The organism is Bartonella koehlerae C-29 (genome assembly GCF_000706625.1).
In the GTDB taxonomy this organism is placed as follows: Bacteria; Pseudomonadota; Alphaproteobacteria; order Rhizobiales; family Rhizobiaceae; genus Bartonella; species Bartonella koehlerae.
Genome location: NZ_KL407334.1, coordinates 382,457 through 440,127 on the forward strand (window position 1 = coordinate 382,457; position 57,671 = coordinate 440,127).

Here is a 57,671-nt window from a genome sequence, read left to right on the forward strand (position 1 = left end):
TTCAGTATGTGAATCTAAAGCACTTGTTGCTTCATCAAGTATCAGGATTTCACTATCATGAAGCATTGCTCTAGCGATAGCAAGTCGTTGTTTTTGTCCTCCTGAGAGATTACAACCATTATCACCGACCTGTGTCTCGTAGCCATTTGGTAGCCTCATAATGAAGTCGTGAGCATTGGCTGTTTTTGCTGCTTTAATAATGTCGTCGTCGCTGGCACTTTCTTTTCCTAGCCCGATATTATATTTAACGGTTCCTTGAAAGAGAAAAGTATCCTGTCCTACGTAAGCCATTAGGTCTCTCAAAGAGCGAAATGTAGTGTAGCGGATGTCTTGATCATTAATCAATATGCGCCCCTTTGTAGGGTCATAAAGACGCATAATAAGGTTAATAAAGGTTGATTTTCCTGAACCCGATGGTCCCACCAAAGCTGTCATTTTTCCGGGTTCTATTTCTAGATTAACGTTTTTCAACACCATTTGGTTATCCGTATATGCAAACGATACATTTTCGAAACGGATAGCTCCTTGAGTTTTATGCAAATCTCTAGCTTTTTCATGTTCTATAACCGTAAGGGGATGGTCAAGTACCTCAAACATCGTACGGATATTAACCAAGCCAGATTCAATTTTAACACGTACATTTGCTAATCTTTTTGCTGGTTCGTAAGCAAGAAGTAAAGCAACAATAAAGGACATGAATTCACCTTGAACGCCTGCTCGTTGGGTTGCAAGGTAGCCAGAAAAACAGATAATACCTGCAATGGCAACACCAGTGAGTGTTTCCATAATTGGGTTGGTAATGGCTTGAAGTGTTGCAATATTGTTTGCTTGTTTTTCAACATTACAAATGGCTTTGTTCATACGTTTTTTCATTAGTTCTTCTAATGAAAAAGCCTTAATAACTCGAATACCAATAGCGCTTTCCTGCACAATTTTGATAATTTCACCAAGTGAGAAAAGCTCTTTTTCCACTAGGCGGTGGACACGCTTTAAAGCCATTCGAACCCCTAAAAAGGCGAGTGGTCCTACTATTAAAGTAAGAGTGATTAACGTAAAGTTTTGAATGAACATGACAAGCAACAGACCACTAACAGAAAGCAAATCACGCACAAAAGTTGTAATAATTATATCAATGATATTACGCACTGCTGTAGCGTTGTGGGTGACGCGGACAAGAAGATCAGATGAAGTGTTGTTATGATAAAAAGAAACACTTTGTTCCATCATACGTGCGTAAATTTTACGCTGTTGTTCAGCAACGATACTATTGCCTGCTTTGTTCAAAAAATAAGTTTGTGCAAAAGTTGCAATTCCCTTGAGAATAAAAATGAAAGCAATGATGGTAGAAATCAAAACGATCATACCAAAATTTTGTGCATCAATAATATAATTAACAACATCACGCATGATCCATGCACTCGCTGCAGTTGTACAGGAAATAATGATCATTGAAAAAATAGCTGCACCATACCAACGCGCATGTTTATGAAAGTTTTCTCGCAAAAGACGGATGATAAGATGTTTATCAAAAGCGGAAATTTGTTTTTTAACCATGAAGCGCTTCTATATTCTACCGTTGTTTTATGCAAGATCGAAGCATCCTTATTTAAAGAACATTAAGTCTTTAAATTGGTAACAAAGAGTATCCTCTTAAATAGAAGGATTGATGGATAACAACCAAACCCTTAAAAGCACCACAACGACTCTATATAGTACTTCTAAATCATACTCACAGCTCAACTCTAGATGAGTTGTATTCTCTACATTCCTCTTATGAGAAATTATTTAGCTGCTATCACCATCATCATTTGACGACCTTCGAGTTTTGGTTCAGATTCGATTTTGGCAATTTCACTTGTATCTTCTTTAACCCGCTGAAGAAGTTTTAACCCAAGATCTTGGTGTGCCATTTTACGCCCACGAAAACGCAAAGTAACCTTCACTTTATCACCATTACCAATAAATCGATGAATAGCCTTAAGCTTGACTCCATAATCATGGACATCAACATTTGGACGCATCTTAATTTCTTTAATTTCGATAACTTTTTGTTTTTTACGTGTTTCAGCCGCTTTTTTTTGAGTCTGATATTTCAATTTGCCCAAATCGATAATTTTACACACAGGAGGTTCTGCATTTGGTACAATTTCAACCAAATCGAGGCCAACTTCCGCAGCCATAGCAAGGGCATCTTGTATTGTAACCACTCCCTGATGTTGCCCCTCATCATTGATAAGTTGAACGCGAGAAACCCGAATATCTTGATTTGCACGTGGCCCATCTTTTTGGATATGTGTCATTTTAAATGGTTTGCGAATGGTTTAGGCTCCTTAATTTTGATTCATCTACAGTACAACTTAATATACAATTATACACAGAAAAACAACTAGAATTCATGCTTTTTTCATTATTTGATTTATGATTTTGGGAGATAATTTGGAGGATAGAAATTTTTTCTTTTATTGAAGTGAAAATGTTTTATGGAGGATAAAGGATAATGGACCAAAATATTCCTTGCCAATTTTTTTCGTTTGAAAACACTGCTCTTGCAGTTCGTCATCGCAAAGGCAATTGCTTTCCTGGTTTGGTTTGGCTTTCTGGTTATCAATCCGATATGTTAGGAAGCAAGGCGATGTTGGTTGATAGTTTTGCGCAAAAGAATGACTTGCCCTGCTTACGTTTTGATTACTCTGGTCATGGAGAATCTGAGGGTGATTTTTTTCAAGGAACAATTTCACGTTGGGTTAAGGAGAGTTTAGCAATTTTTGAGACCTATTGTGAAGGGCCACAAATTTTGATTGGTTCTTCTATGGGGGGATGGATTGCACTAAAGCTTACTATGATGTTAGCCCAGAAAAATAAAAAGCTTGCTGGCATGGTGTTGGTTGCGCCAGCTCCTGATTTCACGCAAACATTGGTGGAGCCAGAATTGGGCCCGGAGGAATGGAAAATTTTGGAAGAAAAAGGGTATATTGAACGACCTGGAGTTGGTGATGAGGAACCGATGCCTTTTACAAAAGGGTTGATTGAAGATGGTCGAGATAACTGCGTTATGAAAGGATGTCTTGATATTAGTTGCCCGATCCATATTTTACAAGGAATGGAGGATGATAAAATACCTTATCAACATACATTGACTTTACTGAATCATTTGCCTTTACATGATGTAACATTGACACTTGTTCGTGATGCAGATCACCGCTTTTCGCGTCCACAAGATTTAGAGTGTCTTGAAACAGTTTTAAGCGCATTGATTGATCGAATTAATGCAGAATAAGGACCAAGTTTATTGATGAGGAAGATATAATGTATGACCATTTATGAACAGCATTTTATTTTCTTTGATCGCGTTGTACCTATAAGAGTACGTGAAAATAAGCATGCGCGCCGTCTTACATTACGTATTGATGCGAGTGGTCAGGAAATTTGTGTAACAACACCACTGGCGATAAGTCTCTGTTCGATTCAAGGTTTTATTAAAAAGCACCAATTTTGGATTGAGGCGCGTCTTGCTTGCATACAAATTGCTTACGAAAATTCTTATCTCAAAGAGGGTACAAAAGTTCCTTTATTGGGTATTCCACATACCATACAGCGTAAAGAAGGACGCGGAATAACAGAAATCGTTACAGGAGATGTGGGACAAGAGTCCAGAATCATTGTTTATGGACAATTAGAATATCTGCCAAGACGTATTGCTAATGTTTTAAAAAAACAAGCTGCACTCATTATAACGCCATTGGTGATGTGCTATGCACATAAAGTAAAGTGTAAAGTGAAATCAATTTGTTATAAAGATACCAAGAGTCGTTGGGGTTCCTGTTCAATACATGGGAACCTTTCTTTTTCTTGGCGTCTTGTTATGGCACCACAAGAAGTTGTTGAATATGTTGTTGCCCATGAGGTCGCTCATCTTATTGAAATGAATCACGGTCCAAAATTTTGGGCTCTTTGTGAAAAACTTTGCCCCAAAAGTAAAATATATCGTGCTTGGTTGAAGGAAAATGGTCATATATTGCAAGCAATCAACTTTTATTCATATATGTTGGAGATATGAATAAACTTTGAAAAAAGGAAAGTGAATGGAACTTTTTGTTGAAAATGCCGTTATCTTGTTGCTTTGTCACGCATGATGAAGGAACCATTGAAGCTCTCAGCACAATTGTCTTCCCCTGCTTGGTTTGCTGAGTGTCTTCAGTGTTTTTGCTTTATATTTTTTGCAATTCAGATTAATAATTCTAATTTTATAACTCTCAGTTTAGATTGGAAGAGCGCTTATGCCTGTTCTTACAGATCCACTTCAGCTATTACAGGCTCTTATTCGTTGTCCTTCTATTACACCTCATGAGGCAGGTGCTTTATCAACTTTAGAACAATTTTTAACAAAGATGGGGTTCAATGTTGAGCGTCCTATTTTTTCCGATAAAAATACAGAGGATGTTGAAAATCTTTATGCAAAAATAGGAAAAGAGGGCCCGCATCTTATGTTTGCTGGTCATACGGATGTAGTGCCACCAGGTGATTTGAAAAACTGGACGTATCCTCCTTTTGAAGGTGTCATAAATCAGGGGAAATTATACGGGCGGGGTGCTGTCGATATGAAAGGCGGAATTGCTTGTTTTGTTGCGGCGTTGGCTCGTGTCCGTGAGAAACACTTCATTAAAGGGAGAGTAAGTCTTTTGATTACTGGTGACGAAGAAGGTCCTGCACTTAACGGTACGGTTAAACTTCTCAAATGGGCAGAGCAAAAGGGCGAAAAATGGACAGCAGCTCTTGTAGGAGAACCAACGAGCGTAAAAACTGTTGGTGATGTAATTAAAATCGGACGGCGAGGATCAATCTCTGGTATCATAACCGTTAAAGGATGCCAAGGTCATGTTGCTTTTCCCGAGCGGGCAGCCAATCCGTTACCTTTAGCAAGTAAGCTTATACAAGTGTTAATACAAACGACTTTAGATGAAGGGACAGAGCATTTTCAACCCAGTAATTTGGAATTAACAACAATTGATACGGGTAATTCGGCGATGAATGTTATTCCAGCGCAGGCAACAGTCCATTTTAATATACGTTACAATGATCTTTGGACAAAAGAAATGCTTATAGCAGAAATTGAAAAACGTCTCACTTCTGTGCAATCAAAAAACAACAAGGATCAATACCCTTATTATCAGCTTGAGTGGATTCCGAGTTTGGGGGATGTTTTTTTGACTAAAAATGATAAACTCGTTAACACATTATCAAATGCGATTAAAAGTGTAACAGGGAATATACCAGAATGCTCAACTTCAGGGGGAACTTCAGATGCGCGGTTTATTAAGGATTATTGCCCGGTGATTGAATTTGGATTACCGGGACAAACGATACATATGGTGGATGAGTGTGTCGCTGTTGATACAATGGAAACCCTCACTTCTATTTATGAGCGTTTCATTATCGATTTTTTTGCGTAGATAAGCGCTTGTTTTTTCAAAGCAGCACCTTCTCAAATCGAAAACCGTGAACGTTATGTCACTATAAATGAAAGATATCTCGAATATTGGCTCGAATTAATGGGAACGATAGGGCCGGATTGTATCGAAAAAAGATATATGAATGTTCTCTACAACTGATGTGACGCAGATTGAAACCGTCAAGATTTTAGTGTGCCAGTTGGCTGATGATATGGTCAAGAAGAATGCGTCCTTTGCTTGTTGCTTTTAAGCGTTGGTTTCCTACCATTTCTACCAGCCCTTGTTGTTGTAAATCTATAAGTTTTTCCATTGGTAGGCTCTTAGAGCTTAAGGTTTCATAGCGTGTAAGATCCAAACCTTCGCAAAGACGCAAACCCATAAGGAGCATTTCGTTTGCCTGTTGCTCTGCGGTCAATTGTTCTGTCTCAATACAGCCATGTCCTGTCTTTTCTACTAATTCAAGCCAACGTTCGGGATATTTTTCATTTATAGTGACATAACGTTCATGGTTTTCGATTTGGGAAGGCGCTGTTTTTGAAAAGGGAGAAAAATGATTCGCTAGACGCGTAATAAAGCGTCCATGTGCCCCTGGACCAAAACCTGCATATTCATGATAACGCCAATAGAGAAGATTGTGCGCTGATTCGAAACCGGGAATTGCATGATTGGAAATTTCATAAGCTGGAAGTCCATGCTGTGCGGTTATTTCTTGAGTCAGCTGATAGAGATCGGCTGCAAGTTCTGATTTGGGAAGAATCAGTCTTCCTGCGGCATGAAGCTTTTTAAAGGCTGTTCCTTCTTCGATAGTGAGTTGGTAGAGGGAAAGATGATCTGCTGCTAAATCAATAGCTTGAAAAAGTTCATATTTCCATTGTTCGAGTGTTTGTTCTGGGCGGGCATAGATAAGATCAAAGGATAAACGGGGAAAAATTTCCCGAGCTAAATCAATAGCGTAGAGAGCTTGTTTGACATCATGAAGACGTCCAAGTTGTCGCAGTGCTTTGTCATTGAGTGCTTGTACACCGAGAGATAAGCGGTTCACCCCTGCTGCACGATATCCGCGAAAGCGTTCTGCTTCTACACTGGATGGGTTTGCTTCCAGTGTAATTTCAGCTTTATCGTCGACGTTCCAAGTTTTTGCCAATATCTGCAACAAGGCATCAACAGTTTGAGGTGTCATAAGCGATGGAGTTCCCCCACCGATAAAAATACTCGTAATACAACGTGAACCTATTTTATGATATTGTGTTTCTATTTCGTGTTCAAAGGCAGTTACGAAACGTGGTTGATCAACACCATGAACGCGGATGTGTGAGTTAAAGTCACAATAAGGACATTTGGCAGTGCAAAAGGGCCAATGAATGTAGATGCCAAAAGGTTCATTCATGAGAGTTTAAAAGGTTTTCTGCTAAAAGTTTGAAAGCACGTGCACGATGAGAGAGTGGTGTTTGATCATTGAGTTTCCAACCATGTTTTTGCTCTGTTGTCATTTCACCAAAGGTATCATCATATCCGTCTGGTAAAAAAATGGGATCAAAGCCAAAACCTTTATCTCCACGTGGCGGCCAAATGAATGATCCCTCAATACTTCCGCGGAAGTAATCTGCATGAGTATCGGGCCATGCAATGCAAATAACCGATATAAACCGACATTTTCGTTGGTTTTTTTTATGTGCTCCGATTTTTTGAAGTTTCTCTTCTATTTTTTGCATCGCTTTTAAAAAGTCACGTGTACCATCGGGTTGAAGAGCGAGGTCAGCGGTATAAACGCCTGGTGAACCACCCAGAGCATCCACTTCCAATCCTGAATCATCAGAGAGGGCAGGAAGTCCTGTATTTTTTGCAGCTGCAAAGGCTTTGATATAAGCATTTTCTTCAAATGTTGTTCCTGTTTCTTCTATTTCAGGTAATCCAAGTTCTTTGGCTGATTGGATTTTTAAACCGAAGGGAGCAACTAAAGTAGTAATTTCATGCAATTTGCCGATATTATGTGTAGCGATGACGAGCTTTTTGCTCACTATGTTTCTCATATAAATCTCTCTAAAAATAAAAAGTGGGTGTTATTTTCTGTGCTAAAAATTAGTTTAAACGAACAATATAATATGAGCTCTGCCAGATTTTACGAGATGCGATTTTTTCATGTTTACTAATATCGTTCAAATGAAATCTTTTATGTTTTATGAGGACAATTATTGAAAAGGCACATACTAAAGTATCTTTCTTTTTGATGATAGCATAAATATGTATTATACTTTTGCACTGCTTTAGACCATTTGACCAAACCTTGGCAAAATCTATATAAAAAGAGAGTGTTTTTAAAGTAGTGAATTATTTTTGATGAAGCACAAACCTATTGATGATGAACTAAAATATCTTGATGAACGTTCGCGAGATATCTTTCGGCATATTGTGGAGGCTTATCTTAATGATGGGGAACCTGTAGGATCACGAAATCTTTCACGACTTTTGCAGCAGACATTATCACCTGCGACGATTCGCAATGTGATGAGTGATCTTGAACATCTTGGTTTGATTTATGCACCTCATGTATCTGCGGGGCGAATGCCAACACAATCAGGGTTACGTTTTTTTGTTGATGCATTTATGGAAGCGGGTGATTTGCCAAACGAGGAGCGGGAAAGTATTGAAACTCAAATCAAGGAGACAGGTCATGCACAGTCAGTTGAACATTTTCTTATTCAAGCGAGCCAAGTTCTTTCAGATCTTTCACGTGGAGCAGGGCTCGTTCTTGCGACGAAACACGAAGGGACATTGAAGCATATTGAATTTGTGCGTCTTGATGGAGAGCAGGCTCTTGCTGTTTTAGTGACTCAACAAGGTGGAGTTGAAAATCGTATTGTTCATTTACCAGAGGGTGTGACCCATGCACAATTGACGGAGGCAATGAATTTTCTTAATGCGCATATTCAAGGGCTCACATTGAGTGAAGCTAAAGAGGAAATTGCACGGCTATGTTCAGAAACACGAGCTGCACTTGATCATTTGTCTCATCATCTTGTTGAAACAGGGTTAGCTCTTTGGGGAGGAGAAGGTACTGATCATAAAATCCATCTTATTGTTCGTGGGCGAAGCAATTTGCTTGAAGATGTGAAGGCAGAAGAAGATTTAGAGCGGTTACGACATTTGTTTGATGATCTTGAAACGCGTGAAAGCATGGCTCAGTTGCTCGATTTAACGGATGAAGGTTCAGGAGTCCGTATCTTTATTGGTTCAGAAAATAAGTTGTTTTCGCTTTCTGGTTCTTCTTTAGTTGTGGCACCTTATCGTGATTCGCAACAAAAAGTCATTGGTGCTTTAGGAGTTATTGGGCCTACACGGCTTAATTACGCAAGAATCGTGCCTATGGTTGATTATACAGCTCAACTTGTGTCACAGTTGTTGCGTTAAAAAGACCAGATGAATATTTTACGATAAACGCTTATTTTAGGTACATAGCATTAAGATGCATAAATAGCTCTTGATTTTTGTCTATAAAATTTCGATATCGAGAATAACGAATCTTATGAAGGAATGGAATTTTTATGTCTGATGAAAAAAATAAATTTACTGACGCTTCATTTGAAAGTTGCGATTTGAAAAATCCAGCTGATCGCGATGCACTTAAACAAGCTGCCGATGAGTTTTTAAAAGCGCGTACAGTAGAAGCTGACGCAGACGTGAAAGGGGAAGGAGAGGAATTTGTTGATCCCTTAGTTGCTTTGCAGGATGAAAATAAAGAATTGAAAGATCAGCTTTTGCGTCTTGTTGCAGATATGGAAAACCTTCGACGCCGTACTGCGCGTGATGTGGCTGATGCGAAGGCTTATTCAATTGCTAATTTTGCACGTGACATGTTATCTGTTTCTGACAATCTCAATCGTGCTTTGGATGCTATTCCGGAAGGAGCAAAAGAGAATGATGCTGGTTTAAAAACATTAGCTGAGGGTGTTGAAATGACTGAGCGCGCAATGATAGCAGCACTAGAACGCCATGGAGTACAAAAAATTCATCCCGAGGGGCAAAAATTTGATCCTCACTTTCATCAAGCAATGTTTGAAATTCCTAACTCTAATGTTCCAGATAACACCGTTCAGCAAGTTGTTCAAGCCGGTTACATTATCGGTGAACGTGTTTTGCGTCCGGCTATCGTGGGTGTAGCAAAAGGAGGTGCGAAAGATGTTTCTGTTGAAACTGATTCGGCTTAAAACGCATTAAAACAATAACACCCTTACTGTGAGGCCGCGATATTGCATGTAGTCTCACAGTTTTGAGATCTTTGTATGTGAAGAGGATCCCAAAAATATTAAAACTTTCTATACTTGGAGTTTCCAGCTTCCTTTTACGATATAAGGAGCATCGCTTGAGGGAGAGGGCGATAACAATAAAACAAAGTGGTTTACTTCAAAGGGAGAAAACGAAAAGTTGCCTTTAGAAGACAGATAAGAAGGAAGATCTTCAGGTTGAATATCGAGCAGTCGTGCAAGGGTAATATGCGGGGTAAATTGTTTTTCATCATGAGTTAATCCTAGGTGATTCTGAATACACTGAATTTTTTCGTGTAAAAGGTTGAGAGTTTCGCAAGGCTCAATACGGACAATAAGAGAATGTGGCATACTTTCTGAACCAAAAATTTCAAAACCCTTTATATGTAAGACAAAAGGGGGGAGCTTTATTGTGTCAAAGGCACGTATAAGTTCGTCTGCGAGAAAGCTTTCAATCTCACCAAAGAAAGACAAAGTGACATGAAAATTTTGTGGGTTAATCCATTGCGCTTTTGGTAAGCCATTTTGCAGCGATATAAGTTCTTGTGTTGTTTTTTGAGGAATCTGAAGGGCACTAAACAGACGGTACATGGTTTCTCCTTAAAGTAAAAAGACGCTCCCACAAGATTGATGGTAAAGAATATTGAAAGTTAAATGTAGCACTACCAATGGTGCGATGGTATAGAGAAAAAGAAAGAAAAAGAAAAGTTAAAAAATGGCTTGCGTAATTAAGGAATCTAAGAGAATGATCATAATTCCAATAAAAGCCACATTTGCATGAATTGCATCGCAAAGATATGCAGTGAGAAGATTGCTTGTGCTTTCGTTATTAGCGCTACAAATACAGCTTTAAATAAGGAAAATTAATCAATTTTTGATTATGAAATCGTCTTTTATTTTTTAAAAGGAGATTCAAAGTGACTTCAATAATTTCTATCTCTATATATGTTTAAGCGTAATGACAGTCATAATGTTCAATAAGCATTCAAATTAGTTCAATATTGATGAAAAAGAGGATTACATGCAGAATATTATGCACAACATGACCGTTAACAGCATTTCTACTCACAATTATAATGCCAATTCATAACGGATATGAATGTTAATATAACTTAAAAAAATGAGAAAGCCAATAAAAATAATGATGGGAAGGAGTTTCTTGTTATTTTAAAGGTGATCATATTTTTGGGTGAAAAGCTCTAGTTCTCTTCTCCAAATTTATTGTTTATGAGTTTCTCAAGAGCATCGAGCGCATCACTTGCTTCTGGTCCCCAAACACGAATAGTGAGATTGCAACCAGATGAAGCTGCTAACATCATAAGTCCCATAATTGATGAGCCAACAACAGTTTTTCCATCTTTTTCAACTTCAACAATGGCGTTGAAATTGTCAACAATTTGGACAAATTTCGCAGAAGCACGCGCGTGTAACCCACGTTTATTACAGATATTGAAATGGCGACTTAGTATAGAGGGGATAGGGTCATTGGAAAGCATTAGTGTTTAATTATCCGTTATAAGGTCATACTTGGTACATTAATATATTTACGCCCCGCTTCTTGCGCTATTCTTAAAGCTTCTGATAGCGAAATATCAGGACATTGGCGAATAGAAATTAATTTAATAAGCATGGGTAAATTAACCCCCGCAATCATTTCAACACGTCCTTTTTCAATGGCAGGAACAGCGATATTTGATGGTGTTCCACCGAATACGTCTGTTAATATGATTACGCCATGATTTGTATCTGTAGAGGAGATTGCGGCTATAATATCACCTCGGCGTTGATCTATGTCATCATCAGGATAGACACATATTGTTGCGAATTTTTCTTGTGTTCCAACAACATGTTCCACAGCATTCAGAAATTCAACAGCTAGCTCACCGTGCGTTACAAGCACGAGTCCAATCATTTTATAAAAACTCCTGTTAAGTAAAGAGATAAGGTGAGAGAAACATTTTACAAAGCTTTGTTTTGTTGCCAAGCAAAATTTGCAAAAAAAAGGCAAAAAGTATGATTTTTTATTTATTCGAAAAAAATTAGACAGATTTCAACCATATTTTTCTGAAAAAGAATGCTTCAATAGCTTGGCAAATGGCTGTACAATCTGCTTCACGGAGGCTAGGGAGTTTTAAAAGAGGAATGTGTAGATCTGCAAATTTAAAAGTCTGATTTGTGGAAAAGCGTTCATATTCAGGACCGAGAAGAATAACACAATCAATGGTTGTTTGTTTTTCAAAATCTATCGTATAAAGGCCAACTCCGCGGATTTCGATACCACCCTGCAAACCTTCTGGAGTGAATCCGTGAAGTTTTCCATTTTCCACACGTAGCATTGTATAATCATCACTGATAAGTTTTGCTTCACGTTTTGACCATCCAGCACGGTCAAGCAAGGAAAGTGTGAGAGTTGATTTTCCTGAACCAGATGGACCTATAATCAGCAGTCCCTTTCCTCCCAATTGGAGGCAGTTTGCATGGAGTATTTCATTTTTTGTTTTCATGCCTTTTACTTTGGGTAAAGGGTTTATCTAGCGAAGGGAAGTACAATAATAAAACGTGCGCCAGTTTTACTATTTTCAAGTTCGGGGTCAACAATATTTTCCGCTGTAATTGTCCCATTATGAGCCTCAATGATTTGCCGACTAATAGAAAGACCGAGTCCTGAGTTTTGTCCAAATGTATCTTCGCTTGGACGATCAGTATAAAAGCGTTCAAAAATGCGTTCAATATTTTCTGAGCGAATACCAGGACCATTATCTTCAATAATTAAAACAAGATTTGCAGTATGGCTTTTCATAGTTATACAAATTTTGCCTTTATCATGAGGAATAAAGGAACGTGCATTTTCAATGATATTGGAAATCACTTGTCCCAAACGGAGTTCATGTCCCAATACGAGATAGGGTTTTCCATGAGGACGTGGGATAATATTAAGGCTTATATCAATGTTTTGCCTATTACGGTATACTTCCTGAACAGCATTAACAAGGCTTTCCAAAAGCAGTTTTACATCAACAATTTGCGCTGTTTCACGAGCGAGTTCTGCATCAAGTCGCGAGGCATCAGAAATATCAGTAATCAAACGGTCAAGACGACGCACATCATGTTGGATAATTTCAATCAATTGTTCCTGTGCTTCTTCATTTTTAGCCAAGGGGAGAGTTTCAACAGCACTACGCAGTGAGGTAAGTGGATTTTTTAATTCGTGACTTACATCAGCAGCAAAACGTTCAATGGCTTCAATGCGCATATAAAGGGCATTGGTCATGTCACGAATAGAGGTTGAAAGATGACCAATTTCATCTTCACGCATTGAAAAATCAGGAATTTCAACGCGCTTATTATTGCCATTGCGCACACGGTTGGCGGAGGCAGATAATTTACTCAATGGATGTGCAATCGTATGAGCTAAAAATAGGGAGAGTACCAAAAGCACACTACCTACGACGGCAAAGACTTTAAAAATAACCAATCTTTCACCTTTTACAATATCATCAATATCTGAACCAGTGGTTGAAAGAAGAAGTGCACCTACCACAGCTCGATAGCGTTGAACAGGCACGGCGACAGAAACGATTAATTGTCCCTGTCTGTTGCGTCGTTTAGCGGTTGCAAGTGATCCATTAAGTGCTCGGTAAACTTCTGGGTAAACAATACCTCGTTTTTTTGCTTGTTCCCTATCGATGGCAATACCATTGCCATAAAGTGCACTTGAAAACCATGAATAGAAGCGATCCCACAGATTTTTTTCAGTTTTAAGTGGGGGTAAATTATAGCTGAAAACTTCACCACTAGAATAAAGGACGCGTGAATCAAGAAGCAAGGTAGCATCACGATCATAGATACGTGCTCTTGTCGTTTTAGGTGTGATAAGGCGTCGTAAAAGGGGGGCAACTTGTTCAGGATTAATGGGAAAATCCCAAGAGTCTGTCGATTGAGGTGCAGGTGTAACGCTTTCTCCAGCTTGTAATTCTAAAAGTTTTTGAGGATCAATGAGAATAGAATTCGTATCTACTGTTGCAGAAGCTGCAATGGCTCCAGCGATAATTTTTCCTTGGATGCATAAGCTTTTGATTTTTGCTTCAATCAGACCATCACGAAATTGATTAAGATATAAAATGCCTGTAACTAGAATTGCAAGGGCGGCAAGATTTAAAATGACAATACGGCGTGTAAGACTGGAAAAAAGCAATTGTCTGAGAAGACGTTGTGTCCGAAAGCGCAAATCGGAAAGTATAGAAAAGGGAGATGAAGGAAGACCATTTGGTGTTATTTTTTGCAGGGTTTCCAGTTGAGTATTTTTTGTCATCTATTTGATTGCCATTCAAATTTCTGCGACAAAATAGTTTTACACCTCGTGGAATCGATAACCTACACCGTACAGTGTTTCAATCATTGCAAAATCATCATCCACTTGTTTAAACTTTTTACGCAGACGTTTAATGTGACTATCGATAGTGCGGTCATCTACATAGACTTGATCACTATAGGCTGCATCCATCAAAGCATCACGACTTTTCACCACTCCTGGTCTCTGTGCTAAGGTTTGTAGAATCAAGAATTCTGTAACGGTTAAGATAACAGGTTTATCTTTCCATGTACAGGTGTGACGTTCTTGATCCATCACAAGATCTCCCCGTTTAAGAGAAGAGGTGGGTGAGGCTCCTGTTGCAAGCGGTTGGTTACGAGTACTTGCACGGCGCAAAATAGCTTTCACGCGTTCAATGAGAAGACGTTGAGAAAAAGGTTTGGTAATAAAATCGTCAGCTCCCATTTTAAGACCAAATAGTTCATCAATTTCATCATCCTTGGAGGTAAGAAAGATAACTGGAATATCAGACTTTTGACGTAAACGGCGCAAAAGTTCCATCCCATCCATTCGAGGCATTTTAATATCGAAAATAGCTAAATGTGGGGGATGGAGTGTTAGACCTTTGAGCGCAGACGCTCCATCTGTATAGCTTTCAACTCGGTAGCCTTCTGTTTCAAGCGCAAAAGATAACGATGTCAAAATATTGCGGTCATCATCAACAAGTACAATCGTTTGTGTGATTGTTGGATTATCTTTCATGACTTTTTAGACCTTTCTATTGCCGTGTTTTCTATTGCCATGTTAGCAAATTATTTACGCTATTTGACCTAAGGTATTTATATGGGAGTTCACATTTTTTTTGCAAAACAAATATGATACAAACTGTAGCTGAGTAAAAAACTTTTCACCTTTACGATAAAAGATTGTTTTATCTCTGCAATTTTATAACGCTTTTGCACACATTAAGATCCCTTTTCAGAGGATAAATTTTTAAGGGGCCGTTTTTTGATCAAAATTTATGGTTATTTCTGTACCAGAATTACACAGGATCAGAATGCAACAGGTTCACTTTTAATCGTTGAAGTTTAAAAAATCTACCTATCTGTTTTAAAAGCAGAGAAAAGAGTGTGGTGATATATTTGCAAAAATTTGCATACATTGCATAAAAGGAGGCGATAATGGGTTTTTTTAATTTTATTAAAACGGTTGGTGAAAAACTTGGTGTTGGGGATTATGAGCCAACAGAAAAAGATTTTAAAGCTGCGTTCGATAATTTTCAACTTGGTACAGAAAAAGTGAATATTCAGGTTGAAAATGGTAAAGCTGTTTTGAGTGGTGAAGTTCTAGATAGGGAAACACTTGAAAAAGCACTTTTGGTTGTTGGCAATTCGCAGGGTATCTCTTCTGTTGATATTGGCCAATTAAAGGTTACAGATACTGCGTCTGTGAAAGCTTCTCGCTTTTATGAGGTGAAATCTGGTGATAACCTTTGGAAAATTGCTGAAGAAGTGTATGGAAAAGGGCAAGGTGATAAAAATGCGTTTATTTTTGAAGCCAATAAGCCAATGCTAAAGTCTCCCGATAAAATTTATCCTGGACAAGTTTTGCGTATTCCTGAAATTGACCGCGCTTGATGTAAGACAGAGGATAAATATTTTACTTCTTTACAGCATTTGTTAGGGAGTTAAAAAATGAGAAGCATGAAAAATTTTCATGCTTCTCATTTTCATACTGAAATAGCGTTTAATGGTGAGAAAAGAACTTAAGGTGTAGGCGCAGATTTGGAAGGTAATCTTTCTTCCGTAGCATTGACAAAGAATTCAACATCAATTGTTCCTGCTTTTTCAAACGTTAATTTTGCACTAATTTTATCGCCTACCTTGAATGGTTGTGAAAGCCCCATGAACATAATATGATCGCCCCCAGGCTTAAGGGTAATTTCTCCATTTCCTGGGATTTCAATGCCATTGTGCATTTTTTCCATTTTCATAATATCATTAACAACTGTCATAGAATGGATTTCTGTTGTTTGTACTCCGTTTGTTGAAACAGAAATCAAACGATCTGGGGTATCGCTATGATTAATGATATAGAGATAGCCACTGCCCACTTTTATGCCTTTGGGTGTTGCGCGTGTCCAAGGATGAATGATTTCTATTTCTCCAACTTTATATTGATGTGCAGTTGCAGGTAGGGCTATGAAAGCAAAGAGAAGAACCCGTACCATATTTTTGATAACTTTTTTGATTAGATATTGTACGAAAGCTGAATCTTGATGCATGAGATCTTTCATTCTTCCTACGATAAATGTTATCATTGATTTACCCTCCTTGTGTAAAATTCACTTTTGTCTATTTCTTTCTAGCAGAATTTTTATTCAAAATAAAAGAAAGAATTATTAAAGTTATACCAATCTGGATGTGAGAATAGGAGACATTAGGGCTTTTAGGTTTTGGAGAAGGGCAATAAAGCTTCAGATGATAGTGCAGTTAAAGGTGAAAAGGGCATTCTTAATATATTTGAAAATTGAAGAATTATGTAGGTCAAGAAAAAGGTCATATTCAGTGTATTCAAAGAATGGCTTTTAAATAGCAGTGAATGATTAGGTGATTAAAAGCAGAGCTGTTGTAGAGTATAACAAATAATATCCTTTAGCGTTTGGAAAGGTTGCATTTGACACTATAAGTCTTCAAGAGGGGAGATATTGCCTTCCTTAATCGTGTGAGAATATGAAATCCATAAGAGATTTAGCTAAGGTAGACTATGATATTCATGGCATGAATCTACAGTATTTGAACAATATTCTTAAAAATTTTTCACATGAGTATCTCATGTGGCAGTGAGAGAATAAGGCAGATGTGCTCGCATTATCTTTTTCAGGCTAATATGTTCATGAGAATTACAGGAAAAATATACTATAATACGCAAATATTCGGTAAATATGGTGTTTGCATGTAAAGAGAATGTCTATTTTGTAAAGAAAAATTTTATTTTGGGAATGTTTCTCTCATTATTCTCTTGTAGCGATAAGAGCCTGTTCTTATATACGAAGCAGCAAGACGTATTAGGACTTGCAGTTTATCGTTTATATAACTTGAGGTGAGTTGAGGCTTTGAGTGTAATTAATATAAGGAGCTGTCTTAGAGGGATGCTTAATGAAGGTTTGAGGTAGCTTGCTGAATGGAGATTATAATATGGCAAAAGTAATAGGTATTGATTTGGGAACAACTAACTCTTGTGTTGCTGTTATGGATGGCAAAAACGCAAAAGTTATTGAAAATTCAGAAGGCGCACGGACGACACCTTCTGTTGTTGCTTTTACTGATGGAGGAGAGCGACTTGTTGGGCAACCTGCTAAACGGCAGGCGGTGACGAACCCTGAAGGGACGATTTTTGCAGTTAAACGTTTAATTGGGCGCCGTTTTGATGACCCAATGGTTGAGAAAGATAAAGCCCTTGTGCCTTATAAAATTGTTAAAGGCGACAATGGTGATGCGTGGGTTGAAGAAGCGGGTAAGAAATACTCTCCTTCGCAAATTTCAGCTATGATTTTGCAAAAGATGAAAGAAACTGCTGAGTCTTATCTTGGTGAAAAAGTTGAGCAAGCGGTTATTACGGTTCCTGCTTATTTTAATGATGCACAACGTCAGGCTACCAAAGATGCGGGTAAAATTGCGGGGCTTGAAGTGTTGCGGATTATCAATGAGCCTACAGCTGCTGCTTTAGCGTATGGTTTGGATAAAAAAGACGGAAAAACGATAGCTGTTTATGACCTTGGTGGTGGTACATTCGATATTTCTGTGCTTGAAATTGGAGATGGTGTTTTTGAAGTTAAATCAACCAATGGAGATACGTTTTTAGGTGGTGAAGACTTTGACATGCGCTTGGTTGGTTATTTTGCAGATGAATTCAAGAAAGAACAAGGAATTGATCTAAAAAATGATAAACTAGCGTTACAGCGTTTAAAAGAAGCGGCAGAAAAAGCAAAGATTGAACTTTCTTCTTCACAGCAAACAGAAATCAATTTACCCTTTATTACAGCAGATCAATCTGGTCCCAAGCACTTAACGATGAAGTTGACTCGGGCAAAATTTGAATCTCTCGTTGATGATTTAGTGAAGCGCACTGTTGAGCCTTGTAAAGCAGCATTGAAAGATGCAGGACTGAAAGCAGGTGAGATTGACGAAGTTGTTTTAGTGGGGGGGATGACGCGTATGCCAAAGATTCAAGAAGTTGTGCAGAGTTTCTTTGGCAAAGATCCGCACAAAGGCGTTAATCCAGATGAAGTTGTGGCGATGGGTGCAGCTATTCAAGGAGGTGTCTTACAGGGCGATGTAAAAGACGTGTTGCTCCTGGATGTCACGCCTTTATCTTTGGGCATTGAAACCTTGGGTGGAGTTTTCACACGTCTCATTGAACGCAATACCACTATTCCAACTAAAAAATCACAAGTTTTTTCCACAGCTGATGATAATCAAAATGCTGTGACTATTCGTGTTTTCCAAGGTGAACGGGAAATGGCTAATGATAATAAGCTATTGGGTCAATTTGATCTTGTTGGTATTCCACCGGCACCGCGTGGTGTGCCTCAGATTGAGGTCACTTTTGATATTGATGCGAATGGTATTGTCAATGTTTCGGCCAAGGATAAAGGAACTGGTAAAGAACATCAAATTCGTATTCAGGCATCAGGTGGTCTAAGTGATGCTGACATTGAAAAAATGGTAAAGGATGCAGAAGAGCATGCGGCTGAAGACAAAAAACGTCGTGAAGGTGTTGAAACCAGAAATCAAGCAGAAGCTCTTATTCATTCAACTGAAAAATCGCTTACGGAATATGGTGGTAAGATATCAGCTGAAGAGAAAGAACAGATTGAAGCTGCAATATCGGATTTGAAGTCTGTACTTGATGGCACTGATACTGAAGAATTAAAAGCGAAAATGCAGAAATTAGCAGAAGTTAGTATGAAGCTCGGACAGGCTATGTACGAAGCTTCACAAGCAGCAACATCAGACACAGAAACAGATACAAAAAGTGATGATGTTGTTGATGCTGATTTTGAAGAAATTAATGACAAGAAGAAATAAGTATAAAAACTGCGTTGTTCAGGTAATAAACCCAGCCTTTGAAATAGAGGGATGGGCTTTATTATTTGAGAGCAGTTGCAACTTTATTGCTAAAAATATAAATAGAAAACAAATCTTATCCATGAAGATGGATGACAAAAACTTATCAGGAATACATGATGAAGGTTGATTATTATGAAATTCTTGGCGTGACTCGCACATGTGATGATAAAAAACTGAAATCTGCTTTTCGTAAGCTGGCGATGCAATATCATCCTGATCGCAATGCAGGGGATAAAGAGGCAGAACGGAAATTCAAAGAAATTGGCGAAGCTTATGAAGTTCTCAAAGATCCTAAAAAGCGCGCAGCGTACGACCGGTTTGGCCATGCGGCTTTTGAAAATAACAACCACGGGGGAGGAAATCCCTTTAGCGGTTTTTCTTCTGGTGGATTTTCTGACATTTTTGAAGATTTTTTTGGCGAAATTATGGGAGGTGGACACCGTAAGCGTAGTGATGGTCGTGAGCGTGGCGCAGATTTAAGTTATAATATGGAAGTGACCTTGGAGGAGGCATTTTCAGGAAAAACCGCGCAAATTAATATTCCCAGTTCTGTTGTGTGCGATGCTTGTGAAGGATCAGGTGCAAAAAGGGGTTCTAAACCACAAATTTGTGGGACTTGTCATGGGGCTGGTCGTGTACGTGCTGCACAAGGTTTCTTTTCCATTGAGAGAACATGTCCTATATGTCATGGACGTGGTGAAACTATTAAGGATCCATGTTCAAAATGCCAAGGAACAAGACGGGTAGAAAAAAATCGTTCATTAAGCGTAAACATCCCAGCTGGTATAGAAGATAGTACACGTATTCGTCTTTCTGGTGAGGGAGACGCTGGTATTCGTGGTGGTCCTAGCGGTGATCTTTATATTTTTCTTTCTGTTAAACCGCATGAATTTTTTCAACGAGAGGGGGCAGATCTTCACTGTCGTGTTCCTATTTCAATGGTAACAGCTGCTTTAGGAGGAGAATTTGAAGTTTCTGACCTTGATGGTATCAAAGCGCGTGTTAAGATTCCAGAAGGGACACAAAATGGATGTCAGTTTCGCCTGAAAGGCAAAGGAATGCCCATATTACGCCGTCAGCAAGTGAGAGGTGATCTTTATATTCATATCACTATTGAAACACCGCAGAAATTGACGCAAGAGCAACGTGAATTGTTACAAAAATTTGAAAAGCTTTCAAATCACGAAAATTCACCACAATCACATGGTTTTTTTTCACGTATGAAAGAGTTTTTTGAAAATATTTCTGGTCAAAATGAGTGAATATCTGTCAGAATGAAGGAAGGGAAAGCGTTCTTTAACGATTACTCTAATTAAATTTTCTATTGCATCACAATCTTTGGAAGGGTTAGCATTCTTTTTACTTGAAAAGAGAAGAATTTCTAATGATTGATTGGAAATAAATTCCTAGATAGAGGTAGTTTTAATGTTTCATTTCGCAGCTCTGAGGGCAAGTTTTGTTTCGAGTACTATGAAATATAAACAAGAGCTTGTCCGTGGACAATGAATTGACTACACTGGCAATCTTTCCAATTTCACTCTTAACAATATTTTAGGTATGTAAAATCTTTAGTGATTTTTTTCCTAAGAATCCTATCTTTTTTTGAGTTTTGTAATCAAGCTGTTTTTTTAATGCAAACTCTAAAGTCGTTTGGTTGAAGACAAGGCTTAAGGGATTAGAATAAGCAAAATTCGCGTATACCGTAGCAGTTTAGTGAAATATTTTAGAATACTTTCAGAATGTATTTATATAGACAAATTCCAGAGATATTTTTCATACGAATGTGAATAAACCACTGTCATCTATTCAAGTGTTTTTTTGAGAATTGAATTCAAGCGATCGCAATTACGCTTTGTTTTATTGGTTGTAGTCAATTCTGTTTATATGAAAGGACATAATACAAAATATTTTACCGCTTCAAGGTTGCTATGATATCTTAAATCCTCATTTTTATCTCCTGTAAATTAATGAATTATGTATATTGCTTTAAGATAACAGAAATAATAACTTTCACGTTGGATATTTTAATTTGCAAAAGCGATTTTATGATTAAATTTTATCTTATAGCTTGCGTAGTCAAAAGCATTTATTTTTGGCAGTGGACAATGTGATTTTACTATATTTTTGATGTGATTCTGTTGTTTTGCGCAGTATTTTATAAAAAGTTAGCACCTTTTTTCAATTGATAACTGGCATATTGTATACTTTACGGCGCCGCTTTTCCACACGCTAGCCCTTTTTATGACATACCAATAAACGGTTTCTTTTCGATTCATCATAAGAGAATCTTACAGTACTCGGTGCTTTCATTCAAGTTGGAAGACGATAAATTATCATTATCAATCAATAGATTATTATTTTTATAGCATATATGGCGGCGATTATTTAAGTGATATTTTCTGATTTTTATGAGTAGAAAAAAGGCGAATTTTTAGATCAAAAGGGAATCTAATTGAGGGATATTTGCGACTTCGTCATTTCTTGTATTGCCAACATGGCAATGAAATTCACCGTTATAAAAATTTTGTTTTCATTCTATGAAAGTAATATTTTATATATTCATTGTTAAAGATCCTACGATAAGGTAAGCTCAATAATTTGAATATACAGGCATAATTCAAAGATTCTTCTAAATTCTACTTTCAAGTTTTAGACATGAAGGTCATAAAATGATGGCATTTTGTACATCTGTTTTTTAATTTTTTCATGTCAATTCTTTTTAAGAAAGATGCCTTTATTTCATCGCGTTATGACTTTGGGTGGTAATATAAAGAACAATCGACGATTTGCGGGGAGATGGATAGAGTAAATTTGTTTTTACTTTTCTTAAATTTCACTAAGAGATGGTAAAAATTTAATGAGGAGACTCTTTATAATGGATGATATTGAAAACGGTGCTGCAGATGTTTTTGAAAAACAAGCAGCATTTTTGTCGTCTGCTTTACCTTATATGCAAAAATATGAAAATGAAACGGTCGTTGTAAAATATGGCGGTCATGCTATGGGTGATTCTGCTTTGGGGCGAGCGTTTGCGCGTGATATTGCTCTCTTGAAGCAATCAGGTATTAACCCTGTTGTGGTTCATGGTGGAGGTCCTCAAATTGCTGAAATTTTGATGAAAATGGGGATTGAGTCGCGGTTTGAAAACGGTTTACGCGTAACCGATGAACGGATCGTGGAAGTAGTTGAAATGGTTTTAGCGGGTTCCATAAACAAAGAAATAGTCGCTCTTATCAATGCGGAAGGTGAATGGGCAATAGGGTTGTGCGGCAAGGATGGCAATATGGTTTTTGCCGAAAAAGCTTATAAAACTGTGATTGATCCTGATTCGCATATTGAACGTGTTTTAGATTTGGGATTTGTTGGCGAACCTGTTGAAGTTGATCGCACATTGCTAGATCTTTTGGCATGTTCTGAAATGATTCCAGTTCTTGCTCCCGTAGCTCCAGGTCGCAATGGCAAAACCTATAATATTAATGCTGATATTTTTGCTGGGGCCATTGCCGGTGCATTAGAGGCCAAACGCCTTTTATTTTTGACTGATGTTCCTGGTGTATTGGATAAAAAGGGTAAACTTTTAAAGGAATTAACAATTTCTGAAGCTGAGAAACTCATCAAAAATGGAACAATTTCAGATGGTATGATTCCGAAAGTAGAAACTTGTATGAAGGCTCTTCAAAATGGGGTGGAAGGCGTTGTCATTTTAAATGGTAAAACTCCCCATTCTGTCTTACTAGAACTGTTTACTGAACAGGGAGCTGGAACGCTTATCGTTTCGTAAGACGTATTGAATAAATTGGAGGATAAAGCCTTTCATGAAGAATATAAGACAGTTGAAACGTCCTTTATTAAGCAATCCAGAATTGGCATTATTTGCTGCGACAATGTTGTGGGGCATTACATTTCTAGTGATTCACATTGCTGTGCGCTATAGCGGTCCTCTCTTTTTTGTCGGATTTCGTTTTATAGTTGCATCGCTTATCTGTGGAGCAATTTTTTGGCGTTCTCTGAAAGGTATAACCGTTTATGAAATATTTGCTGGGATGGCTATCGCTTTAGGAATGTTTTTGGGTTACGCTTTGCAAGCAACGGGGCTGCAAACGATTATTAGTAGTCAGTCGGCTTTTATCACGGCGCTTTATGTGCCTATGGTTCCAATATTGCAATGGATTGTTTTTAAAAAGCCACCTCGTCTAGCTTGTTGGATCGGTATTGTTTTCGCTTTTATTGGGCTTATTCTTATTTCTGGAAAAAAGTCTGGAAATTTTGATTTTTCAAAAGGTGAAATTCTAACTTTATTAGGCGCTTTAGCAATTGCGGGAGAGGTTATACTCATCGGAGTTTTTGCCAACAAGGTTGATAGTCGGCGTGTAACGATTATACAGTTATTTTTTAGTGGTCTTTTTTCATTTTTTTGTATGCCGTTGATGGGGGAGAGCATACCTCCATTTTCATGGGTATGGCTGAATATTGGTATAGGATTGGCATTAATGAGTGCTATCATTCAATTAGCAATGAATTGGGCACAAAAATCTATTTCGCCTACGCGTGCAACACTGATTTACGCAGGTGAACCTATCTGGGCTGGTATTGTTGGGCGTTTGGCTGGTGAGCGTTTATCCCCTTTAGCTTTATTGGGGGGAGCATTTATTTTGATTGGGATTGTCGTGGCTGAATTACAACCTTCACAATGGCGGAAAAAGAGAAAATGATTGAAAAAAATGATTAAATTTTCCTCTCTCTTGTTATGATTTTATTTTATGATATTTCCAGAGGTGAAGAAATTTCATTTTTGCCATTTCTTCAACGAAATGAAATAAATTCTTCATACTTTTTCACTTTTGAGGAAAGAAAAAAAGGAATCTTTTAGAATGAAATTTCTTTAAAAACGATGCACTTTTTAAAAAAACATTACAAAAGAGAGCATATTTATAAAATTTTGATAGTTGCGAAGATCAACTGCTCTGAGATGAAATTTTTTATTTTGTAAGACTGATGAAAAAGAGAGTTCTTATGTCCAAAGAGAAAAAAACACTTTTTGCAAATTGTTATTCCAAGTCTAAACGCTATAAGCATTTCTGATATTATACGGGCATATGGATGATAAGACCAACGGATATGAAAAAGTTAAGAATATTTGAATATCCTTTCAATTGTTTTGATTCAGTTTAGTAAACAAAATTCTCATTTTTAGGGTATAGGGCGTTGTGTTTTGAGAAGCTCTTTTTGTTTATATTCTTTTGAAAGGTTTTTAAAGGAGCACAATTGGTCTTTGCGTTTTGTACTATTCTTTGCTAAATCGCCCCTATGACAGTAGATCGTAATTATATTCGTAATTTTTCCATTGTGGCGCATATCGATCATGGAAAGTCGACTTTAGCTGATCGTTTGATTCAAATGACAGGAGGGCTTGAAACACGTGAGATGAAAGAGCAAGTGCTTGATTCCATGGATATTGAGCGCGAACGTGGGATTACGATTAAGGCACAAACAGTACGCTTACACTATAAAGCAAAAAGTGGTGAAACCTATATTTTAAATCTTATTGATACGCCTGGTCATGTAGATTTTGCTTATGAAGTTTCGCGATCACTCGCAGCTTGTGAAGGTTCGCTGTTGGTGGTAGATGCGAGCCAAGGTGTAGAAGCGCAGACATTGGCGAATGTTTATCAAGCTATTGATAATTCTCATGAATTGGTTGTTGTGCTCAATAAAGTTGATCTTCCAGCAGCAGAACCTGAGCGTGTTAAAGAACAAATTGAGGATGTAATTGGTATCGATACCTCTGAAGCTGTGGAAATATCGGCAAAAACAGGTTTGGGGGTTCCTGATGTTTTAGAAGCCATTGTTACACAATTACCATCTCCGCGTATTGGTGATATTAACAAGCCCTTAAAGGCGATGTTGGTTGATAGTTGGTATGATGCATATCTTGGTGTCATTGTTTTGGTACGGGTCATTGATGGTATATTGAAAAAAGGTCAGACCATTCGCATGGTGGGGACTGGAGCAAAATATCCAGTTGAACGCGTTGGTGTCTTTACCCCAAAAATGATTCAGGTTGATGAATTAGGACCCGGGGAGATTGGTTTTATAACGGCTTCTATCAAAGAAGTTGCTGATACGCGGGTTGGTGATACCATTACAGAAGAGCGCCGTCCTTGTGAAGAGGCATTACCTGGTTTTAAGCCAGCGCAACCGGTTGTTTTTTGTGGACTTTTTCCCATTGATGCTGCTGATTTTGATGATTTACGTGCAGCTATGGGTAAATTGCGCTTAAATGATGCGAGTTTTTCCTTTGAAATGGAAACATCAGTGGCTTTGGGGTTTGGCTTTCGTTGTGGCTTTTTGGGACTTCTTCATCTTGAGATTATTCAAGAAAGATTAGAGCGCGAATTTAATTTGGATTTAATTGCGACAGCACCTTCGGTTGTTTATCGTATGAATATGCATGATGGTTCTGTCAAAGAACTCCATAATCCAGCGGATATGCCTGATATTGTTAAAATTTCCTCCATTGAAGAACCATGGATTCGGGCGACAATAATGACTCCTGATAACTATCTTGGATCAGTTTTAGAGCTTTGCCAAGAACGACGTGGAATACAGGTTAGTTTGTCTTATGTTGGGACGCGTGCTATGGTGACGTATGATTTGCCGCTGAATGAAGTGGTTTTTGATTTTTATGATCGTTTAAAATCAATTTCAAAGGGGTATGCCTCTTTCGATTATCAGATGAAGGATTATATGGAGGGTGATTTAGTAAAAATGTCTATTCTGGTAAATGGAGAATCTATAGATGCGTTGTCGATGCTTGTACACCGTACTATTGCGGAAAAGCGCGGGCGTTCCATGTGCGAAAAATTGAAGGACCTTATTCCTCAGCATATGTTTCAGATTCCAATTCAAGCAGCAATTGGCAGTAAAATCATTGCACGCGAAACCATTCGTGCTTTACGCAAAGATGTAACAGCTAAATGTTATGGGGGTGATGTCACACGTAAGCGCAAACTTTTAGAAAAGCAAAAAGAAGGCAAAAAGCGAATGCGCCAATTCGGAAAAGTAGAAATTCCTCAATCGGCTTTTATTCAAGCACTCAAAATGAGTAAACAATGAAATAAGAGAGTATTCTCCTTTATTGATTGCTTTGTATTTTTTTGATAAGAAAAGACTTTTGAAGAGTGTACTTTAATCACGTAAAAGATCATTAATGGATGTTTTTTCTCGTGTTTTTTGATCAACGCGTTTCACTATAACGGCACAATAAAGATTTGGACCTATTTCACCATTTGGGAGTTTTTTTCCGGGAAGAGAACCTGGAACAACAACAGAATAGGGAGGAACTTCACTTATAAAAGTTTCACCTGTTGTACGGTCAATAATCTTTGTGGATTTTCCAATAAAGACTCCCATTCCTAAAACAGCACCTTCACGAATAATACAGCCTTCAACGATTTCAGATCGCGCACCGATAAAACAATGATCTTCAATAATCGTTGGGTTTGTTTGCAACGGTTCTAAAACACCTCCAATACCAACACCGCCAGAAAGATGAACATGCTTGCCAATTTGTGCACAAGAACCAACGGTGGTCCATGTATCAACCATTGTTCCTTCATCAACAAAAGCACCAAGGTTGACAAAGGATGGCATTAAGACAACATTGGGTGCAATATAGGCAGAATGACGCACAATCGCTCCAGGGACGGAACGAAAATCAGCTTTTTTAAAGTCAGCTTCTTGCCAATGAGAAAATTTTGAAGGGACTTTATCCCACCAATATGTTCCATTTACTCCACCGGTGATAATTTGCATAGGGTTGAGCCGAAAAGAAAGAAGAACAGCTTTTTTCAACCATTGATGAACGTGCCATTGTCCATTTTTTTGACGTTGTGCAACACGAATTTCACCTTTATCAAGAAGGTATAATGCATGTTCGACACTCTCACGAATTTCACCCTTAGTGGTGGTATTGATAGTATTGCGGTCGTTAAATGCTTTTTCAATAATTATTTCAAGTTGTGTGAGATCAGTCATGACAAGAGTTCCGTTAAACAAGTTGAAAGCTTCAGGATTTATTACTTTATGACCTACGCGAAGAAATGTATTCAGTCAATAAAACGATAAGGAAACAGGATAGGTGTATGAAAAAAGATTATACAGAAAAAACAGAAGAAGAACAAAAACATCGGACACCACTTCTCCATACGAAGGATGCTCTACAACAGGTAAAAAATTTTTCTAATTCAGCACAAATATGTTCGCCTACTTATCGTTTGGCTTATATCGATCAAGAATTTATGATGCGTCCTGAACTACGTTCACAACGTATTGGTCTTGAGTTTTTAAAGCCAGAAATAATGCTTCAAGAGTGTGATATTCAATCAACAGTCGTTTTATTTGGAGGTGCACGTATTCCAAAACCTGGAAAAGAAGCGTGGGCAGCAAAAAATGAAACACAAAAGAAGAATTTGCATGCTATGTCACATTATTATGATGAAGCAAGGGAATTTGCACGTTTATGCTCATGTTATTCTGCTACAACAGAGTATCGTGAATTTGTGGTTGTCACAGGGGGAGGACCAGGGATAATGGAAGCGGGGAGTCGAGGTGCTGTTGATGTTGGTGCACCAACAGTTGGTTTAAATGTTGTTTTACCGCATGAACAAGAACCTAATTCTTATGTGACTCCACATTTATGTTTTAATTTTCATTATTTAGGAATACGCAAAATGCATTTTCTCATGCGGGCAAAGGCATTGGCTATTTTCCCTGGAGGATTTGGCACTTTAGATGAGTTGTTTGAAACATTAACTCTAATACAGACAGGACGTATGAAACGGGTTCCGATTTTACTATTTGGCAAAGAGTTTTGGAACAATGTGATCAGCTTTGATTATTTATCAGCGCAGGGTACAATTTCTCCCTCCGATGTTGATTTGGTGAAATTTTTTGACACAGCAGCGGAAGCTTTTGAAGAAATTCGTTGCTTTTATAAGCTTCCTTAATCGTTTTGAGGGATATAACTTTTAAACGGTCTTTAATATTCCACTTTGGTCAAATAAAGTCCTGAAGGCGGCGCGACCATACCACAACGTGTGCGATCTTTGGCATGAAGAGCTGCTTCAAGATCTTGTGTTGTCCAGCGTCCAACACCAACCTCCATGAGGCTTCCTGCAAATGAACGGATTTGATGATGAAGAAAAGAGCGCGCTTGTGCATAGAGGAAGATCTCTTCTCCCTCTCTTTGAACATCGAGACGTTCAAGGGTGCGAATAGGGCTTTTTGCTTGACAATGTGCTGAACGAAAAGTGGTAAAATCATGTTTTCCTACAAGTTTTTGGGCAGCTTCATGCATGGCTTCAATATTGAGAGGTTTAGGTATCCACCATACGCGTTTAGCGTTTAGGACTGGTGGAGAGCGGCGATTGAGAATTTTAAAAAGATAATGGCGTTTGATTGCGGAAAATCGTGCATCAAAACTATCGGGGACGTTTTGTACATGCAAGATTGCAATATCTTCTCCCTGTTTTTGCAAATGCGCATTAAGCGCATCGCGTACAGTATGCGTGTGCCAATTTTTTTCAAAATCAACATGTGCAACTTGTCCGGTAGCGTGTACACCAGCATCAGTTCTACCAGCTGTTGTAATGGTCAATTGTTGTCCACTAAAATGAAAAAGTGCCTGTTCAAGAGCACTTTGTATAGTATGAAGTGCTGCTTGGCGCTGCCAACCGGCATAATTTGAGCCATCATATTCAAGGGTCAGTTTAAAACGTGGCATATTAAAAAACAGCAGAAATATGAGCACCTTGCAAAAATGTCGCACTATCAAGAATTTTACCACCAGATCTTTGCAGATGGGTTACTTTAAGACACCTTTGTCCGCAATGGATAAGCAAAGAATCTGGTTCTCTCTCTATTCGACCAATTTCAAGAGAAGGACGTGTCGTTAGGCGACTTCCAAGAATTTTTACACGTTCTTCTCGACCGGCGATATTCATGTTGCACCAGCAACCAGGAAAGGGAGAGAGCGCGCAGATATATCTGTGAATAAATTCTGCAGGTTTTGTCCAATCAATGCGTGTTTCTTCTTTTTTGATTTTTGAGGCATAGGTTATGTTTTCCTTTGATTGTGGGATAAGTTTAAGTTGCCCTTTTTCAAGAGTCGATAACGTTTCTATCATAAGATCTGCACCTATATGTGAAAGTTTGTTTGCAAGTTCATCAGTGGTGGTGTTATCAGTAATGGGGATGGCGCGAGAGAAAGCGGTAGGCCCCGTATCAAGTCCTTCATCCATTTTCATAATCGTTATCCCTGTTTCCTTATCACCAGCCATAATAGCACGCTGAATAGGTGCAGCACCACGCCAGCGTGGTAAGAGTGAAGCATGGGCGTTGAAACAACCAAAACGAGGTATTTCAAGAATGGTTCTCGGTAAGAGGAGTCCATAAGCAACGACAATGGCAACATCAACAGCAAGTTCTGCAAATTGGGTTTGTTGTTCGGCTGTTTTGAGTGTTTGAGGTGTAAAGACAGGAATAGATTTTGCTTTTGCTAGATTTTGCACAGGTGAGGGGGTCAGTTTAAGACCACGCCGTCCTGCAGGGCGAGGGGGTTGGCTGTAAACAGCTACAATATCATGGCCAGCATCCAATAAAGCTTGTAAAATAGGAACAGAAAAATCAGGTGTCCCCATAAAACTTAACCGTAATACCATTACAAAACTGTTTCCTGTCTATTTTTTTCTTTTGTACGTTTTTTAAATTTTCGTATCACCATATCGCGTTTGATTTTCGAAAGGTAATCAATAAAAAGGCGACCGTTTAAATGATCGATTTCGTGCTGTAAGCAAATAGCGAGTAGATCATCTGCCTCAATTTCTGTTTGTTTCCCGTCACGATTTTGATAGCGAACACGGAGGCGTTTGGGGCGTTCGACTTCTGCAAAGTATTCCGGAATAGAAAGACAACCCTCTTTGTAAATATTACGCTCATTTGAAAGCCATAAAACTTCAGGGTTGATAATAATTAGAGGATTTTTCAGTTTATCATTTCGCGAGACATCTATGACCAACATACGTAGTGGTATACCAATTTGAATAGCGGCAAGGCCAATGCCTTGGGCATGATACATAGTTTCCAGCATATCATCAGCGAGTTTTTGAATAGCTGAATCAATATGCTCAACAGATTTGGATATTTCCCGTAAAATCGGATCAGGTACAATAACTAAAGGTTTAATTGGCATAGGCGCAGATTAATCAATGGTTTGGTATGGGTCAATATTGAATGGCAAATTCTTACGCTTTTTTACGGTAAGAGCGTTATATTACTTTTCATGTTTGATTCGTTTTTTTCTTTTACACTCATTGATGAGTCTTTTGCTAAACTGAGTGCTCTGCTTTTGTTTATATTCGTTTGCTTGATATTTTTTATACTAATACATTCTTATCGAAAAAAAGCGATTTGGGAAAGTAAAACTGCTGAATATTCACGTGAGGTACAAATGCAGATGGCTACATTGCTGAAAACACAGGCTGAAATGCAAGGGCGGATGCAAACGATGGCAGAAGTTTTTGGTCAAAGACAAGCTGAATTGAATAAGTCACTCAGTGAGCAACTCAATGGGATGACAGCTAATTTGGGGCAAACACTTCAGGTACAAACTAAATCGACTTATGAAAATTTGAATCGTTTGCAAGAACGTTTAGCGGTCATTGATGCAGCACAAAATAATATTCAATCGCTTACAGGACAGGTTGTTCAGTTGCAAGCTATTTTAAGCAATAAGCAGACGCGTGGCACTTTTGGTCAAGGGCGGATGGAAGCAATTATTGCCGATGCCTTACCAGCGAATGCTTATGTTTTTCAAGCTATTCTCTCTAATGGAAAGCGGCCAGATTGTCTCATCCATATGCCGAATAAGGCACCTTCTTTGGTTGTTGATGCTAAATTTCCTCTAGAAGCCTGGAATGCTATGCGTAAAGCAACATCAACGCAAGAACGTCAAGAGGCAGAACGCCAATTTCGTACTGACATGGAAGTTCATGTTCGTGATATTGCACAAAAATATTTGATTCCTGGAGAAACACATGACACGGCTTTTCTTTTTGTACCATCGGAATCGATTTTTGCAACGATCTATGAGGATTTTGAACCGTTGGTACAAAAAGCCAATCGAGCACATGTGATTATTGTATCTCCGTCTTTATTGATGCTCTCTGTTCAGGTTGTACAAACCATTATGAAAGATGCGTGGATGCGTGAACAAGCGCATTTAATTCAGTCAGAAGTAGCAAAATTGATGGAAGATTTTGGACGAATGGATATGCGTGTTCGCGCGTTACAGAAGCATTTTTACAAAGCGGGAGAGGATATAGAGGGGATTTTAATCTCATCCTCCAAAATTATGAAACGAGCTAACCGTATTGAAACTTTTCAATTAAAAGACAATAACTCTGAGCCAATGGAAATAAAAACATCTGCTCAATCGCAAACATTGCGTTTGGTTGATGAGGAGTAAAACAAGGCTTTTAGTCATCACAAATATGTTCATATCCTTTATGGATTGGTAATAATTTTTTAGTATCCATAGTGTGCGTTTTATTTCCTAAAGAGAAGGAAGAGAGAAGATGCGACACCTTTTGTTTTTAGTGGCATTGGTGTTTCCGCTAGGGGGATGTGCAACAACCTCCCCGATTTATACAAACAATGCTTGCGCCATTTTAGCGCAAAAAGATGGTTTTTTTGATAATTGGGAAAAGGCTTCTAAAAGAGCAGAAATTCGCTATAGTATTCCTATGCCTATTATTCTTGCAACTATTAAGATGGAATCAAACTTTCGTCACAATGCACGTCCTGCGCGCACAAAACTATTTGGTTTTATTCCATGGAAGCGTCCGTCGACAGCATATGGCTATTCTCAAGCACTTGACAGTACATGGGCAATGTATCTCCGCTCTACGGGAAGATCTTTTGCATGGCGTACTAATTTTGCAGATGCTGCCGATTTTGTTGCTTGGTATCATCGCCAGAGTGTTCAACGCAATGGTGTGAGGTTTGATGATGCGTATAGCCTTTATTTAAATTATCATATGGGTCATGGTGCTTACGCGCGCAGTAGAGGATATGTATCTGGTGCACTTGCACAGGCGGCACAGCGTATGGCAATTATGTCTAGACACTATGATCAGCAATTAAAGGCATGTGGGCGCCGTTAAGGAGGATTATAAAAATATCTGAAACAAGAATTCAATTAGTTTTCAAATTGATTTAAGTGCAGAATTTATCACAACCTGAATGAAAAGCTGTAGTTTTAAAGAGACAGCTGCTAATTTTCTTAAGCCCATTTCATTATGGTGCCCGTGAATGATGTAACGTAAAATTCATTGAGCACCACTTTATGCTTATGAAGGTACAAGCTGATACTATCATGCTATTTATCAGTTTCCAATATTGCAACAGTTGTTGTATTGAGACGCTTCATAAAAGGCACTTTACTCCTTTCTTGAAGAGTTTTTATCCACACATTAATTCTGCTTGTGACATGCAAACGAATGATTTTGATTGATTCATCATGAAGAGGTTTGAGATGGGAGAATTTTACAATATTCGGGTCTCTGATTTAATATCCAAAAAGATAAATTATTATTATAAATCAATACATTAATTTAATTATTATATGAATTAAATACTCCATACAATAAACTTCTAATGTATTTTGAGAAGAGGATAAAGAGGATTTTTTCATCAAAATCTTTGTTGAAACGAAAATGCAAATATTAAAAGGTAAAAAATTCAATATAAAAGTTTGCCAATAAAATAGTAAAGAACATCAATCAAAAAAAACTTTCTTTTTAAAAAACAAAACAGCAGAATACAAAAAGGAACAAAGACTAGATATTACCATTCAAAAAGATTTATAATCCAAGGTGACAACATGAAGTTAAACGCAACCGTATTTCTTTATTAAAAAACAATTACGATATTCTTGAAATTAGAATGGCTTGCTCCCAATTTATCCATAAAGAAATTTATCGCTATACTTTCTCATGCAAGATTGGCAGGGTTTATAAAAATACCCAATATTTTTTGTAAAGCAACCTAGTGTAAAGTTACAATTTGTAGCTCATGCTCATTTGCTCCTGCAAGAGCAATAGAGCGCTCATCGGATAAAATGATTGGATAACCTGTTTCACCAAACAGAGCCCATACTGTAATACCTGGGGTCATTGGTGGAAGATCTGGAAAGTTTTTAGCCAGATCATCTGTACAAACCTTTTTTAAATAAGCAATCTGCCCCGTATCAGAATGGGTCATATCTTGCAACGACAAGTTTTGTTTATGCTCTCCCATTTCATTATTCCTTTACGCCTTAACTCTTATTACTTACTTTAATTGGAATTTGTTTCGTTTGTTTTTTTGATTTTGGTTGGTGTAAGTTAATGGATAAAAGACCATTTTTCAACTCAGCATTTGTAACGTGCATTCCTTCGGCAAGGACAAAGGTTCGTTGGAATTGACGTGCAGCTATACCACGATATAAATATTGATGGTTGTGACTGTCTGTTTGTTTACCCTGAATAATCAATTGATTGTCGTCGAGCAAGATATTGAGGTTATTGACTTTAAAACCAGCAACAGCCAAAGTTATACGCATATGGCTTGCATCATCATTTTTGTGTAAACGCTCAATATTATAAGCTGGATAAGTTTCATCAGCTTTACCAATACGTCGCAATGTTTTTTCTATTGTTTCAAATCCTAAGAGAAAAGGATTGGAGAAAGGCGTCACATGTGTCATTGTGAATGTCCTCTTTAAAGCGGCTATACTCTAAATAAAGCGTTTGTTCCATCCTTCTCATATGGCGAGTGTAAGTGGTAACTTCAAGAGAAAAGATGAGAGAATTCAATGACTCACAAAATAATAAAATTGTCAAAAGAAAAAACAGTTGCTAAAATATTGTATAGAAAAGACGAAATTGCAGAAATATTTCGCCGTTTTTCTGTTCAGCGTCCGATTCCTAAAAGTGATCTTATCTATACAGATGTTTTTACTCTTTTGGTTGCAGTTGTTCTTTCAGCACAAGCTACAGATGCAAGTGTTAATAAAGTGACAAAAGAATTATTTCGCCTTGCAGATCAACCAGAAAAAATGGTTGCCTTAGGAGAAGAAGAAATTGCACGCCATATTCGTACAGTTGGTCTTTGGCGTGCAAAAGCGCGCAATATTTACGCGCTTTGCAGCTTTTTAATTGATCACTATGATGGTCAAGTGCCTGATAATCGTGAGGCGCTTATGGCACTTCCTGGTGTGGGGCGTAAAACGGCTAATGTTGTTTTGAATATTGCTTTTGGTCAGCCTACATTAGCGGTAGACACACATATTTTGCGTCTTGGAAACCGTCTTGGTTTAGCGCCCGGCAAAACACCAGAGATTGTCGAAGAAAAGTGGCTAAAGATTATACCAGTTTGTTATCTTCGTTATGCGCATCATTGGCTCGTTTTACATGGGCGTTATATTTGTCAAGCGCGTAAAGCACAATGTACGCAATGTATTATTGCTGATCTCTGTAAAGCAGCGAGCAAAACAAATGCAATTCCAGCACCTTTGGTTGAAATTCAAGGCAATGGAGCTCCGATTTTTTTTTGATATGGACTTGCTATTTTTTTTATACTGTCTTATGAAAACACTGTTGGAACCGCCCGGCAGGGCATGCCGTGGCTGTTTAAATGCTTATTCAAGCTTTGGTCCGTTTAAAAGATTCACTTGTGAATAATGTATGGAGTAGCGAAATGCCCAAGATGAAGACCAAGTCGTCCGCTAAGAAGCGGTTTAAAATCACTGCGTCAGGCAAAGTTAAAGTAGCAGCTGCAGGTAAACGTCATGGCATGATTAAACGCTCGAATAAATTTATTCGCGATGCACGTGGAACAATGGTTTTGTGTGAACAGGATGCCAAAAAAATTATTCAGCATTATTTGCCGAATGGTTTTTAAACCTGACGTTTTGATTTTTAGGAGAGTACTACATGGCACGTGTAAAAAGAGGTGTTACAGCGCACGCGAAGCACAAAAAAGTTCTTAAACAGGCTGAAGGTTTTTACGGTCGTCGTAAAAATACCATTCGTGCAGCTAAAGCGGCAGTTGATCGTTCAAAGCAGTACGCTTATCGTGATCGCAAAAATAGGAAACGTACTTTCCGTGCTTTGTGGATTCAGAGAATCAATGCGGCTGTTCGTGCAGAAGGTTTAACTTATGGACGCTTTATTGATGGCTTATCAAAGGCTGGTATTGAGATTGATCGTAAGGTTCTTTCAGATATAGCAGTTCATGAGTCAGCAGCATTTTCTATTTTAGTGGCTTCTGCAAAGAAAGCTTTGGAATATTTGAAAGATACAACGCCTAATGCTTTTGAAGGCGCTGTCAAGTAAACCAGTCGCGTTCTCTTAAAGCATTCATTTATTCGGGATCCCGTACTGGTTAGGCTAGTGCGGGTTTTTTTTATTTAAAAAATAGGCAAAGATATGAACGATATTGAGCGTCTTGAACAAGAAATTTGTTTAGCCTTAGAGATGGCTGGTGATGAACAGGCACTTGAAACGGTGCGTATTGGAGCGTTAGGCAAAAAAGGCAGCATCTCTGAAAAGTTAAAAGCATTAGGAAAGATGAGTGCTGAAGAACGCCATAAGGTTGGACCAGTTCTTAACGGATTAAAAAATCGCGTTTTAGAATTATGGGTACAAAAGCGTGATTTTTTGAGGCGTCAAGCAATGGATGTACGCCTTACTCGTGAAACAGTTGATGTCACTTTGCCTGTGCGTTCTTCACCGATAGAACGGGGGCGTATTCATCCGATTTCAAAAGTAATTGAAGAAATTATAGCCATTTATACGAAGATGGGTTTTTCCCTTGCAGAGGGACCAGATATTGAAACAGATTATTATAATTTTACGGCATTGAATTTTCCTAAAAGTCATCCAGCACGTGAAATGCATGATACCTTCTTTTTTGATGTTAATAAAATGGGAGAGCGGAAATTATTGCGCACCCATACATCACCTGTGCAAATACGCACAATGGAAAAGCAAAAAGCACCGATACGTATCATTATTCCTGGAAAAACCTATCGCATGGATTCGGATGCAACACATTCGCCCATGTTTCATCAGGTAGAGGGTCTTGTAATTGATAAAGCCTCTACTATTGCACATATGATGTGGCTTCATGAGACTTTTTGTAAAGCCTTTTTTGAAGTTCCGTCTGTAAAGACGCGTTTTCGCCCCTCTTTTTTCCCTTTCACTGAACCTTCCATAGAAGTAGATATTCAATGTGATCGTTCTGGATCAGAAGTAAAATTCGGAGAAGGACAGGATTGGCTGGAAATCTTAGGATGCGGAATGGTTCATCCTCATGTATTAAAAAATGTTGGTTTAGATCCTGATGAGTATCAGGGTTTTGCATGGGGAATGGGCATTGATCGCATTGCTATGTTAAAATACGGTATGCCTGATTTGCGAGCTTTTTTTGATGCTGATTTGCGTTGGTTAGATCATTATGGCTTTCGTTACTTTGACATGCCTGCTTTTTTTCCTGGTTTAAGAAATGTGTGATCTTGTCATAATTTTCCTGTGAGGTTCTAAAATGAAATTTACATTGTCTTGGTTGAAAGATCACTTGGAGACAGATGCGTCTTTGAATGAAATTTGTGACAAACTAACGGCTATAGGGCTTGAGGTTGATCATGTTGATGATCGTTCTTCTTTAAAAGGTTTTGTGATTGCAAAAGTTTTAACGACAATAAAACATCCTGACGCAGATAAATTACAAATTTTATCGGTAGATACAGGAACTGGTACGCCTATACAGGTTATCTGCGGAGCACCAAATGCACGTGCTGGGCTTGTTGGTGTTCTTGCTGTACCAGGCACTTATGTGCCAGGACTTGATGTAACGCTATCGGTGGGAAAAATCCGCGGTGTTGAAAGTTTTGGGATGATGTGTTCACAAGCGGAGCTTGAATTGTCGAATGAGCATGATGGAATTATTGAGCTTCCAGAAGATGTACCCATTGGAGCTTCCTTTGCGGCTTATGCAGGTTTAGATGATCCGGTGATTGATATCGGTTTAACGCCTAATCGTTCTGATTGCACAGGGGTTCGCGGTATTGCCCGTGATCTTGCTGCAGCTGGAATTGGTCAGTTAAAAGAATTACCCTTGCCACAATTAAATGCTACTTTTGAAACATCGTTTGATGTTTCTTTAGATTTTTCGCAAAGCGCGTTGTTATGTTTGGGTTTTGCTTGGCGTGAAGTTCGCAATATTCAAAATAATGCATCGCCGCAATGGATGCAGCAGCGTTTGAGTGCCATTGGTTTGAGACCAATTAATGCTCTGGTTGATATAACCAATTACATCAGTTTTGATCTTGGGCGTCCGCTTCATGTTTTTGATGCCGATAAGATTAAAGGCAATTTGCATATACGTTGTGGCCGAGAAGGTGAACAGTTTCAGGCGCTGAACGGAAAAATCTATAATTTAGATGTTAAAGATTGTGTTATTGCAGATGAAGAGGGCGTTATTTCGATTGCCGGTATTATGGGTGGTGAAAGAACAAGCTGTGATGAGACAACACGTCGCGTTATTATTGAGTCGGCGCTCTGGAATGCACAAAGCATTGCGCAGACAGGGCGTACATTAGGACTTATCAGTGATGCTCGTTATCGGTTTGAACGGGGTGTGGATCCGGCTTTTATGGAAACAGGGCTTGAGATTGCAACAGAGTTTGCCTTAAGTCTTTGTGGTGGTGAAGGTTCAAAGACAAAAATTGTGGGTTATCAACAGCCAGAAATCAGACAGATCGCTTTCCCGCTTTCTGAAATTAAACGTTTAACACATATGGAAATAGAACGTGAACAAACCATAACTATTTTGACACAACTTGGATTTGATAGTGAAGATCAAGGAAATGTGGTGGTGGTTAAAGTACCAACATGGCGTCCTGATATTATCGGTAAAGCGGATTTGGTTGAAGAGGTAATAAGAATTTATGGGCTGGATAAAATTAAGCCGATACCATTAGAAAGTTTTATAGAGATCAAAGATCTAGTTTTAACAGTTTCGCAACTTCGTTCGCGTGTTACACGTTTGGCTTTAGTGGATCGTGGTATGAAAGAGGCTGTGACTTGGTCTTTTATTTCTGAAAAACAAGCATTGGCTTTTGGAGGCGGTCAAGAACAGCTTAAATTAGTAAATCCTATTTCTGCTGAAATGTCTGTCATGCGTCCCTCTCTTTTGCCTGGTTTGTTAGTGGCTGCACAGCGCAATGCTGATCGTGGTTTTCCAGATCTTGCTTTATTTGAAATTTCCAACATCTATGAAGACGATACCCCTGATAAGCAACACCGTGTTGCCGGTGGTCTTCGTCGTGGAACAGAGCGATTTGGAGGAGCAGGGCGCTTTTGGGATGGGGATGAAAGAGCTGTTGATGTTTTTGATGCCAAAGCAGATGCATTGGCTGTTTTAGAAGCGTGCGGTATAGAGAGTAGCAAGGTGCAAATTGAAGTGGGAGCACCTGGTTGGTATCATCCTGGTCGTTCAGGGGTTATAAAGCTTGGATCAAAGATTATTCTTGGTTTTTTTGGTGTTTTTCATCCTGTTACATTGGAGAGATTAGATATCAGTGGTCCTTTATGTGGTTTTGAAATTTTTCTCGATCGAATTCCAGAGCCAAAGAAAAAAGCAACAAATAGCCGTTCTCCTTTGAAACTATCGTCGCTTCAAATGGTGCAGCGTGATTTTGCATTTGTCGTTGATAAAACGGTTGCCTCTTCTCTTATTGTTCGTGCTGCGAGTGGAGCGGATAAAAAGCTTATTCAGTCAGTAAAGATTTTTGATGTTTTTGAAGATTTAAGTCTTGGTGAAAATAAAAAATCTGTTGCTATTGAAGTTACTCTTCAACCCATTGAACGGACTTTCACTGATGAAGATATAGAAGAGTTTGCTTTGAAACTGGTGGAAAATGTTACCAGGATGACAGGTGCCAGTTTGCGCTGTTGAATCTTTTTCTCTTCTTTAAAGATTATTTATCAAATGAGAGCACTCAGAAGAGTATTTTCTTATTTTCAGGTATTCAAGAGCTTTAGAGTTTTTTGAAAGGACCTTCATATTAAAGAGATTTCCTTTAAATATTAGCTTTTTTCAATGCGAAAAAGAATATTTTAAGTCACTTAAAAAACTGTTCTTTTGTAAAGATCTCTCATTGCAAAGGTGAAAAATAACTGTTATTGCTAAACGATAATGCAAATCATTAGCAATAAATAGAGGGCATATGAAGGAAAGAGAGGGCCAATGAATATAAAAACGTTTTTTACTATAATATGGGCGAGTGCTATTTTTTTTATGTCCAATTTTGCTTTGTGTGCTGGAAAATTTAAAGCTGTTACGACTTTCACGATCATTGCTGATATGGCGCGCAATGTAGCAGGTGATGTGGCTGATGTTGAGTCAATCACAAAGCCAGGTGCTGAAATTCACGAATATCAACCAACTCCTCGTGATCTTATGCGCGCGCAAGGAGCAAATCTTATTTTGTGGAATGGATTAGAGTTGGAACTTTGGTTTGAAAAATTTTTTCAAAATATCAAAGATGTCCCAAGTGTAGTTGTTTCAAAAGGCATTGTACCGATTAAAATTGGTGAGGGCCCTTTTAGTGGAAAACCCAATCCTCATGCATGGATGTCTCCGATTTCAGCGTTGATTTACGTTGATAATATTCGTGATGCTTTTGTAAAATATGATCCTGCACATGCTACTATTTATAAAGAAAATGCTGAAATTTATAAACAAAAGATTCGCTCAACAATTGATCCGATTAGAGCGGAATTAGAAGTGGTGCCGCAAGATAAACGTTGGCTTGTGACCAGTGAAGGCGCATTTAGCTATTTAGCACGTGATTTTGATCTGAAAGAACTTTATTTGTGGCCCATTAATGCTGATCAGCAAGGAACACCACAGCAAGTTAAACATGTTATTGATATGGTTCGCAAATACAATATCCACGCAGTTTTTTCTGAAAGCACTATTTCCCCAGCTCCTGCTAAACAGGTTGCGAGAGAAACAGGGGCTAAATATGGCGGTGTTCTTTATGTTGATTCGCTGAGTGAGAAAAATGGTGAGGTCCCGACCTATATTGATTTATTACGTGTCACAAGTGGACGTATTAGCACTGCCTTATTAGATGGAGTAAAAGGCCAATGATGAGATCTGGAATATTTGCCCAAGGGGTAACGGTAACGTATCGTAATGGACATACTGCTTTACGAGAAGTCAATTTTGAAAGTCCAATGGGTTCTATTACAGCATTGGTGGGCGTTAATGGGTCAGGTAAATCAACGTTATTTAAAGCGATTATGGGGTTTGTACGACCATCAAAAGGAAAAATTCGTATGTTTGGTTTGCCGGTTGATACGGCTTTGAAAAAAAATCTTATTGCTTATGTTCCCCAGAGTGAGGATGTTGATTGGAATTTTCCTGTCCTTGTTGAAGATGTCGTTTTGATGGGACGGTACGGTCATATGAATTTCTTTCGTTATGCACGGGTACACGATTATGAAGCTGTGCGTGTTGCACTAGAACGCGTCGATATGCTGGCATTTGCTAAGCGTCAAATTGGTGAACTTTCTGGTGGGCAGAAGAAGCGTGTTTTTCTAGCACGCGCTCTTGCACAGCAGGCAAAAGCTATTTTGTTAGATGAGCCATTTACAGGGGTTGATGTCACAACAGAAGATAAAATTATTACTTTATTGCAGGACCTTCGTAAAGAAGGGGCTGTGATATTGGTTTCTACCCATAATTTGGGTTCTGTTCGTGAGTTTTGTGATCATACGGTTTTAATAAAGGGAACGGTTTTGGCTTCTGGCTTAACTGAAACTATCTTTACGAAGGAAAATCTTGAAAAAACTTTTAGTGGCGCTTTGCATCACCATATTTTTGATCTTCAAGGCAAAAAAAAAGGTGATGTTTTCATGGGGGAGCAGTCTGCAGTTCTTGAGAGTATTGAAAGAGTGGAGCATGTCGCATGATGTCTTGGTTACTTGAGCCGTTGAGCTATCAATATATGGTTAATGCGATGTGGGTTTCTGGGTTAGTTGGTTGTGTTTGTGCCTTTCTTTCTGCTTTTTTAATGTTAAAAGGTTGGTCGTTGATTGGTGATGCGCTTTCCCATTCAATTGTTCCTGGTGTAGCAGGAGCGTATCTTTTAGGGTTACCTTTTTCGCTTGGAGCTTTTTTTTCTGGTGGACTTGCTGCGGCAGCAATGCTCTTTTTTAATCATCGAACAAAGCTGAAAGAAGATACCATTATTGGTCTCATTTTTTCTTCTTTTTTTGCTTTTGGGTTGTTTCTCAAATCGTTAAAGCCAATGGCTGTTAATATTGATACCATTGTTTTGGGAAATATTTTAGCAGTCAGTTCATCAGATATTATACAATTGGCTTTTATTGGTTTTTTTTCTTTGCTTATATTGCTTTTGAAATGGAAAGATCTTCTTGTTTCTTTATTTGATGAAACGCACGCTCGTGCTATTGGGTTAAACGTAAAGTTTCTAAAGATTCTCTTTTTCACATTGCTTGCTGCATGTACTGTTGCTGCTATGCAAACAGTTGGAGCTTTCTTGGTCATTTGTCTTGTCGTAACGCCAGGGGCAACAGCTTATCTTTTAAGTGACCGTTTTGTGAGTATTTTGGTTATTGCAGTTGTTATTGGGACATTCACAAGCGTATTAGGTGTTTATGTAAGTTATTTTTTGAATGCGCAAACCGGTGGTGTTGTTGTGCTTTTTCAAGCATTTCTGTTTATTTTAGCTTTTATTTTTGCTCCTAAACATGGGTTTATCGCTGCACGTTTACGTATAAATGCGGCAAAAAAAGGTTTGATGTTATCATGATTGATCAATTACTCCTTCCTTTTCAGTTTTCTTTTATGCTTAAGGGTATGCTTATCGTCATAATCCTTTCTGTTCCAATGGCGGTGCTTTCTTGTTTTCTTATTTTGAAAGGGTGGGCGCTTTTAGGTGATGCAATTTCCCATGCAGTTTTTCCTGGTGTTGTTGTTGGTTATATGACAACGCCGTGGGTGATAGCATTTTTGACTTCTTTGCCATTTGCTTGGTTTCAGCATATGCGCTCAGAGAATATTACAATGACTTTGATTACTTGCGGTGCTTTTGTCGCGGGTATGGTTTGTGCACTCGCAACAGGTTTTTTAGGAAGCAATAGCCGTATCAAACAAGATACGGTGATGGGTGTTGTTTTTTCATCAATGTTTGGTTTAGGGCTTGTTCTGGCCACTGCTATTTATAGTAGCTTAGATTTGAACCATATCCTATTTGGTAATCTCTTGGGGGTTAACTGGCTTGATATTACGCAGACGGCGATCATTTCTACTATTGTCACCTTTATTCTAGGAGCAAAATGGCGCGATTTTATGCTGTATATTTTTGATTCAGTTCAAGGTCGTGCAATGGGGTTGAGAATATCGGTGCTTCATTATACTCTTTTAACGATGATTTCTCTCACGATTGTTGCAGCGTTGAAAGCTGTTGGAATTGTTCTTGTTATTTCTTTATTGATAGCGCCAGGAGCAATTGCTTATCTTATCACGAAGCGATTTTCTTTTATGTTAGTGATCGCTATACTTGTTGCAGGTTTTTCTGGTTTTTTAGGAATTTATCTAAGTTTATTTATCGGTTCTGATTCTGCTGCTACGATTGTGTTGATTTTGACACTGATTTTTATCGCTATTTTCATGTGGATTTTCTTCAGTCGAGTCACGGTTCAAGAAATTTAAGTATGTCAAAGTTTATGCATATCAGCCATGCATTTTTATGTATTGTCTTTCATACTGGTTTTAAATAGAGAAAGGTCCGCTAGGTTATTTTCCTCCTATTATCTAGCAGATGAATGCAGTATGTATTCTCCCCCCCCCCGAAAAAGCTGCATTCGTGATTAAGAGGCTGCATTGGTTTATTTTGCAGCCTTTTTTTTATTTTAAGATTTAATTTTTTTGATTGCTTGAAAATTTTAACAATGATCATCATATAGTGCAAGCTGTACTGTTTTTTACAAAAATTGATCACAAGAAATGCTCTTAAAGATAGAAGTGTTATGATGGAATGGTTGTGGGTTAAAGTATGTGAAAAACAACAGAATATATACGAACTTTTATAGAGGAAAATAATGCTAGAGGGATGAAAAAAGATTTTAAGATGTCTGACCCTTTGCGTATTTGTATTTCTATAGTAGGTTGGGTAATGATTATATTGGGTGTTATAGGTATAGCGTTACCTGTTATGCCAACAGTGCCTTTTTTATTAATCGCTTCGTGGTGTTTTGCGCGTTCATCACCACGTTTTTATCATTGGCTAAATAATCACCGTGTTTTGGGTCCACCTATTAAACGATGGGAAGAAAAGAAGGCTATCTCAACGTTTATTAAAGTTTTTGCAGTGGTGAGTATGGCTGGTGGCTTTTTATCATTTTTGGTGATGATGCATCCTGCTTTGTGGTTTGCTTTATTGGTTGCTACTATTTTGCTGTTAATTGCCATTTATATTATGACACGTCCTTCTTCATAGAAATAGAAATAAAAGGCTTGATTTTTATTAGCTAAATATTTTTTTACTTTTTTGTTCGTTAGAGTTATTGAGAAAGAGTTTTATCCGCCAAATTTCAAGAAAACACTTACAGTTAGGATTCATATGAGCCAAATTTGGTAAGGTCTTTTCTAAATTTCACCGTGAACAGGACTGAATGTTTGTAGATATAGCCAAAAATTAAATATACCTGCAGCATTTTTATTTTTTTCAATAATAATTAGAACATTTGTTTTATTTGGAAGAGAAATTCATTGAGTATATATTTTAGATCATAAACATAGCAGTATTCGTAAAAGGAGAAAAAGTTTGCTAGTGAAAGAGCTTTACAATCAAGTCTTTTAATCCATTTAACCGTAAAATTGTTTGTATATTTACAAGAATTTGAAATATTTTTTCACAACAAAATTTAAGAGAATTCAAAAAATGAATATAAAAAGTTGGTAGAAAAGATATTCTCTGTAAAGATGAACTGCTACGTTATTATCTCTTGTTTAAAAGAGTTCTTTAAGTTGTAATGCAGTTATGATCATCCTTTTCAAGTAAGCGACTGATTGATTAAAAACAGTTCATTATTTTACAATTTGTGTGAGAGCCTCTTAAATACAGTAAGGCTTTTTCATTCCAAATTCTTTGATGATGAATCAGAAAACTGTTCATTTGCATTTCACAGGCGGGATAGTCGGTTTAGAAAAGGAATAAATATGCTTTTCATAAATCATTTCAATGTAAAAGCAGCGCAACATTGGGAGTTGACATTAATAATAGTGCCGGTTTGTTAGCGTGTAGAAATGAAGATGGTGATGTTCCATGGCTTGCATTATACCATTGATGGATAATTTTGGAAGACAGGATTGGGAGAGAATGGTTACAGAAAATTTGCAGATGAGCAGCACATTGCATAATGGTACGCTTATCTTAAAAATACACATAAAGAAAATATAAAAACATTGTTACGTTTTTATAGGTCTAACAACACGGTTTCCATTACCAAAAAAGTTAAGATAACGTTGTATTTCTCGTGGATTACCAATGGTTTTTTCAGGATTATCTGAAAGTTTTACAGCTGGCCGACCGTTGGCATGGGTAACTTTACAAACAAGGGAAAGAGCATCAAAATTTGCAATTTCTTGGGGAGAGCAGCCTGCAAAATCATTAGTAAGATCTGTTCCCCATCCAAAACTCATGCGCACTTTACCATGAAAGTGATGATAGGTCTTTTCAATTGTATCTATATCCAGTGCATCGGAGAAAATCAATAATTTTTCTCGTGGGTCTTTTCCTTTTTCTTTCCACCATTGAATAATACGTTTGCCACCCTCAAGAGGGAGAGCACTGTCAGGTCTGAAACCTGTCCAATCAGCCACCCAATCTGGTGCATTGCGTAAAAATGCCTCTGTACCAAAGGTATCTGGCAAAACAATAAGAAGATTTCCGCCATAATAACGATTCCAATCCTGCAAGACTTTATAAGGTGCTTTGCGCAACTCATTATCATTATTTGTGAGAGCGGCGATGACCATAGGCAATTCATGTGCATTTGTACCAAGGGCTTCTAAATCTGTATCCATGGCGAGAAGGACATTGGATGTTCCGGTAAAAGAATCGCCAATTCCTTCTTTTAATGCTTCAACGCACCAACGTTGCCATAAAAAAGAATGACGACGTCTTGTACCAAAGTCAGATATTTTAATATTAGATAGTTTTTTGAGTCTTTCGACTTTACTCCACATTTTTGCTTTAGCACGCGCGTAAAGTACATCAAGAGTGAAACAATCTAGGTTTTTCATAGCAGCACGTGAACGTAATTCACTGATAATAGCAAGAGCAGGGATCTCCCACATGGAGCTATGAGTCCACGGACCATGGAAATGAAGGATATATTGGCCATCTTTACGTGTGAGTTCATATTCTGGAAGTTGAAAATTCTCAAGCCATTGAAGAAAATCTGGTTCGAAAATTTGTTTACGTCCATAAAATGTATTACCAGCAAGCCAAATCATTTCTTTTTTTGTAAAGCGTAAACTAAGAGCATGATCAAGTTGTGCACGCAATTCCATTTCATCAATATCATCAGCAAGACGTATTGTTTTGCTGCGGTTGATGAGAGAGAAAGTAACGTTTACATTGGGATAAAGCCCCCAAATCATTTGTACCATAAGAAGCTTATAAAAATCGGTATCGAGCAGTGAACGAATAATGGGGTCAAGTTTCCAGGTATGATTGTAAACACGCCTCGCAATGTCTGGATGATTCATAACCCTTTTTCTTTCAGTTTTGTAGAATCTAAAATATTATTCACCAACACCATACAATATAGGGACTGCAAAGACTATAACAACTTTAAGGTTTTGAGCAAGAGTAAAAAAGCCTGTTATCTTTTATGTTTTTAAGATTTCAGAGTGCATATAATTTTATGTTTACCTGTTTTTTTTAATTTTATCCCTCTATAGATATCTGAATATTTTCTCCCATCAATATGAAGCATGTTTGAGCACCCCCATTTAACTATAATGGTATAAATAGCGTTATGAAATTTCATTTTTGCTTCATATTCGGGCCATGAGGAAGACAAATGTGGATGTAAAAATAATTGATCAGCTTGACGATTAATCCCCAGAATAGCGTGTATTGCGGCGCGGTAGAACCAGCCAGCGGAGCCTGTATACCACGTCCAACCGCCTTGTCCACGGCGTGGTTCAATAGTGTAGATGTCTGCAGCCATAACATAAGGTTCAACACGATAAATTTCAGGATTTTTCCCATGGGTAATGGGATTGATCATAGAAAATAAAGCATAAGCTTTATCATTTTCACCCATTTCAGCAAGTGCTAAAATACTCCAAATAGCACCATGCGTATATTGCCCTCCATTTTCTCGAATACCTGGAGGATACCCTTTTATATAACCAGGTTCGAGAGTAGTTTTATCAAAAGGTGGCCAGAAAAGACGTAGAAGACTGCTTTTTTTATCATACAGATGTTCAAGCATTGATGCCATTGCTTGTTTTTGGCGTTCAGGCGAAGCCATTTGAGAAATAACAGCCCAAGATTGAGCAATAGTATCAATTTTGCATTCATCATTTATTTTAGAGCCAAGAGGAGTTCCATCATCAAAATAACCACGCCGATACCAAGCACCATCCCAACCATTTTTTTCTAAGGATTTTTTCAAACGCTTAAGATGTGCATTCCATGTTTTAAGACGGATGTTATCACGATATTTTTTAGCAAGAGGGATAAATGCCTTTAGTGTGGTGCCAAGAAACCATCCTAACCAAGTGCTTTCACCTTTTCTTTCAATGCCTACCAAATTCATGCCGTCATTCCAATCACCTCCTAAAATAAGGGGGAGTCCATGTTTTCCACAGCGCTTGATAGCAAGATCTAAAGCCAAAGCACAATGTTCATAAATTGTTGCGACTTTTGAGGATTGTATGGGCCTAAAATAAGCATCGTATTGTTCTACAGAGAGAGCAGCTCCTTCAATAAAAGCAATTGGAGTATCAAGGAATTCGTAGTCGCCGGTAGTGTTGACATAAAGAGCTGTTGCATATGCAAGCCATACAATGTCATCAGAAATATGTGTACGAACACCAGCATTGGTATCAGGCAACCACCAGTGCTGTACATCTCCTTCAGGAAATTGATGGGATGCGGCATTTAACAAATGTTCACGCGTCAGGTGTGGTTGCAATAATAATAAGGATAGACTGTCTTGTAACTGATCACGGAAGCCAAATGCACCACTGGCTTGATAAAAAGCTGTACGTGCCATCATACGGCATGCGTAGATTTGATAAGGGAGCCAATGATTGACCATAATATCAAAAGAAGGATCAGGTGTTTTTACTTGGAAAGGAGAAACGAAATCACTCCATTGTTGTTTTTGTTTTGTGAGCAGCGTTTCAAAATCATTTGTACGGACTTGATCTAGTAATTTTTCAGCTTCTTGCCTATTTTCAGCACAGCCAAGATAGAAGATTATTTCTTTTGTTTGTCCTGGTAACAGATCAATATCATAGGCGAGTGCTGAACAAGGATCACATCCTGCTTCAATCCTATTGGAAAGTGCAGCAGCTTTACGGACTGCATGTGGATGTATAACTGTTCCTGTTAAACCGATAAATTCGTTACGATCAGTGGTGGTACTGGTGGGCATTTCGGATGCTGATAAAAATGCTACTTGTTGAGATTTTTCAAGGTGATAAGGATTTTGAATAAAATGTGCACCACGTTTGGAATCATAAGAGGGAAGAAGAAAAGGTGCATATTTTGTACGGATATTGCCTAAGACCCATTCAACATAATTATAAAGACGTAATTTTCGTGATTTTCCCCCTTCATTTTTGAGGATGAGACGTGAAAGGCGAACAGGTTTTTTTTGATCGAGTGTATGGGTAAGTTTTAAGGTAATTTCTGAGTGTTTGGATTTAAAGGTTGAGAATCCAAAACCATGGCAAGACTCATAGACAACACTTTCGTCGCATTCTACAGCAGAAATTGGTGAAAAACTTTTTAAAGACAGGCGGTCAACGATATAAAGTGCTTCTCCTGGGCGGTTAGAAACCGGATCATTCGTCCAAGGGGTTAATTGATAATCGCGGCTGTTATTAGCCCAAGTAAAGAGCGCACCTTCAGCGGAGACATGGAAGCCAAAGCTTTTGTTTGAAATGACATTAATCCATGGATGTGGTGTGGTGGTCTGTCCATGAAGACGTATCACATAATTGTTATGGTGGTTAAAACCGCCATAGCCATTCCAATACTGTAAATCTTCTCCATTAATGGGAAGAGTGGATGGTTTTTTTTGACCGATAAAACCGATGGAAGCAAAGAGACTTTGTTCGTTTGGTGTTGGTATTTGTCTTCTTTTGTTGTTTAATTTATCATGAGATCCCTGATGATTATTCCGTGTTACGAGATCAAAATCATGCTCATTGAGTCGTTTGAGCTGTTCAGATAAAGATCCATTTTGAGCATGAAGGATAATGCGGGCTGAAGCAAGAAGTGTCTTAAAACTTTGTTCACTTATTTGATCACGTTGAAGTGTGAAAATATATTGATGTTCATTAATTTCGTGAATGTGATGCCGGTAAGATTCGCACACCCATTCAATAGCGCGTTGTGTATCTTGTATATAGGAAAAGGACTGCTCGTTGAGAATGACCAGATCAACGAGAAGTCCACGCGTACGCCAATATTCGTGTGCTTTAAGCAGTTCTTGTAGAACAGTTATGTCTCCTATATTGTTTAATCTGAGAAGACAGATAGGCGTGTCTCCTGAAATGGACATGGGCCAAAGATCAGATTGTTTACCAAGATTTTTTGCTAAGTTTTTTGGAGGAAGACGCCATGTCCGGTCGGGATAGATAAGGGGGGTTGCATATTTTTGATAGGTAATCGCTTCTCTAAGCTGGATACCGCTCTGATACAGTGAGACTTGTGAGCGTGTCCATGCCATTGAAAGTTCCTGTTGGAACATATTGGGTTGTCGATAATGTTTGATATGATTATGCAGTGTTTCTTTTGTAGTGGCAGCAAAAGTCCAAAAAATAAGTTCTACTTTTTCATGTGCCGGAATTTTTATACGGCATCGAAGTGAGATTATTGGATCAAGAACGCAACCTTGACTGTTGCTAAAGCGAGCATTGCGATCAAATGCAGCGGGTTGATGAAGAGATCGTCCTCGACCAATAAACAGAGAGCGATCCGTTTCAGCTTCTGTTTCTTGGATGCTATCCATTGTATCGGTAACAAAATGAGCAACGTGAATTTCGGGATCATTAAGTGAACGTTTGCGCCTTTTAGCAAAGATAATTTTTCCTTGTTCAGTAATTTCTGTTTCTATGAACATACGTGAAAAAGCAGGATGAGCTTGGTCAGCATCTGTTGTTGCAAGTGCCAGTTCACCATAAGAGGTCACTTCAATAAGACAATCTTTGTTTGTTGTATTGATAAGTTGAATACGTCTGCCTTCACCGCATCCTTCAGAAGTAACAATACATTCAAGTATTGATTTAATGCCATCAACCATTTTCCTATATTCAGCTTTTTCATCTGTAAAAATGCTGACTGCTTCTTCTTCAACAACACGTGTTGGTTCACCAGTAACAGACCACCAACGTCCATTATCTGTATTACGGAGGAAGAATAAAGTGCCTTGTTGATCTTCTGTAGGATCAGGAATAAAGCGCGTAATTGCATAATTATGCCAACGGCTATAACCGGAACCATTGGCGGTTAACATTATGGAGTAAAAACCATGAGATAGAAGCAACGTTGCACGTGGTTTGAGCAGTGGATTAGTGATCATGCGGAAAGGAGCATCATCAAATTCTCGAAAGTTATTACGCACGGGATTAATAACTTTGGTTTTGGTATGAATAATGGGAATTTGGTGCGGCGCTCTTTCCTGTAATAACAATTGTATTGCTTCAATGACTGGGTCATGGTGAAAACGATCGCGCATTCGTCCTTGGAAAATTACATTGTCAATAGCAAGAATGGACATACCATGATGATGTGCATAATAATTACGTACAACGGCGTATTTTTCTCCTGCTTTTATGCGTGAAGGAGTGAAGTCGACAGAGTCATAATAACCATATTTTCCTAAAGCTCCAAGGTCACGCAGTCGTTTTAAATTGGTTATGGCTTGGGCAGGTATGTACTGCGCTGCTAAAAGGCTAGCATAGGGGGCAATAACAGCATTGCGTGAGAGTCCACGTTGGAGTCCGAGGTGTGGAACACCAAAACTGGCGTATTGGTAATTCATTAAGTGATCGCGGGCGTTAAATGCAGCTTCTGAAATACCCCATGGTAATTTTCGTTTATGAGCGTATTGTATTTGGTGATAAATAATCAATCGATTGGTTTGATCAAGGAGAGATCCTAAAGGTTCATGCATAACGAGAGATGGCATGAGATATTCGAACATGGAGCCAGACCATGATAAGAGGGCTCCTTTCCAACCAATTGGGGTAAGGAGTCGACCAAGATGAAACCAATGTTTACATTTTATGTCTCCTTTTGCGATGGCAAAAAAGCTTGCGAGGCGCACTTCTGAAGCGAGAAGATCATAACAATTTTCATCGAGTTTGTTTTCTTGAACACTATATCCAATGGAAAAGAGATGCCGATCAGGATGCTCTAAGAAGTCAAATTCCATATCAAAGGCTATTTTTCGAGCATTTACAGCTAAAGTGTTTAATTTTTTACAGAGTTGTTCGGAGTCATAGTCATTACTGGTATTGTGATGATGCACTTCACAGGTTTCTACAAGGCATTTGGCCCAGAAGAGTGTTTGAGCGGATTCTGTTGTTTGAATTTTTTGATGAAGTTCATCTATTAACTGCACAATATTACGGGCGATAAGTGAAAGGTTCGTAATAGGAGAAGTGGTGTTTAGTTTTTCTAAGGAAGTACTAACACAGTGATTAAAATTGGTGATGCGCTCTTCGATTTGGTGACGCAAGGGATTTAAAATGGGGTTATTATCAGGAATTTCTTTGAAAGTTTCGGCAAGAATAGCATGAACATCACACAAGCCTATAAGATCACTTTGAAAAAAAACATTGGGTTTTACAGCCCATTCACTTAAGGCTGAGGCAAGTGTCACCAAATGACCAGCGAGATTTCCTGAATCAACAGTTGATACATAAATAGGTAAGAGAGGTTTAAGTGTATCCGTTGCATACCAATTATAAAGATGTCCACGGAATTTTTCCATTTTTGCAAGGGTGTTTAATGTACATTCAATGCGAGTAATAGTTTCTTTAAAACCAATCCAGCCAAAATCATGCGCAGCAATAATAGAAAGAAGATAAACTCCAATATTTGTTGGAGATGTACGTTGTGCAACAAGGGGTTCTGGATCTTCTTGGAAATTGTCAGGGGGCAAATAATTGCTTTGTGCATTGACAAAGGTTGCATAATAAAGCCATGTCCGTCGTGCAATGGATCGTAGTGTTTTTTTATCTTCAGAAGAGATATTAAGAGTATCTTGAAACGTTGAAGGTTGACTGACAAGCCATGCAATCAAGGGCGAAAAAAACCATGCCAGCCCAAAGGGAAAAGCAATAAAGCTTGCAAAAGTCTTAGAAAAGAGAGGCAATGCTAGGGCAAGAATACCAATAAACGCTGCTGGACACATTGTAAGGACATAGAAGCCAAAACTATTGGGGATTGATTTTGTTGCGGCGGAAGTTTTCCATTCAAGCAAGTGTTTTTTTGAAATCGTCATGCGATAGAGCGTGCGGATAATTGCATCAGTCATAAAATAAGCTGAATGGGCAAGAAATGTCGTTTTAAGAAATATATTTGCACCTGTAAGGGTAGTTTTGTTCATAATTGATTGGAGTTGCCCACGCAAAGAATAATTAATATGGGAGGGAACAAGCGTTTGTAATACACCTAAAATTGGTGAAATAAAGAGGCTAAACAGCAAGAATATTTGCCAAATGATTGCACTCTTTAAAGGTAAAAAAGACCATCCTGCAATTGCTGCGATCAACCACATAAGTGGTGTGAGAGAACGGCGCAGATTATCTTGCATTTTCCAACGTGTAATGGTGCTAATTTGACGGCGGGAAAAGAGGTAAGGTAGGAGTTGCCAATCACCGCGAATCCAACGATGATGACGGGTAATATCAATATTATAGGCTATTGGATAATCCTCAATTACTTCTACATCACTTACTAAAGCAGTACGGGCATATCCTCCTTCCAACAGATCATGACTGAGAACGGTATTTTCTTTAATTTTTCCATTGAGTGCTTTTTCAAAGGCATCAATGTTATAAAGGCCTTTTCCGACAAAAGTTCCTTCTCCCAAAAGATCTTGATAGGTATCAGAAACAGCAAAGACATAAGGATCAATGCCACGATTGGTAGAAAATACCCGTTGCAGAATTGATGTTTCTTTTCCTGTTGTAAGAGACGGTGTAATACGGGGTTGCAAAATGCTATAGCCTTTTACAATCTTCCCATTTTGTGGGTCGAAAATCGGTTGATTAAGTGGATGGTGAAGTTTTCCAACAAGTTTTGTGACACTTTCAGGGGTAAGGCGTGTATCTGAATCCAGGGTCATCACAAAACGACAATCCATGGGAAGATGTGGACTTGGAGGATAAAAGCTAGTGTTTTGATTACCTCTTAATAACAGATTGAGTTCATGAAGTTTGCCACGCTTACGTTCCCATCCCATCCAGCATTTTTCGCTAGGGTTATAAAGGCGTCGGCGGTGCAAAAGGAAAAAAACGGAAGGATTATCACGGTGATAACGACGATTGAGTTCGTTGATACTTTTTTGTGCATAATGCAACAAGTCAAGATCGTCTTGCGTTTGTTCATAGGGAGCATCTATCCAGTCTGTGAGGAGAGCGAAATGAATGGCACCTTTGGGGTTAGAAAGATAATGGACTTCAAGATTGTGCACTTGCTCGTCAATATAATCGCGTGATGTAATGAGAGTGGGCACGACAACTATTGTACGTGCATGTCCTGGAATACCTTCTTTATATTCATAACCAATGAGCTGCTTTGAAGGGATAAACCACGAAACGACAGTGTTAAAAAAGGAAAAAACAGCATCCATAGCAGGAAAAAGTGCAAATGTGGTAAAGAAAAGAGACATCCATGGAGCTATGCCGGACGTTCGTAAGAGAGCGTAGATTGCAAACAAAAGAGCAAGCGTTAAAAGAGAGACAGGAATTGCAATGATTCTTATCTTTGCACAAAAGAAATATTTTTGCCATTTGATACGCAGAGGTGGAGTATAGCCACAAACTTTTTCAAAGGCATAACGCCCATCATCGATTAGATACCATCCAACAGAGGAATTATTATGATGAGAAGTATCTTGAGAGGAGGTATGCACCATTTTTACAGCTTTGCGTGCAATTTCTGACTCACTAAGAGGTGAAAAGCGTGAAATTTTTTCGATGGCTTGTCGATAGATATTACGTGAGTGAGAATCAATCTCGGAAAAATCACTATTTTTACGCAAAATGGAGTCTACAATACTGACAGATTCAAACCATGCTGTCCAATCAACATCATCAATGGTTTTAAGGGCACGGATAATATTGCCCATAGTGACACCATCTGCTGTTTGGTGGGCATGTTCATTGGCAGTTACAATTTCTAGGCTACTGCCTCGGCTATGTAATTGTTTTTCAAGCCAAGTTAATGCTGTTGTTGCATCGACAGATGTACTCCGTAGCCGATAGAATAAATGAGCTGAAAAAGTTGAATCAGCAGTGAGTGTTTCATAGAAAGTCAAAAGAGCGTGTAATTTTGGTTCATTTTCTGTAAGAGAAATTTTATCAGCAACTTGATGAGCAAGATGGCGTATATGCCGCGCTTGTTCAATACGCGATGAAAGACGACGAACATTTTCAATTAAAAGCATTTGTATGACAGAAGGAAGAGTCCATAATTCACCAATTTTGAGAGCACAAAATTTTTGAAACCCATTGATGATAGCTGTCAGTGTTTCTTGTGAAAATCCACTATCTGTATGCGCAATATAAAGCCAAACTAAAGCAAAGATACGGGGAATTTCTGTCTTTTGTTTATAAAGAGGAAGTTGTTTTATGAGGGATTTAGGTAAGTTGCGTCGTAATTGTTGTATGGTTTTATCAATGGTATAATGATTATCGATAAGCCATTGAGCAGATGGTGCAAGAGTTTCATCATTTCGGGCAGCAATATCGCTGCTATGAAAGGCATGGAGAATAAGTTTGGCATTTTCATTCAAGCGTTTGTGAAAATGCTTACTTTCTTCATATTCAGGGATGAGAAGTGTTTCGCCAGACGCTATAGCATAGCCTAATGTATAGAGTTCGTCCTGCGATTTGTAAGTTGAGCGAATAGGAGAATTGGTTTCAGTAAGACAGCAGCGTGTCGTTTTTTGAGAAAAAAAGTACTTCATGAAAGAGAGTATAGGCGCCATAATATTTTATTGCGATTTAATTATGCTGTTTTATTCAAGAGGATGTTGGCATTTCTATTCCAATAAGTAAGATTTGTATTAAGAAATATTTATAATTTTTTTAACCAGAAAATTGGAAATACAATCAGGCGTTTGCATTGAAAAATAAAAAAGGCCGCTAGAGAAAAGAGCGGCCTTAATGTAATTTATTCAATCATATTAATCTTGTTCTTGTTTTTTCAAAGCTGCACCAAGAATCTCGCCAAGAGAAGCACCTGAATCTGTAGAACCATATTGCGCAACAGCTTCTTTTTCTTCGGCAATTTCTAAAGCTTTGATAGACACTGAAAGTTTACGTGTTTTTTTATCAAATGCGGTAATGCGTGCATCAACCCTTTGTCCAATCGAGAAACGTTCTGGGCGTTGCTCATCACGATCACGTGCTAAATCAGCACGGCGAATAGTTGTTTCAAGATTATGATCAGTCAATTTTATATCAATGCCATTGTCATTTACTGCAGTTACTTCACATGTTACAACAGCACCTTTACGAAGTTCGCCAGAGGCTGCTGCTTCTCCAACTTTATCGCTGGAAAGTTGCTTGATTCCAAGAGAGATACGCTCTTTTTCAATGTCAACATCAAGGACTATAGCTTTAACGATGTCACCTTTATTGTAAGTATCAATAACTTGCTCCCCAGGACGGTTCCAATCAAGATCAGAGAGGTGAACCATACCGTCAACATCGCCTTCAAGACCAATAAAGAGACCAAATTCAGTTTTGTTTTTAACTTCCCCTTCGATTTGTGAATTTACAGGAAATTTATTAGCAAAAGCGACCCATGGATTTTCAAATGTTTGCTTTAAACCTAAAGAAATACGCCGTTTAGAAGGATCAATTTCCAGAACAACCACTTCCACTTCTTGTGATGTAGACAAAATTTTTCCGGGGTGGACATTTTTCTTTGTCCAACTCATTTCGGAAATGTGGATTAACCCTTCAATTCCTGGTTCGATTTCAACAAAACCACCGTAATCCGTAATGTTGGTAACAGCACCAGTAATTTTTTTACCAACTGGATACCGAGCACTGATACTTTCCCAAGGATCACTTTCAAGCTGTTTCATGCCAAGAGAGATACGGTGTGTATCTTGATTGATACGAATAATTTGGACTTTAATTGTTTGACCAATAGTGAGGATTTCAGATGGATGGTTCACACGCCGCCAAGCCATATCTGTGACGTGTAAGAGTCCATCGATTCCACCAAGATCTACAAAGGCACCATAATCAGTGATATTTTTAACCACACCTTCAACGATTTGATTTTCTTCAAGATTTTGTACGATTTCTGAACGCTGTTCAGCTCTGCTTTCCTCTAAGACAGTACGACGTGAGACAACAATATTGCCGCGACGACGATCCATTTTCAAAATTTCAAAGGATTGTGAATTATGCATGAGAGGTGAAACATCACGAATGGGACGAATATCAACTTGACTGCGAGGTAAGAAAGCGATTGCACCATCGAGGTCGACTGTAAAGCCTCCTTTTACTTGGCTAAAGATAATGCCATCGACGCGTGCACCGGCATTGAATTTTTCTTCTAAACGGATCCAGCTTTCTTCGCGACGTGCTTTTTCACGGGATAGAACAGCTTCTCCCATTGCATTTTCAATGCGTTCAATATAAACTTCCACTTCATCGCCAATTTGCAAGGAATCATCTTTTCCTTTAGCTCCAAATTCTTTGAGTGGAATACGTCCTTCGACTTTAAGTCCAGCATCAATAATAGCCATGTCTTTTTCGATTGCAATGACGCGACCTTTAACAACGGATCCTTCATTAAGATCATTGGTTTGGAAAGATTGCATTAAAAGTGCTTCGAAATCCGCTGTTGTAGGATTGTAGTGTGACATAAGAACTCCTGATACATACCTTAATTTTAAAAGGTATAAGCGCTAGGTTAGTGTTGATCCAAAGTAACTTCTTGCCTTTTTCTTTACAGGAAGAAAATTAGCGCTTGGCCGGAAATCACCCTGACGACTTTACCCAATTATACGCGCTTTTATGATCGGATCAATAAGAGCGCATGCAACTGTAAACGTTGCTTCTATACTCAATTCTGACGTATCAAGCAAGTAGGCGTCTTCCGCTTGTTTTAGCGGGCTTTGTTTGCGGGTTATATCGCGACTGTCACGTTGTTCAAGATTGGCGAGGATTTCGTGATAGTTTGCTTGCCCTCTTTTTTTCAAAACTTCTTGATAACGACGTTTTGCACGTGTTTGAACACTGGCTAAAACATAAAACTTAACATCCGCATCAGGGCAAACGATGGTACCAATATCTCGACCATCAAGCACGCTGCCTGGTAAAATTTTAGCAAAGTTACGTTGTTTTGTAACAAGAATTTCGCGTATAGTTGGTATGATTGCTATTTTTGAAGCAGCTTCACCAAGTTCATGAGAAGAAAGAAGAGCTGGATTTAAAGTATTAAAATCAAGTTCTCTAGCGTGGATAAGTGCACTTTTCTCATCATCGAAAGCCAATTTTTGTTGCAAAAGTGCATGAGCAACACCACGATAAGTAAGCCCAGTATCCAGATAGTGAAGATGATAATGCGTAGCAATTTTCCGTGCTAATGTTCCTTTTCCTGAAGCTGCTGGTCCATCAATTGCAATCACAAAAGGTTTCAAGAGATGTTCCCCCCAAGTTTTTGTATAAAAGAGATAAATTTTGGAAAGCTGGTAGCAATCATTCGTTTGTCATCGATGGTGACAGGTTTTTCTGAGACCAGCCCAAAGATAAGGAAGGACATGGCAATTCGATGATCAAGATGTGTAGTGACATGTCCACCACCTAATCCCTTGGTGGAGCCTTTTCCATGAACAATAAGAAAATTTTGACCTTCTTCACAGTCTAC

General features: G+C 38.3%; 46 protein-coding genes (2 of these 46 running past the window's edge). 24 read left to right on the plus strand and 22 right to left on the minus strand.

From position 1 onward, the window contains the following. Positions 1-1,554, minus strand: the 5' portion of a protein-coding gene (locus O9A_RS01650; RefSeq protein WP_034458156.1) for an ABC transporter ATP-binding protein. It extends 213 nt beyond the left edge of the window; the window shows 1,554 of its 1,767 coding nt (coding positions 1-1,554); its start codon is at positions 1,552-1,554; its stop codon lies off the left edge, out of view. 227 nt (positions 1,555-1,781) lie between these two features. Continuing rightward, a complete protein-coding gene (gene infC, locus O9A_RS01655) occupies positions 1,782-2,300 on the minus strand; it encodes a translation initiation factor IF-3 (RefSeq protein ID WP_034458158.1) in 519 nt (172 codons plus the stop codon). A gap of 197 nt (positions 2,301-2,497) precedes the next feature. Between infC and O9A_RS01660 the strand changes: the two genes are divergently transcribed. The 3 genes from O9A_RS01660 (at position 2,498) to dapE (ending at position 5,450) form a co-directional block, all read left to right on the plus strand. After that, positions 2,498-3,277 (plus strand): alpha/beta hydrolase, encoded by a 780-nt coding sequence (locus O9A_RS01660; RefSeq protein ID WP_034458160.1) that lies wholly within the window; start codon positions 2,498-2,500, stop codon positions 3,275-3,277. A gap of 33 nt (positions 3,278-3,310) precedes the next feature. Then, complete coding sequence (locus O9A_RS01665; RefSeq protein WP_034458162.1) at positions 3,311-4,057, plus strand: M48 family metallopeptidase; 747 nt, start codon at positions 3,311-3,313, stop codon at positions 4,055-4,057. Between the two features lie 220 nt (positions 4,058-4,277). Continuing rightward, positions 4,278-5,450 (plus strand): succinyl-diaminopimelate desuccinylase, encoded by a 1,173-nt coding sequence (dapE, locus tag O9A_RS01670; RefSeq protein WP_034458164.1) that lies wholly within the window; start codon positions 4,278-4,280, stop codon positions 5,448-5,450. A 187-nt stretch (positions 5,451-5,637) separates the two neighbouring features. Here dapE and hemW read toward each other — a convergent pair whose 3' ends face one another. Then, complete coding sequence (hemW, locus tag O9A_RS01675) at positions 5,638-6,837, minus strand: radical SAM family heme chaperone HemW (RefSeq protein WP_034458166.1); 1,200 nt, start codon at positions 6,835-6,837, stop codon at positions 5,638-5,640. Next, positions 6,830-7,480, minus strand: coding sequence for an RdgB/HAM1 family non-canonical purine NTP pyrophosphatase (gene rdgB, locus O9A_RS01680; protein WP_034458168.1), 651 nt, complete (start codon positions 7,478-7,480; stop codon positions 6,830-6,832). Before rdgB ends, hemW begins: the two co-directional genes overlap by 8 nt. Before the next feature lie 307 nt (positions 7,481-7,787). On the opposite strand from rdgB, the gene hrcA reads away from it, so the two are divergent. Then, positions 7,788-8,858: a heat-inducible transcriptional repressor HrcA gene (hrcA, locus tag O9A_RS01685; protein ID WP_034458170.1), complete on the plus strand. Its 1,071-nt coding sequence runs from the start codon at positions 7,788-7,790 to the stop codon at positions 8,856-8,858. A gap of 134 nt (positions 8,859-8,992) precedes the next feature. After that, a complete protein-coding gene (gene grpE, locus O9A_RS01690; RefSeq protein WP_034458172.1) occupies positions 8,993-9,655 on the plus strand; it encodes a nucleotide exchange factor GrpE in 663 nt (220 codons plus the stop codon). 108 nt (positions 9,656-9,763) lie between these two features. Here the strand turns inward: grpE and thpR are convergent, their stop codons facing one another. The 6 genes from thpR to O9A_RS01720 form a co-directional block, all read right to left on the minus strand. Next, positions 9,764-10,303, minus strand: a complete 540-nt coding sequence (thpR, locus tag O9A_RS01695) for an RNA 2',3'-cyclic phosphodiesterase (RefSeq protein ID WP_034458174.1) — start codon at positions 10,301-10,303, stop codon at positions 9,764-9,766. A 608-nt stretch (positions 10,304-10,911) separates the two neighbouring features. After that, positions 10,912-11,208: an HPr family phosphocarrier protein gene (locus tag O9A_RS01700; protein WP_034458176.1), complete on the minus strand. Its 297-nt coding sequence runs from the start codon at positions 11,206-11,208 to the stop codon at positions 10,912-10,914. A gap of 17 nt (positions 11,209-11,225) precedes the next feature. Next, positions 11,226-11,624, minus strand: coding sequence for a PTS sugar transporter subunit IIA (locus O9A_RS01705; RefSeq protein ID WP_034458178.1), 399 nt, complete (start codon positions 11,622-11,624; stop codon positions 11,226-11,228). A 127-nt stretch (positions 11,625-11,751) separates the two neighbouring features. Next, entirely contained in the window at positions 11,752-12,216 is a 465-nt protein-coding gene (locus O9A_RS01710) for an HPr kinase/phosphatase C-terminal domain-containing protein (RefSeq protein WP_034458180.1), read from the minus strand. A gap of 23 nt (positions 12,217-12,239) precedes the next feature. Continuing rightward, positions 12,240-14,024: a sensor histidine kinase gene (locus tag O9A_RS01715; RefSeq protein ID WP_034458182.1), complete on the minus strand. Its 1,785-nt coding sequence runs from the start codon at positions 14,022-14,024 to the stop codon at positions 12,240-12,242. Between the two features lie 39 nt (positions 14,025-14,063). Then, entirely contained in the window at positions 14,064-14,786 is a 723-nt protein-coding gene (locus O9A_RS01720; RefSeq protein WP_034458184.1) for a response regulator transcription factor, read from the minus strand. Between the two features lie 419 nt (positions 14,787-15,205). On the opposite strand from O9A_RS01720, the gene lysM reads away from it, so the two are divergent. Then, entirely contained in the window at positions 15,206-15,661 is a 456-nt protein-coding gene (lysM, locus tag O9A_RS01725) for a peptidoglycan-binding protein LysM (RefSeq protein WP_034458186.1), read from the plus strand. Positions 15,662-15,789: 128 nt separating this feature from the next. On the opposite strand, the gene O9A_RS01730 is transcribed toward lysM, so the two are convergent. Further along, positions 15,790-16,344, minus strand: coding sequence for a copper chaperone PCu(A)C (locus O9A_RS01730; protein WP_034458188.1), 555 nt, complete (start codon positions 16,342-16,344; stop codon positions 15,790-15,792). An 877-nt stretch (positions 16,345-17,221) separates the two neighbouring features. On the opposite strand from O9A_RS01730, the gene dnaK reads away from it, so the two are divergent. From dnaK to lepA, 5 genes are all read left to right on the plus strand, one after another. Then, positions 17,222-19,114, plus strand: coding sequence for a molecular chaperone DnaK (dnaK, locus tag O9A_RS01735; protein WP_034458190.1), 1,893 nt, complete (start codon positions 17,222-17,224; stop codon positions 19,112-19,114). A 158-nt stretch (positions 19,115-19,272) separates the two neighbouring features. After that, positions 19,273-20,418: a molecular chaperone DnaJ gene (dnaJ, locus tag O9A_RS01745; RefSeq protein WP_034458193.1), complete on the plus strand. Its 1,146-nt coding sequence runs from the start codon at positions 19,273-19,275 to the stop codon at positions 20,416-20,418. A gap of 1,613 nt (positions 20,419-22,031) precedes the next feature. Next, entirely contained in the window at positions 22,032-22,937 is a 906-nt protein-coding gene (gene argB / locus O9A_RS01750) for an acetylglutamate kinase (protein WP_034458195.1), read from the plus strand. 34 nt (positions 22,938-22,971) lie between these two features. Next, positions 22,972-23,868 (plus strand): DMT family transporter, encoded by an 897-nt coding sequence (locus O9A_RS01755; RefSeq protein WP_034458198.1) that lies wholly within the window; start codon positions 22,972-22,974, stop codon positions 23,866-23,868. Positions 23,869-24,463: 595 nt separating this feature from the next. Then, a complete protein-coding gene (gene lepA, locus O9A_RS01760) occupies positions 24,464-26,272 on the plus strand; it encodes a translation elongation factor 4 (protein ID WP_034458200.1) in 1,809 nt (602 codons plus the stop codon). Positions 26,273-26,344: 72 nt separating this feature from the next. Here the strand turns inward: lepA and dapD are convergent, their stop codons facing one another. Next, a complete protein-coding gene (dapD, locus tag O9A_RS01765; protein WP_034458202.1) occupies positions 26,345-27,193 on the minus strand; it encodes a 2,3,4,5-tetrahydropyridine-2,6-dicarboxylate N-succinyltransferase in 849 nt (282 codons plus the stop codon). Between the two features lie 107 nt (positions 27,194-27,300). On the opposite strand from dapD, the gene O9A_RS01770 reads away from it, so the two are divergent. Continuing rightward, the gene (locus tag O9A_RS01770) at positions 27,301-28,164 is read left to right on the plus strand and encodes an LOG family protein (protein ID WP_034458204.1); all 864 of its coding nucleotides are present in this window, start codon (positions 27,301-27,303) and stop codon (positions 28,162-28,164) included. 32 nt (positions 28,165-28,196) lie between these two features. Here the strand turns inward: O9A_RS01770 and truA are convergent, their stop codons facing one another. The 3 genes from truA to def are packed head-to-tail and all read right to left on the minus strand — an operon-like array spanning position 28,197 to position 30,407. Beyond that, positions 28,197-28,940 (minus strand): tRNA pseudouridine(38-40) synthase TruA, encoded by a 744-nt coding sequence (gene truA, locus O9A_RS01775; RefSeq protein ID WP_034458206.1) that lies wholly within the window; start codon positions 28,938-28,940, stop codon positions 28,197-28,199. A gap of 1 nt (position 28,941) precedes the next feature. Beyond that, entirely contained in the window at positions 28,942-29,877 is a 936-nt protein-coding gene (fmt, locus tag O9A_RS01780) for a methionyl-tRNA formyltransferase (protein WP_034458208.1), read from the minus strand. After that, on the minus strand, positions 29,877-30,407 hold the full coding sequence (def, locus tag O9A_RS01785; RefSeq protein WP_034458210.1) for a peptide deformylase: 531 nt from the start codon (positions 30,405-30,407) through the stop codon (positions 29,877-29,879). The genes fmt and def overlap by 1 nt, the downstream gene beginning before the upstream one ends. A gap of 90 nt (positions 30,408-30,497) precedes the next feature. On the opposite strand from def, the gene O9A_RS01790 reads away from it, so the two are divergent. Beyond that, entirely contained in the window at positions 30,498-31,682 is a 1,185-nt protein-coding gene (locus O9A_RS01790; RefSeq protein WP_034458212.1) for a DNA recombination protein RmuC, read from the plus strand. A gap of 109 nt (positions 31,683-31,791) precedes the next feature. Then, a complete protein-coding gene (locus O9A_RS01795) occupies positions 31,792-32,379 on the plus strand; it encodes a transglycosylase SLT domain-containing protein (RefSeq protein ID WP_034458214.1) in 588 nt (195 codons plus the stop codon). 883 nt (positions 32,380-33,262) lie between these two features. Here the strand turns inward: O9A_RS01795 and O9A_RS01800 are convergent. Both O9A_RS01800 and O9A_RS01805 read right to left on the minus strand, forming a co-directional pair. Next, positions 33,263-33,514 (minus strand): BQ00720 family protein, encoded by a 252-nt coding sequence (locus tag O9A_RS01800; protein WP_011180040.1) that lies wholly within the window; start codon positions 33,512-33,514, stop codon positions 33,263-33,265. Between the two features lie 19 nt (positions 33,515-33,533). Beyond that, positions 33,534-33,962, minus strand: coding sequence for an Hsp20 family protein (locus O9A_RS01805; protein WP_034458216.1), 429 nt, complete (start codon positions 33,960-33,962; stop codon positions 33,534-33,536). A gap of 108 nt (positions 33,963-34,070) precedes the next feature. On the opposite strand from O9A_RS01805, the gene nth reads away from it, so the two are divergent. The 10 genes from nth (at position 34,071) to O9A_RS01855 (ending at position 43,793) form a co-directional block, all read left to right on the plus strand. Next, complete coding sequence (nth, locus tag O9A_RS01810) at positions 34,071-34,811, plus strand: endonuclease III (protein WP_034458218.1); 741 nt, start codon at positions 34,071-34,073, stop codon at positions 34,809-34,811. Between the two features lie 143 nt (positions 34,812-34,954). After that, complete coding sequence (rpmI, locus tag O9A_RS01815) at positions 34,955-35,158, plus strand: 50S ribosomal protein L35 (RefSeq protein WP_034460159.1); 204 nt, start codon at positions 34,955-34,957, stop codon at positions 35,156-35,158. Between the two features lie 32 nt (positions 35,159-35,190). Further along, positions 35,191-35,592, plus strand: a complete 402-nt coding sequence (gene rplT, locus O9A_RS01820) for a 50S ribosomal protein L20 (protein WP_034458220.1) — start codon at positions 35,191-35,193, stop codon at positions 35,590-35,592. 93 nt (positions 35,593-35,685) lie between these two features. Continuing rightward, the gene (gene pheS / locus O9A_RS01825) at positions 35,686-36,771 is read left to right on the plus strand and encodes a phenylalanine--tRNA ligase subunit alpha (RefSeq protein WP_034458222.1); all 1,086 of its coding nucleotides are present in this window, start codon (positions 35,686-35,688) and stop codon (positions 36,769-36,771) included. A gap of 31 nt (positions 36,772-36,802) precedes the next feature. Then, complete coding sequence (pheT, locus tag O9A_RS01830; RefSeq protein ID WP_034458224.1) at positions 36,803-39,217, plus strand: phenylalanine--tRNA ligase subunit beta; 2,415 nt, start codon at positions 36,803-36,805, stop codon at positions 39,215-39,217. A gap of 291 nt (positions 39,218-39,508) precedes the next feature. Further along, complete coding sequence (locus O9A_RS01835) at positions 39,509-40,417, plus strand: metal ABC transporter substrate-binding protein (protein WP_034458226.1); 909 nt, start codon at positions 39,509-39,511, stop codon at positions 40,415-40,417. Further along, positions 40,414-41,241 (plus strand): manganese/iron ABC transporter ATP-binding protein, encoded by an 828-nt coding sequence (locus O9A_RS01840; protein ID WP_034458228.1) that lies wholly within the window; start codon positions 40,414-40,416, stop codon positions 41,239-41,241. The genes O9A_RS01835 and O9A_RS01840 overlap by 4 nt, the downstream gene beginning before the upstream one ends. Beyond that, positions 41,238-42,104, plus strand: coding sequence for a metal ABC transporter permease (locus O9A_RS01845; protein WP_034458230.1), 867 nt, complete (start codon positions 41,238-41,240; stop codon positions 42,102-42,104). The genes O9A_RS01840 and O9A_RS01845 overlap by 4 nt, the downstream gene beginning before the upstream one ends. Further along, positions 42,101-43,006 carry a metal ABC transporter permease gene (locus tag O9A_RS01850; RefSeq protein ID WP_034458232.1) on the plus strand — a complete coding sequence of 302 codons (906 nt, stop codon included), beginning with the start codon at positions 42,101-42,103 and terminating at the stop codon, positions 43,004-43,006. The genes O9A_RS01845 and O9A_RS01850 overlap by 4 nt, the downstream gene beginning before the upstream one ends. A 400-nt stretch (positions 43,007-43,406) precedes the next feature. Then, positions 43,407-43,793, plus strand: coding sequence for a YbaN family protein (locus tag O9A_RS01855; RefSeq protein ID WP_034458234.1), 387 nt, complete (start codon positions 43,407-43,409; stop codon positions 43,791-43,793). A 971-nt stretch (positions 43,794-44,764) separates the two neighbouring features. Here O9A_RS01855 and pncB read toward each other — a convergent pair. From pncB to aroA, 5 genes are all read right to left on the minus strand, one after another. Continuing rightward, on the minus strand, positions 44,765-46,069 hold the full coding sequence (gene pncB / locus O9A_RS01860; RefSeq protein WP_034458236.1) for a nicotinate phosphoribosyltransferase: 1,305 nt from the start codon (positions 46,067-46,069) through the stop codon (positions 44,765-44,767). Between the two features lie 131 nt (positions 46,070-46,200). Then, positions 46,201-54,768 (minus strand): glycoside hydrolase family 94 protein, encoded by an 8,568-nt coding sequence (locus O9A_RS01865; protein WP_034458238.1) that lies wholly within the window; start codon positions 54,766-54,768, stop codon positions 46,201-46,203. Positions 54,769-54,966: 198 nt separating this feature from the next. Continuing rightward, complete coding sequence (rpsA, locus tag O9A_RS01870; RefSeq protein ID WP_034458240.1) at positions 54,967-56,667, minus strand: 30S ribosomal protein S1; 1,701 nt, start codon at positions 56,665-56,667, stop codon at positions 54,967-54,969. Between the two features lie 129 nt (positions 56,668-56,796). Then, positions 56,797-57,444 carry a (d)CMP kinase gene (gene cmk, locus O9A_RS01875; RefSeq protein WP_034458241.1) on the minus strand — a complete coding sequence of 216 codons (648 nt, stop codon included), beginning with the start codon at positions 57,442-57,444 and terminating at the stop codon, positions 56,797-56,799. Further along, positions 57,441-57,671 carry the final stretch of a 3-phosphoshikimate 1-carboxyvinyltransferase gene (gene aroA, locus O9A_RS01880; RefSeq protein WP_034458243.1) on the minus strand. Its footprint extends 1,098 nt past the window's final position, so the window shows 231 of its 1,329 coding nt (coding positions 1,099-1,329); its start codon lies beyond the right edge, outside the window; the stop codon is at positions 57,441-57,443. The genes cmk and aroA overlap by 4 nt, the downstream gene beginning before the upstream one ends.

What these genes read in the sequence shown, in the direction of transcription:
- O9A_RS01660 (WP_034458160.1), top strand. Translation starts at nt 2,498, where the DNA reads ATGGACCAAAATATTCCTTGCCAATTTTTTTCGTTTGAAAACACTGCT.
- pncB (WP_034458236.1), bottom strand. Translation starts at nt 46,069, where the DNA reads ATGAATCATCCAGACATTGCGAGGCGTGTTTACAATCATACCTGGAAA.
- O9A_RS01700 (WP_034458176.1), bottom strand. Translation starts at nt 11,208, where the DNA reads ATGCTTTCCAATGACCCTATCCCCTCTATACTAAGTCGCCATTTCAAT.
- O9A_RS01720 (WP_034458184.1), bottom strand. Translation starts at nt 14,786, where the DNA reads ATGAAAGATAATCCAACAATCACACAAACGATTGTACTTGTTGATGAT.
- O9A_RS01715 (WP_034458182.1), bottom strand. Translation starts at nt 14,024, where the DNA reads ATGACAAAAAATACTCAACTGGAAACCCTGCAAAAAATAACACCAAAT.
- O9A_RS01865 (WP_034458238.1), bottom strand. Translation starts at nt 54,768, where the DNA reads ATGGCGCCTATACTCTCTTTCATGAAGTACTTTTTTTCTCAAAAAACG.
- dapD (WP_034458202.1), bottom strand. Translation starts at nt 27,193, where the DNA reads ATGACTGATCTCACACAACTTGAAATAATTATTGAAAAAGCATTTAAC.
- rdgB (WP_034458168.1), bottom strand. Translation starts at nt 7,480, where the DNA reads ATGAGAAACATAGTGAGCAAAAAGCTCGTCATCGCTACACATAATATC.
- O9A_RS01845 (WP_034458230.1), top strand. Translation starts at nt 41,238, where the DNA reads ATGATGTCTTGGTTACTTGAGCCGTTGAGCTATCAATATATGGTTAAT.
- hrcA (WP_034458170.1), top strand. Translation starts at nt 7,788, where the DNA reads ATGAAGCACAAACCTATTGATGATGAACTAAAATATCTTGATGAACGT.
- grpE (WP_034458172.1), top strand. Translation starts at nt 8,993, where the DNA reads ATGTCTGATGAAAAAAATAAATTTACTGACGCTTCATTTGAAAGTTGC.
- O9A_RS01730 (WP_034458188.1), bottom strand. Translation starts at nt 16,344, where the DNA reads ATGATAACATTTATCGTAGGAAGAATGAAAGATCTCATGCATCAAGAT.
- O9A_RS01790 (WP_034458212.1), top strand. Translation starts at nt 30,498, where the DNA reads ATGTTTGATTCGTTTTTTTCTTTTACACTCATTGATGAGTCTTTTGCT.
- dnaJ (WP_034458193.1), top strand. Translation starts at nt 19,273, where the DNA reads ATGAAGGTTGATTATTATGAAATTCTTGGCGTGACTCGCACATGTGAT.
- nth (WP_034458218.1), top strand. Translation starts at nt 34,071, where the DNA reads ATGACTCACAAAATAATAAAATTGTCAAAAGAAAAAACAGTTGCTAAA.
- O9A_RS01835 (WP_034458226.1), top strand. Translation starts at nt 39,509, where the DNA reads ATGAATATAAAAACGTTTTTTACTATAATATGGGCGAGTGCTATTTTT.
- O9A_RS01795 (WP_034458214.1), top strand. Translation starts at nt 31,792, where the DNA reads ATGCGACACCTTTTGTTTTTAGTGGCATTGGTGTTTCCGCTAGGGGGA.
- infC (WP_034458158.1), bottom strand. Translation starts at nt 2,300, where the DNA reads ATGACACATATCCAAAAAGATGGGCCACGTGCAAATCAAGATATTCGG.
- O9A_RS01705 (WP_034458178.1), bottom strand. Translation starts at nt 11,624, where the DNA reads ATGATTGGACTCGTGCTTGTAACGCACGGTGAGCTAGCTGTTGAATTT.
- thpR (WP_034458174.1), bottom strand. Translation starts at nt 10,303, where the DNA reads ATGTACCGTCTGTTTAGTGCCCTTCAGATTCCTCAAAAAACAACACAA.
- dapE (WP_034458164.1), top strand. Translation starts at nt 4,278, where the DNA reads ATGCCTGTTCTTACAGATCCACTTCAGCTATTACAGGCTCTTATTCGT.
- rpsA (WP_034458240.1), bottom strand. Translation starts at nt 56,667, where the DNA reads ATGTCACACTACAATCCTACAACAGCGGATTTCGAAGCACTTTTAATG.
- O9A_RS01850 (WP_034458232.1), top strand. Translation starts at nt 42,101, where the DNA reads ATGATTGATCAATTACTCCTTCCTTTTCAGTTTTCTTTTATGCTTAAG.
- lysM (WP_034458186.1), top strand. Translation starts at nt 15,206, where the DNA reads ATGGGTTTTTTTAATTTTATTAAAACGGTTGGTGAAAAACTTGGTGTT.
- O9A_RS01755 (WP_034458198.1), top strand. Translation starts at nt 22,972, where the DNA reads ATGAAGAATATAAGACAGTTGAAACGTCCTTTATTAAGCAATCCAGAA.
- pheS (WP_034458222.1), top strand. Translation starts at nt 35,686, where the DNA reads ATGAACGATATTGAGCGTCTTGAACAAGAAATTTGTTTAGCCTTAGAG.
- argB (WP_034458195.1), top strand. Translation starts at nt 22,032, where the DNA reads ATGGATGATATTGAAAACGGTGCTGCAGATGTTTTTGAAAAACAAGCA.
- O9A_RS01855 (WP_034458234.1), top strand. Translation starts at nt 43,407, where the DNA reads ATGAAAAAAGATTTTAAGATGTCTGACCCTTTGCGTATTTGTATTTCT.
- lepA (WP_034458200.1), top strand. Translation starts at nt 24,464, where the DNA reads ATGACAGTAGATCGTAATTATATTCGTAATTTTTCCATTGTGGCGCAT.
- truA (WP_034458206.1), bottom strand. Translation starts at nt 28,940, where the DNA reads ATGCCACGTTTTAAACTGACCCTTGAATATGATGGCTCAAATTATGCC.
- O9A_RS01665 (WP_034458162.1), top strand. Translation starts at nt 3,311, where the DNA reads ATGACCATTTATGAACAGCATTTTATTTTCTTTGATCGCGTTGTACCT.
- dnaK (WP_034458190.1), top strand. Translation starts at nt 17,222, where the DNA reads ATGGCAAAAGTAATAGGTATTGATTTGGGAACAACTAACTCTTGTGTT.
- O9A_RS01710 (WP_034458180.1), bottom strand. Translation starts at nt 12,216, where the DNA reads ATGAAAACAAAAAATGAAATACTCCATGCAAACTGCCTCCAATTGGGA.
- rpmI (WP_034460159.1), top strand. Translation starts at nt 34,955, where the DNA reads ATGCCCAAGATGAAGACCAAGTCGTCCGCTAAGAAGCGGTTTAAAATC.
- O9A_RS01805 (WP_034458216.1), bottom strand. Translation starts at nt 33,962, where the DNA reads ATGACACATGTGACGCCTTTCTCCAATCCTTTTCTCTTAGGATTTGAA.
- fmt (WP_034458208.1), bottom strand. Translation starts at nt 29,877, where the DNA reads ATGGTATTACGGTTAAGTTTTATGGGGACACCTGATTTTTCTGTTCCT.
- pheT (WP_034458224.1), top strand. Translation starts at nt 36,803, where the DNA reads ATGAAATTTACATTGTCTTGGTTGAAAGATCACTTGGAGACAGATGCG.
- O9A_RS01770 (WP_034458204.1), top strand. Translation starts at nt 27,301, where the DNA reads ATGAAAAAAGATTATACAGAAAAAACAGAAGAAGAACAAAAACATCGG.
- hemW (WP_034458166.1), bottom strand. Translation starts at nt 6,837, where the DNA reads ATGAATGAACCTTTTGGCATCTACATTCATTGGCCCTTTTGCACTGCC.
- O9A_RS01840 (WP_034458228.1), top strand. Translation starts at nt 40,414, where the DNA reads ATGATGAGATCTGGAATATTTGCCCAAGGGGTAACGGTAACGTATCGT.
- O9A_RS01800 (WP_011180040.1), bottom strand. Translation starts at nt 33,514, where the DNA reads ATGGGAGAGCATAAACAAAACTTGTCGTTGCAAGATATGACCCATTCT.
- rplT (WP_034458220.1), top strand. Translation starts at nt 35,191, where the DNA reads ATGGCACGTGTAAAAAGAGGTGTTACAGCGCACGCGAAGCACAAAAAA.
- def (WP_034458210.1), bottom strand. Translation starts at nt 30,407, where the DNA reads ATGCCAATTAAACCTTTAGTTATTGTACCTGATCCGATTTTACGGGAA.